Genomic DNA, 57,671 nt, shown 5'->3' on the forward strand with positions numbered 1-57,671 from the left:
ACATCGCGGGATAGAGCAGTAGGCAGCTCGTCGGGCTCATAACCCGAAGGTCACAGGTTCGAGTCCTGTTCCCGCTACTAAGACAAAAGCTTCAGAGAAATCTGGAGCTTTTTTGTCTTAGACTACTTTCGTTTACAATAATTTTTTTGTGAACTTACATTTTGGATATGATTTGCATCCCAAAAATCTTCCGAATTCTCCTTTTCGTTCTACTAAATTGTTACCGCATCTTGGACATTTCTTCTCATGAATTGTTTTCTCTCGATTGTCAATTCTCTTTTTAATAGAATTAATGTGGTCTTGTTTCTTAAAAGAATCAATTAAATTAGAAACATTAATTTTTTCAAAAATCTTTTCCTTATCGTCTTCTGAGAGATTTACAGCAGAGTACTTTTTAATTGTACTTAAAAGGCGATGCATATTAATAACATCTATGGTAGAATCTATCTTTATTTGGGCTTTTGTCGAGAAAACAATAATAGATATATATTCAAGATCACCGTATTCCTTTAGACAGTTTTTTAAGGCTCGTATATGTCCTGCATTTTGAAAAATAGGATTATAAAACTTCGTTTTGTATTTATATATTACTTGAGTCCAATATTCCGAGTTTTCATATCCCAAAATCCATCCTTTGTAATTTTTTGTTTCAATAACAAATATTCCAAAACTAGAGATTACTACATGATCTATTTGAGTTGTGAATTCTCCTTTTTTTAAAATAACATTATTGATGATTTTATAATCTGACTTATTTAAAAAATGTAATATTGAAGAAACCGTTTTCTCTCCAATTATTCCTTTAATTTTTGCCTTATAAAAGCCAAAACTAAAAACTATTAAAAAAAATACAATTAATAAAATTAACTCCATAAAACCCTAATATCAATTAAGTTACACCTAATATAAAATTAAGAGAATATTATTAACTAACAATTAATCGGCTAGATACTTGAATGCTTCCCGCTACTAAATAAAACTTTAGAGAAATCTGTATTTTTTATTATATTTCGTTGTGTTCACGAGCGAGACGCTCGCACCAGCAGGGAGAATAATTAAATTCACACTTTTTCATAACTTGAGTTTAGAAGTGTTTTTAAAGTCTTTATTTATATTCTTGTAAAATTTAACTGTTTCGTTTATAAGATCGAGTTTAACGATACCACCTCTTACTCCTATAAATATATTTTCGTCATCGAATGCTGCAATTGAGTTTGAATAAAAATAGTCCAAAAAATTATCTTTAAAAATGGGTTCTTTCTTAGAATCTGTAATAATATACAAAGTCTCATTTGTAACTATTAGAATTTTGTCATGATATATAGTGTACGCCAACGGTGTATCATGAAAACTTACAAGTTCCTTATAAGTAAATTTATCGCCTTCGATCTCAAGTTCATATAGATCTCCATAATGGGATAACATGTTCCAAAATCCTTCAATAAAATAAATTTTATCCTTAAATTTGAAAATATATCTCATCGCCGCATCTTTAATTATAGTGAAATTCTCCGGATTCTCATTTGGAATATAAATAAGTTTACCCCCACCAAATTCACCTCCATCGCTTCCTGCTAAATAACCATTCGGCAACAGAAGTATGCATATTTCATCTCTCTTATACTCCTCAACTTTAAGTTTTCCATCAAAAATTTGAACCTTATATTCAGTAGAATTATTTAATAAATACAACTCATCGCTATCTATTTCAGGAATTTCACTTTCTACAAATTCTTTCGGAATTAAAATAGATTCTTGTTTACTACTGGTCAAACCAAGTAAATTCGAAATCATTGCTAATATTTTATTTTCAATCACTTTCTGGTTGTTTTGTAGGTACTATTTTTTTACCTCTGCGGGGAGCGGGTTTTTATTTCGTCCTTTTTGCTTCTATCTTTTTTCCATTCTGTAATAAAAACAAATTTGAAATTTCTCCTTTTTCGTTCTTTTCAAACTGAATTTGTGCATCTACTACTTTGTAGAAAAATAACATTTCACTTTCTACAAATATTCTGAATGCATCTTGTCCTGTCAATTGTGAAAATAGTTGGTCTTTATCTAATGAAATTTTGATTTCAAAATCTTTTTCAACTTCATAAGTCCCAACAAACTTTTGAAGTTCTTCAGGTGTAATACTAATTTCTTTTCTGATTTTTTGCACAGGCAATGGTTTATTATATAGAATACTTCTAATTGCTTTAGAAGGAATTGAAACGTTGCTGTGATTTTGAAGTATTATTATTGTTTTATCATTTGTAATATGTCTATCGATAAAAGTTACATAACCTGGCCACCCCCCATCATGGTTTGCAATTTTTCCAAAATCAGCATTTTCTTCAATTCCCCAACCAAAACCATAATTTCTTTTAGCTCCGTCTTTCAAAGTTGCTAATTCAAAAACTGCTTTCATATCCTCTTTTGTGAGTAATTTATTGGTGTATAATGCTCTATCCCAAATCAATAAATCCTTTACAGTTGAATTAACTCCTCCGTCTCCAACAACACCATCAAGCCAAATAACTATTTTAGTTTCTTCCAATTCGTCTGGTAAAACATATTTTTTTAAACTATCTGAGTAAACATAACCAAAAGCATAATTGTCAATTTTCTTTGGCGATAATCTACGATTGTACGCAAAGGTATTTTTCATTTTCAACGGTTGGAAAATAGCTTTGTTTAGATAGTCAGCGTATGTCATACCCGATGCTTTCTCAATTATTGAAGCCAATAGTGCATAGCCCGTATTGCTATATTCCCATTTAGTATTTGGCTCAAATAATATTTTTGGTTGATGTTTACTAAATATATTAATTATGTCTTTGTTAGTGGCAATTTTAGATTTGTCAAATAAACTATCCATAAGCTGCATATAGTCAGGTAGACCTCCAGTATGATTTAATAAGTTTCTTATAGTTACACCTTTATAAAAAGAAAGTTCGGGTAAATATTTCTTGATGTCATCGTCCAAATTCAACTTCCCTTTTTCTTTAAGTATCATTATCCCCATAGCTGTGAACTGCTTTGAACAAGATGCTAATTCAAAAATCGAATTTTCGTTCAATTTTTCTTTTGTTGTTTCGTTTGCAAGTCCAAAACTATGGCTATAAATAACTTTCCCTTTTTCTGCAATTAGAAAATTCCCATTGATTTTCTCTTTTGAATAAAGAGAATTGAGTAAACTGTCAATTTTTTGAATTCTGTCTTGTCCAAATGTAAGATGTGCAATTAAAAGAAGTCCGATTGTAATTGTTAATTTCATTTTTTATTTCTGGTTAATTAATGTAGGTGAGAGGTCTCGCAAAATTGCCGTCAACTTATTTATATGTGTAACAAAACCATACAAAGTCATTCAAATTTGGTTAGATATCTGTGATAAATTTCACACATGATTTATTTTCAAATATATAATTTTTCCACTACAAACTGTCAAAAGGACATTAACTTTGATTGATGCTTTTTGGCACTTATATGAGCCGTTATGAGAACCAAAACAGAGAAAAAATTAAGATGCACATGCTAAAATATTATAATAATCCGAGATAATATGGTTAGATATTTGAATGCTTCCCTCTGCTAAATAAAAACACTTCTTATGACGTGAGCTTTATTTTTTAATTTACAGTTGAAATTTCCGTTTTCCATCGATTATATTCAAATATTTCTGTCAAAGTTTCATTTTCGATTTTAAATATCTTTGAACTACCTTCTCCTTTATTTTCCTTGCCTTTATAAATTGTAATTCTGAAATACTTTTTATTTTCAGAAAAAACAGGAATTGATAAACTGAAATAAAATTGATCTTCAATGTTTTTTTCTACGTTTTCTAGTTTTGCAGTAGCTTTTCTTGTTTCCAATTTTGTTTTATATTTCCCCCATTTTGGGTTTATTATTACGACAATCGTATTTGGAATGTTTAAATTTATGATGCTATCATATTCTGATTTGTTTTTTACCTCAATTAAATAGCTTGAATTGCTCACAATACGACTACAATCGCTTTTAGAATATATTTTACAATTATTCAATTTAAAAGTTTTCCAATTTTTTCCATTTTTTTCTTTTTTTGGTGTTGTTATTAATTCAATTGGAAAAAGTGAATCCTTTCTTAATATTTCTCTTTTTTGGTAATTTTGAATACTATAATCAAATTCTTGTTCAATTAAGGTTTCGTCTGTAAGATTTATATATTTAAAATTACTTGGTGTAATTTCTGTGATTATTAAATTTATAGTTTTTTCCAAATCCATGTTCTGACCATAGACTTGAAATGAACATAAAAATATAAACCAAATGAGTTTTTTCATTTAAGCAGTTTTTGAGTCATAATAATGATTAATGTTACTTCTGCTGGCTCGAGAGTCCACTCGTCCACAATTTTTATTTTTATAATATAGCTTTATTAATCTTTAACAATTCCATTATAATAATGAAAAATATCAATCGTCCTTTCTACTACTAAAGAGGAATATTGACCCATTCGTATATTTGACTGCATAGTCCCGCCTCCTGAATATTGATCTTCAGTCATTGTTCCAATTAGCTTAATTTCAGAATCACGAAAAGCTAACCAGACTTTTTGTGCTGTTATAAGAACCTTCTTGTCTTCGGGCTTTAGCGATTTCATAAGTTTATTATAATATTTATTCATTAGCTTGTCATAACCAGTAGTCAATTCATCAACTGTTATATTCATTCCTGCTGTTGAATAATCAATATCCATTCGTTTAGAAGCTATTGTCTCTATTCTGAAAGTATCTATTTTGAATTCTATTTCATCAGGATTTAATTCTTGTTTAGCAAGCTTTAGTTTTAGTTTGGGAATTTGAGCTTCTACTTCTGCTTTTATTTTTTTTTAAATTTCCGGAGAAATTTCTCTTGGACTATTTTGCCCAAGAGAAATGTTTCCTATAAAGCAAAGAATAATGGATAAAAAAAAGTGTTTCATAAAGATTAGGTTTTTCTAAGCCAGCCAATAACATTGCGCTACTAAACAGGTTTGGGACTAAATTAAGCCCATTATTCGGATTTGCCAAATCATTCCAAATGCAAAAACCAACTTTGGGTTCACGATCGGAACAATTGCAACAGCAGTGAGAAATTTGAAATTTTTATAATAAAAAAGAGAGGAAACAAATTCCTCTCTTCTTAAAAAAAATATAAACATTGAAGATAGTATATCATTATACAATCAACTAAGTAAGAGCATTAGTTTAAGTTTTTTGTTTGAAAATTTTACTGCCTTTGTATGGGGTAGCTTAACCTCTTAAATTTTCCATGTCTTACAATAAATATTTTTTTGCAAATTAATTATTAATCTGCGAAGCAACATCCTCCACCAACTAGAGGATACTCTGGAGGACATGGTCCAGTTTTTAAAATGGCCAGTCCACTTGCAATCCCTTTAACGCAAATTTCTGTTATTCCACCATTTACCGCTTTTAGCTCATCTTTAGATAATTCTTGAGCTCCGTTTAATTTTAAAATTTTTTTTAACATAATCTAAGGTTTTAAAATTTTAGTTAATACCCCAATCATTTAAAGACACTTGGGATTTTGTCTATCCTCGCGCAAGAATTTCTTCTATATTTTATTGATTGAACTAAATATCTTTTCAAATGCTTCTTCTTGTAAAAAATCATTTAGAAAATATTCTAATTCACTTATGTTGTTTTTTAGGAAATAATCTACATTGTACGAATATACTTTGCTTAAATATTAAATTTTTACGGTTTACCCATTTTGTAAGTTTTTTTAATTATTTAAATTAAACACCTCCTAAGAATACATTCTTCCAAATGGAGAAACCACTCCAGATTTGGATATAATATCTGACAAAAAGAATATTTACGGGATATTTTTTTATCTTTGAAATTCAGTCTTTTTAATGTGAATGGCTTTATCTTTGAGCTTTCGGAAAATTAAATTCATTTATGGAACAGAAAATACATCAGGGAAGAAACGTAAAACGTTTCAGAGAAATGCTTAACATAAAACAGGAAGCATTAGCTTATGATTTGGGAGAAGACTGGAATCAAAAGAAAATTCCTTTACTGGAGCAGAAAGATGTAATTGAAGATAATCTGCTGAAACAAATCTCGGCAGTTTTGAAAATTCCAGTTGAAGCTTTTCAGAATTTTGATGAGGAACAGGCGATTAATATTATTTCTAATACTTTTAACGACCAATCTAATGGTTACAACTATTATCCAACTTTCAATATAAATCCAATAGAAAAATGGATAGAAGCTTTAGAGGAAATTAAACGTTTAAATTTGGAACTTTTGAAAACCAAAGATGAACATATTAAGGTTTTAGAAAAATTATTAAAGGATAAATAAACTTTATAAAAAAATATTAATTTGAGTGAAATTTGAGTTGAGTATTAGACATAGATTTAACAAATAAAAAACCATCTTTAAAATTAAGGCTTAAACTCTAATCTCAGCAATTGGCTGTTACTGTCGTTTTATATTTTTAGTGATTTAGTATTATTATCCATAGTAGACTTTGACGGTTGCAAAAATACATTTTTGGGAATTTGTTTTCCGAAATCATATAACATTTTACTCAATTCATAAATGCTAGTTAAATCAATATCAAGATATATTGCTGTACCGTGTGTTTCTAAGTCAAATTCTCTTTTTTGTTTTTCAGTTATTAGTAAACCTTTTTTACCTGTTGAAATAAAGAAAGAACCACCTTTTTTACATATGTTACTTGTCATAAATAAGCCATATCCTGAATTTACCCATTCTCCTTTTGGCTTATTTTTCTGACCAGGATATACTTTTCCAGAGACACCTGGTTTTAAAGCCCATTCTATAGCTTCTAAATCACTTTCCAAAGTTATTTTAGGATTATTTGATAAAGATTGTTTCAATCCAATCCCTCTATCTAGTACAGCAAAATTTACTCTTTGTTTTGAAGGAAGATATTGAGCACAGAAACTAAATTTATCGCTTTCGCTATGCTCAACAATGTTTCTTAATATTTCTCTTATTGAGTATCGCAAAACTTCTGTAATATTTTTTTCTTTATTTTGGGTTAAAATATTGCTTAAGTTCTCTGCATAATTTTCTAAAACTTCGCCTGGATTTACCATTAACTCCCAAGCTAAATCTTTTATATCTTTAACATATAGAATTTCAATAGGTGAATAAGTATTTGAACCACTCGCTTCACCTGGTTCTTTTCCAAAATTTAAACCAAAAGATTTAAAGAATCCCATATGTGCGGGATATCTTAGATGAGAAAAATTTCTGGCGTGAAATAGTGAAGTTGGATTATTATTTTTAAATATTTCTAATTCACTGCTTACAAAAAGTAACGAAAAAGGATCTATTCGTATAGTTTTTGCGAAATCAAATATATAATTCCTTTCTTCACGAATATTTGCAAAACTATTTATGAAATCTATTGTTTCTTCAAAGTATAGATGTTGCGGAACTATAATGATTTTCTCTTTAAGCATAGTTTTTGCTAAAATTACAGGTAACGTTCTGGTACTACAGCGAGTTTGGAACTAAGTTAATCTCTATTTCCGGATTTTCCAAATCATCTCAAATACAATATAAACTAACTTTCTATTAAGCTAATTGCCTAAATCCGTTGTAGTAGCTGTTAGCTGTAGTTCACTTTTTTTCTTTTTCTTTTGGCTTGAGAGTTTTTCCAAAATCAATCAAATCTTCGCTAATATTTTTATCAATAGAATTATTCGCAAATATATTTCCAAAATATCTTTTAAAAATTTCTTCTTTAATTCGATCCCTTATATCTTGATTCATATCTTCAGTTCTTATAGCTATTTCAAATGCTTTAAGCTCATTAGCCATTTGAGCATATTTATCAGAATTTCTTCTATGCCTACTTGATTCTCTCGAGGCATAAACCGCTGGAATCATTAAACTAAAAACTAGTAAAAATCTAGATAACATTGAAAAGATTGCAAAGGTGTAGTTTGCATTTTGTTTTTCTTCAGTTTTTAACGTCACGTAAGTAATATAGCCAATTACCAAAACAACTAAAATCATCAATCCTAAACTTAACCATCTAAAGAGATTGGCAGTTTTTTGCTCTTTTAAAGAATATTCATCAAACCTCGCGTCTTTTGAATATTTTATTCCAATCTCGTACATTTTCAAAAACTCAACTCTTGATTTTTCTAAATCTTCAAACTTTGTTACCCAAATATTGAATGTTTCTTCAACCCCTTTTCGGTAAGTGATCATGTCATTATCTATTTGTTTTCTTTTTGCCTCGATTCGGTCATTATTGTCTTTTATCAACTTATCAGCAAAAGTATTTACTCTGTTTTTTGCTTCTACAACCAGATCTTCTAGATTTTTAGAAGTTCTTCTAGAAACCTCTTCAGCATTATCCAATTTGTTTTTTGCGATATTAAACTCGTTCGTTTTTTCATTTAAATCATTCGATAATTTTTCTAATTTCTTCTCCGTTTCTGAAATTATTTCTAAAAATTGAGATTCAAATTTCTTGTTTTCTGTAAAGAATATTTCGTAGCCGTCGGAAATATAATGGTTTATTAAAAGGCAAAATTGATTACTATGATTTGCAGAGTAATTCTTTATACTGTCTTCAATATTAGAAAGAATTGTGACAAATTTTTCTTTTTTTTCATCACTAAGAAGAGCAATAATTTCTTCTCTTTCTATTTTTTTTAAAAACTCTTTCGTTTCACTAATTGAAGAAGAAAAGTCTAAATCGTTTAATAATGATTTGATTTCTTCAGATTCAATATATTTTTTTAGTTTCGTGGTTTTTTCCATATCATTTTTTTTGAAACAAACATTCCTTTTATAAACTAAAATACTGAATACTAAAGTAATACAAATTTTAAAATCTTAATATCACTAAACTATTTTTTTTAAAAGAATTACAGCTAACTTATTTATATATGTGACAAAAAACACACAAAGTCATCAAATTTGGGTAGATTTATGTGATAAAGTATTATATTTTTTTATCTTTGAAAGTCAACATTTTTAAGATAAATGGCTTTATCTTTGAGCTTTCGGAAAATTAAATTCATTTATGGAACAGAAAATACATCAGGGAAGAAACGTAAAAACGTTTCAGAGAAATGCTTAACATAAAACAGGAAGCTTTAGCTTATGATCTTGGGGAAGACTGGAATCAAAAGAAAATTTCTTTACTGGAGCAGAAAGATGTAATTGAAGATAATCTGCTGAAACAAATCTCAGCAGTTTTGAAAATTCCAGTTGAAGCTTTTCAGAATTTTGATGAAGAACAGGCGATTAATATTATTTCAAATACTTTTTCAGATTTTAAAGATGGAGCTTCCGCAATTAATTTACATCCAGTATTTAACCCTATCCAAGAGGTTTTAAAACTTCACGAAGAAAAAATTGCGTTATACGAACGTATGCTTAAAGAAAAAGATGAAATGATGACAAAGCTTGAAAAACTAATTAATAAGTAATCATTTTATAAAGATATTAATTCAAGCTAAGATTTGAGTTGAAAAAGTAAAACTTCAGATTTCTCTGAAGCTTTTGTTTTAAGAACGTGGTTTTGACAAATTTCTGTCATACATAATAATAGTTCCTGCCACGGCCACGTTTATACTTTTTTCTGATTTAAATTTTACCAAATGATGACATTTATCCATTGCTTTTTTGGACAATCCATGATCTTCTGCCCCTAATAAATAAACACATCTTCTCGGATGTTCAAAAGTTTCTAAATCAGAAGCTTTTTCTGCCAATTCTACACCAACCAATCTGGCACCTTTAGGTAAATTTTCAAAGAAAGCCTCAAAAGTTTCATAATGAAAATAAGGAATTGCTTTTACTGCATCATGAGTATCACATGCTTGTTTCGCATATCGATTACCAATGGTAAATATAAAAGTAGCACCCATATTTTGAGCCGATCGCCACAAAACCCCCAAATTTTCAGGTGTTTTACCATTTTGAATTCCTATGCCAAAGTATTCATTTATAAAGTTATCATTCATAATGGCAAAAGTACAAACTTTAAATATTTCCAGAAACGAGATTATTACCAAATTGTGATTCTGTCTTTCTTTGGCAAAAACATTTTATCTCCGGGTTTTACATTAAAGGCGTCGTAAAAAGGAGTTGTATTCATTAGAGGACCATTAACGCGCCAATTTGGTGGAGAATGCGGATTATTGTTAATCCACAAACGCAGGAACTCATCTTTCATTTTTACTCGCCATATTTTGGCTATAGAAATAAAGAAGCGCTGGTCTGGAGTAAAACCATCGATTTTTGTGTTTCCTTTTCCTTGCTCGGTCATTTTAAAAGCATCGTAAGCAACAGCTATTCCGGCAATATCTGCCGTATTTTCGCCAACTGTCATTGCGCCATTAATGTGTAGATCTCCTAAAACAGTATAGGTATTGTACAAATCGATAACCTGTTGTATTCTTGACTTAAACTGCGCATAATCCTCTTTTGTCCACCAGTTTTTCAGGTTTCCATCTTTGTCATATTGAGCGCCTTGATCATCAAAAGTATGAGTTATTTCGTGACCTATAACCATTCCAATTCCTCCATAATTAAGTGCGTCATCTGCATTATTATCAAAATATGGGGCTTGCAAAATACCTGCAGGAAAAACAATTTCATTTGCAGTAGGATTATTATATGCTGTAACTGTTGGAGTTGTAGTATACCATTCTGACTTATCGACTGGTTTGCCCAATTTTGCCAATTGAAATTGATATGCAGCTTTAGACGCTGAAACCATATTCTCAAAATAAGTATTTCTAGCTATTTGTACATTACTATAGTCTCTCCATTTATCTGGATATCCTATTTTTTTAGTAATGGCAAACAATTTTTCTTTAGCTTTTTGCTTCGTAATAGGGCTCATCCATTCCAATTTATCAATTCTTTTGCCATACGCTTTTTGCAAATTATTCACGAGAATCAACATACGTTTTTTTGCATCTTCAGAAAAATATTTCTTTACATACAATTCCCCCAGCGCTTCGCCTAAATAATTGTCAACGACATTAGCCATTTTTTCGCCACGTGCTTTTTGAAAAGCCTGACCAGAAAGCGCTTTGGTATACTCAAATGAAGCATCTACAAAAGGTTTACTTAAATCATCTGCATATCTTTCCAGAGAATTTGCTTTCAGGTAAATTTTCCAATTATCAATCGGGATAGTTTTTAAAAGTTTATTAAGAGCATCATAATAAGCGGGCTGACCAACATTAATGAAATCGGTTTGAGCACCTAAATTATTTAAAAAAGTAGTCCAGTTTATGTTGGAATGTCTTTTTACAAGATCTGCAACAGCTATTTTATTATAATTTGCCTGCACATCTCTAAGTTCAACTTTTGTTTTATGCGAAGCGGCAAGTTGTTTATCAATATCATAAACTAAATCAGCATTCTTTTTAGCCTCTATAGCATTGCTGCCTGTTTGTTGAAATAATGCAGTAAGGTATTTTTTGTATGATTCCTGTATGGCAACCGTTGATGAATCTGATTTGAAATAATAATCCCTGTCTGGCAAACCGATACCCGTTTGATAGATTTCAGCAATATTCATACTGCTGTTTTTTTGATCGGGTGACACTCCAAAACCTATAATAGAAGAATTGCCTGCTTTTACTTCATTAACTACAAAGTTCATTAAGGATGGCAAATCGTTAATTGCTTCAATTTTGGCAAGTAGCGGCTTAATTGGTGCATAACCGCGTTTATCAATAGTTACAGTATCCATACCAGATGCATAAAAGTCTCCTACCTTTTGTGCTATACTTCCTGCTGGATTTTTGCTTTGCGAAACACTATCCAATATTCCTTGCAGACGTATTCGTTGTGGGAAATTCATAAACATGTAGGCACCAACTCCGGCTTGAGATGCAGGTATTGATACAGAATCATACCATTTGCCATTTACATACTTAAAAAAATCATTACCAGGTCGTAATGTGGAATCTATTCCTGTGATCGCAATATTTTTTTTTCCTTCATGTTTTGAACACGCTGTAAAAGCTAAGATTGCAATAAAGAGCATTAATGAATTTTTCATAATCTAGATGATTTCTATTAAAATGAACTGAAAAAGTTTGAGGGTAAATATTTTAAAATGTATATATCCAGCCTATCAGATTTTAGAAGAACAATATACGAATTCAGTTTTTAATTCTAAAGTTTTTGTCAGAATGCTAAATATTATATAATCCTGATTATCGCAGCAAAATAGAATTAATGATAAAACCTTAAGCACAATTGTACTTAAGGTTTTGAATTTTATTAGAAAACTTTAGAAGGATATTTTACAAACATTTAATTGTACCGCCATCTACCCTAATGGTAGCTCCGCTAATGTAATTAGCATAAGTACTACAAAGATAGGCAACTGCTCCGGCAATTTCCTCAGGTTCTCCAAACCTTCCCGTATCATTTGGAATTAACTGCTGAACTGCCTTAGATTTTATCTCCTCTAAATCGGTTCCCCAGTTAAATTTAGGTGCAGCATTCACAAGCCAATCTTCAACCATAGGATTTATGATTGCTCCGGGAGACACTATATTTGAAGTTATTCCTGTTTCTTGCAATGTTCTCGCAAGTGAAATTGAAAGATTATGTCTTGCAGCAAGGGTCGCATTATAATGTGGCTGCTCTTTAATAGGCTGTATAGCAAGACCTCCTCCTATATGAATAACTCTCCCCCAGCCTAATGTTTTCATTTGCGGCACTATACGTTGAATCATTCTTACGTATGAAATGACATTGTTGTTATAAATTTCAGCCCAATCAACTGTAGTTGCTTCGCCCCAAGATTTATGAGATGTCACACCCGCATTATTAATTAAAATATCAATTTGACCATTTTTAAGCGCAGAAGAAGCAACCTCATCCGCTCCGTTATCTGTACTAAGATCACCTAAAGCTATTTCTGCCATTCCACCATTGCTAATAATTTCCTCACAAACCACTTTGGCACGATCTTCATTTCTACCATGAACTATAACAGTCGCACCTTCATTTGCCAGCATTTTAACTATTGACTCTCCCAGTCCCGAACTTGAACCGGTTACAAGTGCTCTTTTTCCTTTTAATTTTAAATCCATTTTTATCTATAATTAATTATCCTTATTTTTTTGTAAAGGCGACATACCAAATTCTTTTTTATAGGCATAAGAGAAATGAGATATGTTAACAAAACCTATTTCTAAATAAATATCACTTGGGCGCTGTTTGCAATTTTCTAACAAATACTTTGCTTCATTAAGCCGTTTTTTAGTAAGCCATCTGCTTGGAGTAATCTTAAACAATCTCGCAAAATCTCTTTTAAAACCTGACAAACTGCGTCCTGTGAGAAAAGCAAATTTTTCTAATGGAACATTGTATCTGTAATGCCCATTCATAAAGCCCTCTAAATCCAATTTTCCGGGATCGCTAAATTCAAATAGCATTTCCTTAATTTCCGAATCAATATCTGCCAATATTAAAACCAGCTCCTTAATTTTAATTCGTAAAATTTCACGATCAACATCTGTTCTTTGTGCATATTCATTTAATGCATCTACAGATTTTTTCAATAGACTATTAGCCTTGACAGCTTTAACGCCTTCACCGTGAAACCTCTCTGACTTAAAACCGATTTCTTTCGAAATCTCCATAAGCGTATTTTGGTCAAAATGAACAGCTATAGACTTGAATCCGTCAGATTCAGTATGCTTAATAGATTTTGTTAATTGATTTCTTCTAAAGAAGCGGTAATCCCCAGCGGTAAATGTATATTTCTTGCATCCTATCCATACTTCATGCCTGCCGCTTATGATATAACTAAAGATATGATCTGACACAAAAGCTTCGCCTTCAACATTATCTCCAAAATAGAGGTTTTGTATTAGCTTTGGCTCTGAAAGGGTTTGAACTTTTTTTGATTCCATTTTCCTCGCATTTTTATCTGGTACAAATTTCTTAAATATATCAATCCACAAGTTTGTTCAAACGTCCAAACTTATTTGTTATCTCTAAAAAAATTCTATTCGATATTATCCTCATTTAACATAAAAAATCTTATTTAACAAAAGTCCTTTGAATTTAGAAATTAAACATTAAATTAGCTATGTATCTTCCTCGCCGTTAAATATTTGTGTATTTATAGTTTGATTAAAAAACATAATCTTGTCGAGTTTAATGCTAATAAATGAACAAAATAATGCCCATTTAATTACATTCATTGATACCGAAATTGAACCTACAAAAGGTAAAATCCTTGACATAGGTGCAATTAAAGAAAACGGTAATCAATTTCATAAAGCATCTTTAGGGGATTTTATCCAGTTCCTCAAAGGTGATGATTATGTGTGCGGGCATAACATTTTAAATCACGATATAAAATATATAGGTAACGCAATTTATGAGGCTGGCATTAACCCTTCAAACATAATTGATACTTTACATTTATCTCCTTTGTTGTTTCCAACTAAGCCTTACCATGCCTTATTAAAAGATGACAAACTTCAGACGGAAGACACAAACAACCCGCTAAACGATTCTATCAAAGCAAGAGATTTATTCAATAGTGAAATAGCTGCTTTTTGGCAAATTAATGAAACGATTAAAGAAATTTTTTATCTCCTTTTAAATCATACAAAAGAGTTTGGAGCTTTTTTTCGGTTTATAAATTATAAGAATACAAGCTCAGATCCAGAAGCTGAGATTAGATTAAAATTCCGCGGTGAAATTTGTGAACAAGCAGATTTAACCAAAATAATATCTGAAAATCCTATCGAATTAGCTTATTGCCTGTCATTGATTAATTCATTTATAATCCATAGAAAGGTTCACTCCATTACTCCTCCGTGGGTTCTTAAAAACTATCCCGAAGTAGAACGTATAATGTTATTATTACGGAGCAAACCTTGCATAACTGGCTGCATTTACTGTAACAATGCACTGGATGTCTATAAAGGGTTAAAAAAGTTTTTTGGCTTTGATTCTTATCGGACTTATGGCGGTGAACCGCTTCAGGAAAAAGCCGTTAAAGCCGCCGTGAATAACAAATCTGTACTGGCTGTTTTCCCAACTGGAGGCGGGAAATCAATTACATTTCAAGTTCCTGCGCTTATGAGTGCTGAAAACTCAAAAGGGCTAACCATTATAATTTCTCCGCTTCAGTCTTTAATGAAAGATCAGGTTGACAATCTTGAAAAAAACGGAATAACAGAAGCAGTTACTATTAATGGACTTTTAGATCCTATTGAAAGATCCAAATCATTTGAAAGAATTGAAGATGGTTCTGCCTCTATTCTGTATATTTCACCTGAATCACTTCGCTCAAAAACTATTGAAAAGTTAATTTTAGGCCGGAAAGTTGCCCGTTTTGTTATTGATGAAGCACACTGTTTTTCTTCATGGGGACAAGATTTCAGGGTAGATTATCTATATATTGGTGATTTCATAAAGTTAATTCAGGAAAAGAAAAATCTTGAAGATGCCATACCAGTGTCCTGTTTTACAGCAACGGCAAAACAAAAGGTAATTGAAGATATCCGGGATTATTTTAGCGAAAAGCTATCGCTGGATCTTGAAGTATTCACTTCAAAAGCTTCAAGGACTAACCTTCAATATAAGGTTTTTGAAAAGCAAAATGAAGATGAAAAATATCAAGCCGTCAGAGATTTAATTGAGGAGAAAAACTGCCCAACGATTATCTATGTATCCAGAACACTCAAAGCTTATAAACTTGCCGAACAGCTGGCGAAAGACGGTTTTAATGCAAAACCATACCATGGAAAAATGGATAAGCAGGAGAAAACCGAGAATCAGAATTCCTTTTTAGGTGGTGAAACACAAATTATGGTAGCCACTTCTGCATTTGGTATGGGAGTAGATAAGAAAGATGTGGGCTTGGTTATTCATTATGAAATTTCAGATTCACTTGAAAACTATGTGCAGGAAGCTGGGCGTGCAGGAAGGGATGAAAATATTTCAGCTGATTGTTTTGTACTTTTTAACGAAGAAGATCTTAGTAAGCATTTTATTCTGCTAAACCAGACCAAACTTTCGATTAAAGAAATCCAGCAAGTGTGGAAAGCGATAAAGGACATTACAAGATTTCGTTCTAAAGTATCCAATTCAGCATTAGAAATCGCACGAAAAGCAGGCTGGGATGATACTGTTGTAGAAATAGAAACACGCGTAACTACCGCAATTTCTGCCCTTGAAGACGCAGGATATTTAAAACGCGGACAGAATATGCCGAGGATCTTTGCCAGCAGTATTTTATCCAAAAATACCCAAGAAGCCATTGATAAAATAAATGCTTCAGAAAAATTTGAAGAAAAACAAAAAGAGCAAGGTGTACGTATTATAAAGAAACTCTTTTCAAGTAAAAGCAGAAAACAAATCAACAATGAAACTGCTGAATCAAGGGTAGATTATATTAGTGATCATTTGGGTATTGTAAAAGAAGAAGTCATTAATGTGATAAACTTACTGCGTGAGGAGAATATTCTTGCCGATGCCAAGGATTTGACTGCATTTATAAAGAATGCAGATAATAAAAACCGATCTCTTTCTATAGTAGAGTCATACAGCAAAATTGAAAACTTTTTACTCTCGGTTTTCAAAGAAGAAGAAAGTACTTTTCATTTAAAAGAACTAAACGAGAATGCCGAAAAAGATAGCTGTGAGGGCGTAAACACCAATAAATTAAAAACGATAATTAATTTTTGGTCTATTAAAAACTGGATTAAAAGAAAGAACTTAGACCATTTTAAAAACCATATTTCCGTACTCTGTCTTCAAAGTAAAGAACAATTAAAAGAGAAACTTGAAAAGCGTCATGAGCTTGCAGCATTTATCATCGAATTCTTTTATGACAAAACCATTACCGAAACAGTAAAAGATCAGACAGATAAAGATGAGATTTTGGTGGAGTTTTCGGTACATGAACTAAAAGCTGCTTATGATAATATCTTAAGCTTTTTTAAAAAAGAAATAAGTATTTATGATATTGAAGATACCTTGTTCTATCTTTCACGAATTGAGGCAATAAAGATAGAAGGCGGTTTTCTTGTAGTTTATAATAGCTTAACGATTGAACGAACCGAACAAGACAATAAAAAAAGATATACTAAAGACGATTATCAAAAGCTCAACCAGTTTTACGAAAGCAAAGTCCAGCAAATTCATATTGTGGGCGAATATGCCCAAAGAATGATTACCGATTACAGAAATGCGCTTCAGTTTGTGGAAGATTATTTCCAATTGAATTATAGTTCATTTTTAAACAAATATTTTAAAGGCAGCAGACAAAATGAGATTAAGCGGAATATTACACCTGCAAAATTTAGGCAGCTCTTTGGAGAACTATCCCCTACACAATTGAAAATTATTAATGATAATGAAACACAACATATAGTTGTTGCCGCCGGTCCTGGCAGCGGAAAAACAAAGGTGTTAGTACATAAACTGGCTTCACTCCTGTTAATGGAAGATGTTAAGCATGAGCAGTTACTAATGCTGACATTTTCACGAGCTGCCGCTATCGAATTTAAGAAGCGTTTATTAAAACTGATTGGCAATGCAGCAAACTTTATTGAAATTAAGACATTTCATTCTTACTGTTTTGATCTTTTGGGTAAGGTGGGCACTTTAGAAAAATCGACGGATATTTTAAGCACTACGGTTGAGAGAATTAAAAAAGGTGATGTTGAGGCTAATAAAATTACGAAGACTGTTTTAGTAATTGATGAAGCCCAGGATATGAATGCAGATGAATTCGCTCTTATAAACGCATTAATGAATCAGAATGAAGAAATGAGGGTTATTGCTGTGGGAGATGATGACCAAAATATTTATGATTTCAGGGGAGCGAGTTCTAAATATCTTGAACAATTCATTTATGATAACAAGGCCGTAAAACATGAGTTAGTCGAAAATTACCGCAGCAAAAGCAATCTGGTTGCATTTTCGAATCAATTTGTAAAGCAAATTCAACACCGCCTAAAAGAAACACCGATCATTGCTAATCAAACCGATAATGGAAAAATCAAAGTTGTTAGATATCAAAGCAGTAATCTGATTACGCCTCTTGTAACTGATATCGTTAACGCAGATCTTTCCGGAACTACATGCGTACTCACAAAAACTAACGAAGAGGCGATAAAAGTTACAGGGATGCTTTTAAAAAATGGCATCAAGGCAAAATTAATTCAATCTAATGATGATTTTAGTTTATACAATCTTGTTGAAGTTCGGTTTTTACTAGATAAAATAAATATTGGAGCTGATATTTACATCATCAGTGATGAAGTTTGGGACAATGCTAAACAAGAGCTAATTAACACCTTCCGTAACAGCAACAAATTAGAGATTTGCCAGAATATCATCAAAGATTTTGAAAGCACTAATCCTAATAAGAAGTACAAATCTGATTTAGAAGTTTTAATTCGGGAATCTAAATTAGAGGATTTTTATAATGAAAATGGTGAAACAATTTTTGTATCAACCATTCATAAAGCCAAGGGAAAAGAGTTTGATAATGTTTTCCTCTTGCTAGAGAATTTTAATCTGGATACAGATGAAGGCAAGCGAAAAGTATATGTGGCAATAACCAGGGCTAAACACAATCTAAATATTCACCTAAATGCCGACTATCTCAATCATTTGACTGTGGAAAATTTGGAACAAATAAAAGACTTTGAAGTTTACACTACACCTAATAAAATTGCGATACATGCCACTTTCAAAGATATCTGGTTGGACTATTTTATTAGCAGACAGGATCTAGTTTCTCGACTTACGTGTGGCGAAATGCTACCTGTTGAGGGTTATGTATGCTTAAATTCAAGCGGACAATCTGTGTTGAAATTCTCAAAGCAATTCATTGAGAAAATTGAAATAATGAAGTCCAGACACTATGAACTAAAAAGTGTAAATGTAAATTTTATATTGTACTGGCATAAGGAAGAAACTTCGCAGGATATCAAGATAATCTTGCCTGAGCTTTATTTTGAAATTAGTGAGCAATAAAAACACATCTATTACATCAAAGAAAAGATACTCCATCCACAAAGAATTGAAGAGATTATCATCAAAATCTTTGACATCTTTTTTAAATAACCTGCCTTTTTAAATTCTGAAAAGATAATTACTGCTATTCCTAATATAATTATATCAATAATGGTTAAGAAAAAAGCATTAGCGATAAACTCAGGAAATAAATTAAGATAAGCAGCTTTGGTTTCTTCAAATTCAGTGTATTTCGTGCACATATATATCCAGCAAATTTTATTTAAGATGCTAATTATTAGCAACAATACACCAAGAATATAAATAGACGTTTTGTATTTAGATTTCATATACATAGATTTTTAAAGTTAGAAAACCTCAAAACTGCACAATTGTGTGACAGTAATGAGGCCCGCTAAAAGCTATATAGTAGTCGATTCAAATTGCTTAAGATCTCTGGTGTTTTTTTGTACAGCAAGGGCTGAAAATAGTCCTAATACAAACGACATTCCGAAAAATCCCTTTTCACTGAGTAATAAACTGGCATTCCAAAGTCCAATTATTAATAATACTATCGAAGCAATGGTACTAAACCAGCTTATACTGTAATATAAATCGGTTACGGGGATTCCTTCCAGCCTGTCTCGCACACTTTTTTGTACGGATATTACAGAGAAAAGACCAAAAAGAAGAATGGTAAAATAATATCCTTTTTCATTGTAAGCCATAGCCGAATTATAAAGACCAATACAATATGAGGTCATACCTATAATTAACGTCATCCATGATGCGCCAACGAAAGCGGCACTCGGTTTTAAAGGGTTGTTTCCATAATTTGATCTTGCATTTTTTGATTCTGAATTGTTGTTTGATTCATTTGATTTTAGCGGTTCCATAATTTTATGTTTTATAATTATGAGGCAAATGTCAGCATGAAAAAGGAGTTCTAAAAACTAATTTATTTATAAAACTGATGATATAAAAATACATTTTACTATTTTTATCCTGATAAAAATATACTTATGAATGCACTGCAGGAAATATCAAATATGATGAATGATGTCGAAAAAAAGGCATTTATACAGTATCTATCAAAAAAGAATAAGCGCAAAGACACAGTTAATATAGAATTATTTAATTCTTTAAAAACTGATGATATAAAATTTAAAAATAATACTTTAGAAAACAAAAAAAGCACCGATGCCTATCATGCTCTTAGAAAAAGACTTTATGATAACATGATTAATTTTATGGCTAATCGGAGTTTTGAAAATGATAGTTCAGAAGAAAATACAATACTTCGTTTTATTGTTGTAAGTCGTTTATTTTTTGAACATAAACTTATAAAAACAGCTTTTAAATGTCTTGCAAAAGCCGAACATATTGCTCTAAGCATTGAACACTTTAGTCTTCTCAATGAAATCTATCTGACTCAGATACAATTTGCCCATTTTAATCTGTCAGAACCAATCGAAAAAATAATAGCGAAGTCTAAAGCAAATAAAAAACAGCTCGAATATGAGGAACAGCTTAATTTAGGTTACGCTGTTTTGCGTCGGGAACTTGCAGCTATTTATCACGAAGGCCGAATAGTAGATTTTCAGGCACTTATAAAAAATACTATTGAAACACATGGAATATCATTAAAACAAGGATTAACTTTTAAATCTTTATATCAAATATTATTTATTGCCAATGAATATGCTTCTATAAACAACAATTACTCGCTTATACAGCCTTTTGTTGTTAAAAGCTATAGATTTATCAGCAAAAAAACGGATCTGACCGATAGACATTTATACTATCATATATACATTTTATATTTTATAGCTAACTTCTATTTTCGTAATGGTCAGTTTACTGAGTCTTTGAATTATCTTAATTTGATGTTTACAGAACTTCAGAAACAATCCGATAAATATTATCACCGTTTCTGTCTTAGGTATTTTTTATTATTAGCCTTCAATGAAAATTATCTTGGCAATGCTCAAAAAGCAATAGAAATTGCTGAAAAGTCTCTTTCTTCAAACAAAAAAACAGATCCTAACGACAGTAACGACATTCGGCTTATGCTTATCGTTTTTTATATACAGCAAAATGCTGGGCGTAATGCCGTAAAAGAAATGGCAAAATTAAACCATACTGATAGTTGGTACGAAAAGAAAATGGGGATGGACTGGACAATAAAAAAGTGTCTTGTCGAAATCCTTCTGCACGCACAGCAAGAAAACATTGAACTGGCTTTATCCCGAATAAAAAGTTTTAAACGACGTTATAAAAAATACCTTTTAACGGTAAATGAAGAACGTGTTGTTCAATATCTTTTGTTTGTAGAGCAATATGTAATGAAACCTGAAATTATACAAACCAAAAAATTTCAAAAAGCAATAGAAGATTTTATAATTACGGCACAAAACGGACCTAAAGACATTGTAATCATGAGTTTTTTATCTTGGTTATTGGCAAAAGTGAGACAAAAATCGATCTATGAAACAACTTTAAATCTCCTGACAATTTACTTTCCCTCTACATAAGCTTTTAGACAGCGAACTGACAATCTGAAAAAAATCAAAAGCCTTCAACATACGAAATACAACCAGCAAGAATATTTTTTTCTATCTTCCCAAAATAAAATTTTCCAAAATGAGCCACCTGTTTTCAATAAAAAAATCATTTTTATTTAGCTTCATTATACTGACAAGCTATTTTCTAGTTTCTTTTCACTTAAAAAACACAGAACAATCCGTTTCTGGTAAAATCAAAAAAGTGCTGATTTTTTCTAAAACTAACGGCTTCAGACATGAAAGCATTCCTGCCGGAATCGCAGCGATAAAAAAACTGGGACAGGAAAATCATTTTATGGTAGATGCTACTGAAGATTCTCTGGCAATTAATTCAAAGAACTTAAAGCAATACCAAGCCGTTATATTTTTAAGCGCCTCAGGCAAAGTTTTGGGTGAAAATCAAAAATTAGCTTTGCAGAAATTTATTGAAAAAGGAAATGGTTTTGTAGGCATTCATTCGGCTACAAACTGCGAACCAGACTGGTCTTGGTACACACAAATGATCGGCGGAATTTTTGAAGGGCATCCGGAACCGCAGAATGCTAAATTAATAGTTGTCAATCATGAACATCCATCTACAAAACATCTTCCGGCAATTTGGGAACGAAAAGATGAATGGTACAATTTCAAATATTTAAATCCAGACGTAAGTGTGCTTATAAAAATTGATGAAACATCATATAAAGGCGGTAAACATGGTGATAATCATCCTTTGGCCTGGTATCACAAATATGATGGCGGCAGAGCGTTTTACACTGCTTTAGGACACAGCCCTGAAAGTTACAGCGATCCTCTTTTTACACAGCATTTGCTTGGAGGAATCACTTATGCTATGGGCAAATAAAATTCATTAACCTTTATTTAAATAAGTATGAATATCAATCTTAAAATTCCATTTCTCTCTGTCTTTTTAATTTTAACCATTTTAGGCTGTTCTGATAAAAAAACAAAACATATTCCCGAAAACCCTTATTTAAAGCAATTAACTGAAAAGCAAATTGGAGATACCAATTACTATATTTCTATTCCAAAAAAATATACCATTAAAGAAAACAGAGGGCCTGACTTTTCTGTTTATTATTTCTATCCTACAGACACGACAGCTACAGCAGCTTTTTCAGGCGGTTTCTATTTTGGCAATCATCCAAGTCAGTTTGAATCAGCTAGTGATAGCTGTAAAACAGAAAAAATAAAGCATAAAATTCTAAACAAAAATACAGACTGGACCGTATATAACTGCAAAGGCAAATATTCTATTCAGTCAATTGTTGAAAGCGGAAGCAATGAAGGCTGGAACCAATATATTCACGCTTTTGCCAGTGCAAATTCTGCCGCAGACTTAAAAAAAGTATTTCTCATTTTGGAAACTATGAAAAAGAAAGAACCAAGCAAACAACCAAAATAGTTATCAAAAACAAAAAAGTCAGAGATTTTTCAAACTTTTATAATCTCTAAATTACTGGCCTTTAATACCTTCAAAATAACTAAAAAAGTTTTTTTGAAATCCTTTGTTCATTTCAAAAATTAATCACATTTTTGCACCCGCATTAGAAAAACAGGTCCGTTCGTCTATCGGTTAGGACGCCAGGTTTTCATCCTGGTAAGGGGGGTTCGATTCCCCCACGGACTACTTATCAAAATAAAAGCTTCGGAGAAATCTGGAGCTTTTTTTGTTTATGTTTCTTCATTGAGATCAAGAATTGATAAGAATAACCTATAAAATCTAGTTTCTACAAAAACGTAATTACTACTTTATTTTTTGATTTATTTCAACCTTAAATTTATTATTTGATAAATCCAGATTAGTAGGTTTATAGTTAGTGTTCGTAATTTTGTCCATTACACTTTGATGAATAAATGTACCTTCTCTAAATTTTCTTTGCGGCCATAACCTAAAATCAGATTTGATTTGGTGAAACCAACTATTTTTATCAAATCGTGCTCTAGGAATAAAATCAAATATCTTAAATCCTAATGTGAGAGAGTTGTGTATTGCTGCCATGTGATCGGGTTTTTGGTAGTTAGAGTTTATACCATAAACATAACGACCAACTTTCTTTTTTGAAACTATTAAGTCATGATTAGTAGCTTCTCCAAGCATCCATTCCAATGCTAATTTAGATAAGCCTTCAATAGGATAAGAACCTCCTACATCAGAATGTACTCCTGCAAAAAGAACCTCCTTGCAGTCCTTATGCAATTCCGAAACTTCATAATAATAGTAATGTTTTCTTCTTTCATCTATTGAAATCGCATGTCTTACAGTTTTGGCAATACCTAAGCTTCTGGAATATGGAAAGTTTTTATAATAACTTATTAATCCTCCTGCTGCTACAACAGTATCCCATATCCCGATGAAATGAATATCTACTTTCCTAGAGAACCTGGATCGAAAAGCGTTAGCCATCTCAAACAATTTATCGCCTTTTACATAAATTTCAAGCGCATATCTTAAATGTCCATAGTTCCCTTTTTCCAGCAGACCAAACATTTCAATAAGTCCACTTAACATTCTTACTGTATAGGCGCCCCTGCTAAATCCGAATAGATAGATTTTATCACCCTCCTCATAATTATCCATTAAAAAAAGGTACGCGTCTTTTACATTTTCTTCAAGGCTCGAAGCTGATACCATATCTTTTATGACATTCCATTTTCTAAACAACCAATTTCTAGTTCCGCTTGGAGCAATTGTTCCTACACCAGGGTGATAATAGGTAACCTGATTTTTATCTTTTGTAAGGCAGCTGTATAAATGGAGTACATTTGTATTTTCATTGATGGTTAACTTATTGTCAGTTCCATCGCAACAGATTACTATATTTTTTGGCATTGAATTTCGTTTTTAAATTAAAACACACGCAAGCAGTTCTTTATGACTATTGATTTATTATTTCATAGCATACAAATAGTATTGTAGGCAATCCTTTTTCTTTATAACAAAGAGAATCTTAAATTTTATTTAGAAAACTAAGATTACAATTTTTCCAAATAGATCACATCAAATATAAAAACTACAAAAAGATAAAAATCAAGTAGTTATACCTGATTTTCTTGTTTCATTCAAAATTACTTTTATATCAAAACTACTTCATTTGATAAGTCAACTTTTTAAAAAATGTCAAAATGTATTATTTGTCGTTTCAACTTCAAGTCTAAAAAATGATCCTTTTTAATCTTTTTATCCAGTAATTTTTTAAAGTTTTTTCCTTCAAACCCTTGCTCTTGCTGAGAAATAAAACAAAGGGTCAATTTTACCACAACCAACTAATAACCAATATATTAAATAAATAAAAAAAGGGGAAAATTCCCCTTTTTTGGTACACTTACATTTATCTAATTTAGTCAAATATATCAGCCTTGTTTTCATTACAAGTTTAAAGCACAGTAAGAAGCCCCATTCTATTTACAATCTGCGCCCTGAATCTTATTCCTTTTCAGTAAAATTTCATTTAGTATTTATAATAAATTTTATCAAAAGATGATTTTTGAAGTAATACAAATAATTTCAGAACAAGTAAACAACTATCTCGACGAAATTGGGTTAGAGAAATCTGTTGTTCCAGAAAATATTGCTTTTCTAGAATCTCAAAATGATGATATCACCGATGCATTAAAAAATGCCGTGGCACTTACAGTAATCAACTTAGCCGAAGAAGCTACTTTAAAAAACTTCCCAAACCATACTATTGAAAATACTAAAACAATTTATAGAAACAGTATCGTCAATTTAAATCTGTATATACTTTTTAGTGCGAATAGAGATAAATATATCAACTCACTTAAGGATATTTCGAAAATAATTGAATTTTTTCAAGGGAAAAGACTTTTTACCCAAGCCAATACCATCTTTAACAGAAGCACTAGTGCCATGAGCAATGTAGACAACTTTAGATTTACGGTTGAACTCTACACTCCCACTTTTGAAGAGTTAAATTATATCTGGGGAACGTTAGGCGGCAAGCAGCTTCCATCCGCTTTATATAAAGTGAGCATGATACAAATTGAACGCAATATTGTACAAGCAGAAGGACAAGTTATTGGTGAATTTACAGGAACAACCAAAAGAAAAGAACAATCATGAGTTTTGCTGCTACATATCAATTGCTATTTGAAGTAACGCTTCGTCATAATTATTTTTTGAATAATGGAGAAGAAACTTTTGCAAGTATGGCAAATGCTGATAAAGAAAAAATGCTGCAGCAATTTAATACAGATGCGTTTGCGACAATAATGCCAACTTTAGAAACCAATATTGTACTTAAAAACTACAAAATGATATTCAAAAAAAGCAAAACAGGTTTCGGAGTATACATTAAAGTGAAAGATGAACTGGATCCATTTATAAAAGTCCCAGTTGATTTAAACCTAAAGTTTTTAATTAAAATTAATGATTATCAATTTGAAAATTATACTAATCTTGATTTTGCTCTTACTCAGGCATATCTTTTCAGTAATGTCAAACCATTAACTGAACCCGTTTCATTTGAATATCTTCCAAAAATAAATGACAACAAACTTATTTCAAATGCGTATTTAGTATCTGAAGAAACCACTGCCAATTTACTTTCAACATTGCAGCCGTCAGAACAACAAAATGTCTTTGGACTTATTTCACTAACCGCTAAGGGCGACAACAGTTCAGGAAACATTATAAATAATTTGGGAAAAATGATAAGTCCAAATTTTAAAATTCATTTTGATAATCGAAAAACACTTTGGAAATATATCAACCGTAAAGCAGGAACAGAAATTAAAACCAATGCTGCAAAACCATTAACGCGCTCTGGTTTTGTTGAAATTGATCCGCTTACCGATTTTACGCCTTCACAACCGGCAGAAAGTCAATACCCAAATCCATCTGTAAAATCAATAACAAAAATCAATAGTGATTACTATTCGGAAATATTTATTTAATAATTAAAAAACAAATCAATTATGGCAACAACTTACAAAACGCCTGGAGTATATGTTGAGGAAATCGTAAAGTTTCCTCCTTCTGTTGCCCAGGTAGAGACAGCGATTCCTGCTTTTATTGGCTATACTGAAAAAGCCACGAACAAGATTAATGGAGATTTGAAATTGAAACCAACAAGAATAACATCTCTTTTAGAATACGAACGCTTTTTTGGCTTTGCTAAACCGGAAACAACAATTAGTGTTACCATTAATGATGTTTCAACTGATAATGGAGACACAAGATCTATTGTTGTAGATCAACCAACTTCAAAACAACCTTTTTTGATGTATTATTCATTGCAGTTGTTTTTTGCAAATGGCGGTGGTCCTTGCTACATTATTTCGGTAGGGCGTTATGGAAATGATTTAGATGAAGCAGACACTCCCGTTACAGCAATCAATAACAGTACTGCGCTGAATGCCGGATTAGCAGAATTAGAAAAGGTAGACGAACCAACACTAATTCTATTTCCAGATGCTACAAAAGTAAGCGGCATAACGATAACTGATTTCTACGGATTATACAATAATGCATTAATGCAATGTCAAAATCTTCAGGACAGATTTACCATAATTGATACTTTAAATTATGATGGATCAAGCCCAACAGATACTAATATAGATGATTTAAGAGCTAAAATTAGTTCTGAAAAAGACACTATTAAATACGGAGCTGTTTATTATCCTCACCTGGAAACCATACTGGATTATGCTTTTGACACCAGTAAAATTATATTAAAACATTACTCTTATACAGCAAAAGCGTATGACCAAATCGCTGCAGGACTGTTAACCATCGAAAATCCAACTACAGGGATTGATGCAACTGTAGCTAAATTGATTGACGTTACTACTGTTCCCGGAAATATTTCCGGTCAAATGAGTGATCTGCTTTTACAGATGTACAGTAATGATGCAACCGGTTTTGATTTAGGCGGAACCTTTGTTAGTAATCCTGCTAAAAAAACAGCTTTCCTGAATAAACTGAATGTTCTGCTCACTTCTTTAGAAAGTTTATCTCTTTTGAGAAATTCTCTAAACGACGAAGCAAATGCTGCAATCAGCACAATATCTGATGAGGATATGGTTATTGCGAATAGCATCTCAAGTACTTTGGCTGCATTTAATTTGAACTTTACTGACACAAATAAAATTGACTCTGTATACAAAAACTTAAAAACATTAAAAAAGAAAATACAGGACGAGAACGCAACGGCTAAGCTGCTTAAAATTGTATCAACTGATGCTGTAAGCTTTGATAAAGAATTAAAAAAACTTGTAAGCTATACTCCTTTGAATACGCAAACTGCAATTACGATAGTTACAAATAATTTTTCTGGTATTAAAGCAACCCTGCTTGCACTTGTAAATGCTATTAAATCTGTTAGTGGAAAAGATGTAAACAATGGAGCATTAAACGGAAGAAAATTAAGCACTTTAGAATCTATCGACAATGTGACTTTTAATAAAATCCTTACTGAAATTTACAACCTGCCAATAACACTTCCTCCAAGCTCTGCTATTGCAGGAGTTTATGCCAGAGTTGACAGAGACAGAGGCGTATGGAAAGCACCTGCAAATGTAAGTCTGAACTATGTAATAAAACCAACCGTACAAATAACAAATACCATTCAGGACAATTTAAATATTGATACTGTTGCAGGTAAATCTATCAATGCTATCAGAACTTTTACCGGCAAAGGAACCTTGGTTTGGGGGTCAAGAACCTTAGCCGGTAACGATAGTGAATGGCGTTATGTACCAGTTCGCCGCTTCTTCAATATGGCCGAAGAATCTATTAAAAAAGCAACCGAACAGTTCGTTTTTGAACCTAACGATGCTAATACCTGGATAAGAGTAAGAGCTATGATTGAGAATTTCTTAATTCTTCAATGGAGAGCCGGAGCTTTGGCCGGGGCGAAACCAGAACAAGCTTTTTATGTTAGAATTGGACTGGGACAAACCATGTCAGCGATGGATATTTTAGACGGTAAAATGATTATCGAAATTGGTCTGGCAGTAGTTCGTCCGGCTGAGTTCATCATTCTTCGTTTCTCTCACAAAATGCAGGAATCTTAATTAAATCATCTTTAAAAAAATATAGATCATGAGTTATCCATTACCAAAGTTTCATTTCTCAGTTGACTGGGGAGGAACAAAAATAGGGTTTACAGAAGTTTCCGGATTAGATGTAGAAACTGAAGTTATTGAGTACCGTCAGGGTGCAAGTCCGGAATACAGCAAAATTAAAATGCCGGGCATGCAGAAGTACTCTAACATTACCATGAAAAGAGGCACTTTTAAAAGCGACAATGAGTATTATGCCTGGTGGAATACGGTAAAACTAAACACCATCGAAAGAAGGGATATTACCATCAAATTACTTAATGAGGAGCACGAACCAGTGATTACCTGGAAAGTAAAAAATGCGTGGCCAACAAAAGTTCAGTCAACTGATTTAAAAGCCGACGGAAACGAAGTAGCTATCGAGTCAATTGAATTGGTTCATGAAGGTTTATCTATTCAAAATGACTAGTCATGGCTAACTATTATCCACCCGTAGGTTTTCATTTTCTGGTTGAATTTGATCAACTGGGCACAAAAGAAAAAGACCATCAATTTCAATCCGTATCAGGACTTTCTGTAGATCTTGAAACGGAAGAAATTGTTGAGGGTGGAGAAAACAGATTCAAACACAAACTTCCCGTTAAAACCAAATATCCCAATTTGGTTTTAAAAAGGGGGATACTTATTGATTCTGACGTAATTGAATGGTGCAGAAAAGCATTAGAAAATTTCGAGTTTAAGCCCGTAGATTTAACTGTAAAACTCTTGAATCAGGACCACGAGCCTTTAATGCACTGGAAAGTTATACACGCCTATCCCGTAAAATGGGCAGTTGAAGATTTTAGTGCTTTGGAAAGCAAAATTGTTGTTGAAAGCTTTGAGCTTGCTTATAATTATTTCACGCTTCATAAAAAATAATTTTATCATGCCAATTGAAATCAAAGAGCTTCACATTAAAATAAACGTGAGCGAAAATTCAAGTTCGGGTGCAAAACCACCTGCTGCATCATCTGCTGCAGAAAAAGATAATGTGGCCGAGTGTGTCGAGCAAGTAATGAAAATCATTGAACGAAAAAAAGAACGCTAATATGACAACGACTAATGGTGAATTAAAAAAACTGAAGATCATTGCTTATAGCGATCCTCAATTCAACAATCCAATTTCGGATATTGAAGAGTTCATTACTCTGATGAATCCCGAAAAATATACTTTTCATTACAAGATAGAGCAAGATACAACGCAAGCTGCCGGAACAAGCAGTCCTGCGCCAAGATTTACAGCAATTGCTCCGGAGGAATTAGAATTGGATTTTGTTTTTGACCGAACAGGTGTTATTGCCGGCAAGGAAACTACCGAAAATGGTGTTATTGAAGACATTGAGCATTTTAGAAAGGTAATTTTAGAATATAATGGAACTGAACATAAACCAAACTATTTAAAAATTGCTTGGGGAAGTCTTTTATTTAAAGGATCTCTCACAGAAATGACCATTGAGTATAAACTTTTCAGGCCAGATGGAACACCCATTAGAGCCATTGCAAAAGGAAAATTTAAAGGAGTTGTTGAGGATGAGTTAAGAGCAAAACAGCAAAACAATCAATCTCCTGATTTAACACATACCAGAATTGTAAAAGCAGGCGATACGCTTCCTTTAATGTCTTTTAAAATCTATGGCGATTCAAAATATTATCTCGAAGTAGCAAGAGCCAACAAGCTTATCAACTTTAGAAAATTAAAAATTGGTCAAAAAATATTTTTCCCTCCTCTACAAAAACAACAATAGATGAACAATAGCGGCGTCATACAAACCAGTAAAAGTGCAGATTTAGTAACGCACAAACTGCTCATTGAGGGAACTGAGCTGTCTGGTATTTACCAAGTAATGAGCATTGTAGTTCATAATGAAGTGAATAGAATACCGATGGCGCAAATTATTTTGACCGATGGAGATGCTGCCGCACGAGATTTTAAATTGAGCAATGAAGATTTGCTCATTCCGGGAAAAAAAATAGAAATAAAAGCGGGCTATCACAGTGACGAAGAAACTATTTACAAAGGAATAGTGGTGAAACATTCCATAAAAATAAAAGACAATTCATCTCTGTTAATTGTGGAATGCAAAGACGAAGCGGTAAAAATGACCATTGGCAGAAAAAGCAAATATTTTTATGACGTAAAAGACAGTGATGCTTTTGAAGACATTATAGGCACTTACGGATTAGAAAAAGATGTGGAAAGCACTAATTATAGTCATAAAGAGTTAGTGCAGTACAATACATCTGATTGGGATTTTATCGTGTCTCGTGCACAAGCCAATGGAAAATTATGTTTTGTTGAAAACGGCAAAATTTCGATTAAAAAACCAGATTTGGCGTCTGAAGCAGTTGAAACAGTTGCTTTTGGTGCCAGTATGCTCGATTTTGATGCCGAAATTGATGCTCGAAATCAGTTTGCTAAAGTTTCATCCTACAGCTGGAATGCATCCAATCAGGAATTATTAGAAATTGAAGCCAAAGATCCCAGCGTGAGCCTAAACGGAAATTTATCTCCTTCGGATTTATCCGATATAGTAAAACTGGAAAATTTAGAATTACGTCACGGCGGTCATGTTACCGATACTGAATTACAGGATTGGGCCGATGCAAAATTATTATTTCAACAACTATCAAAAGTTCGCGGAAGAGTCAAATTTCAAGGCATTCCTGAAGTAAAACCTAACACGATTATTACGCTTGAAGGCGTAGGAGATCGTTTTAATGGCAAAGCATACATTACAGGGGTTTTCCATGAAATTGCAAACGGCAATTGGACTGTAAACGCGCAGTTTGGATTAAATCCGGAATGGTTTTCTGAAACTTATGATATCAATACACCATCGGCTTCAGGAATAATTCCATCCATAAAAGGGCTTCATATTGGTATTGTAACCCAGCTTCAGGACGATCCCGACAGTGAAGACAGAATTTTGGTAAAAATACCCATTATCAATAACGAAGAACAAGGTATTTGGTGCAGAGTTGCTGCCTTAGATGCAGGTGATAACAGAGGTACTTTTTTTAGGCCCGAAATTGAAGACGAAGTAATTATTGGCTTCATCAACGAAGATCCCAATGATGCCATTGTATTAGGAATGCTCCACAGCAGTGCAAAACCTGCTCCGCTAAAAGCAGCTGACGATAACCATCAAAAAGGGATTTTTACAAGAAGCGAAATGAAAGTGCTCTTTGATGATGATAAAAAATCAATAGCCATTGAAACTCCCGCAGGAAAAAAAATAACACTCGACGAAGACAAAGGATCGATAGTTATTGAAGACGAAAATTCGAACGTGATTACAATTGACAGCGCAGGAATAAAAATGGAAAGTGCGGGCGATATTTCAATAAAAGCAACAGGCGATGTAAAAATTGAAGGAACCAATGTAAATCTAAAAGCAACTGCTCAATTTAAAGCCGAAGGCAGTGCTGGCGCAGAAATGTCGTCGGCAGCAGTAGCGATTGTAAAAGGAAGCATTGTTCAGATAAATTAAAAACACCTCTCCATTACTTTCAGTTCAAACTCTTAAATAAAAATAAATTATGGGAGCACCAGCCGCAAGAATTAACGATATGCATGTTTGCCCAATGGTAACAGCAACTGTTCCTCATGTAGGCGGCCCAATATTGCCGCCAGGCGCACCTACAGTACTGATAGGCGGTCAGCCGGCAGCCTGTTTGGGAGATATGATCACTTGTACAGGGCCTCCAGATAGTATTATAGCGGGTTCAGCCACAGTGCTTATTGGAGGAAAACCAGCAGCAAGAATGGGAGATTCAACTGCGCATGGCGGAACAATTGTAATAGGATGTCCAACCGTTTTAATAGGTTAATTATGGAAAGTAAAGAAGCTTTTTTAGGTACTGGATGGAGTTTTCCGCCAGAGTTTAAAAAAAACACTAAAGCAGTCGTCATGACATCTGACGAGGCCGATATTAAAAGCAGTCTGGAGATATTGCTTTCTACCAAAATCGGTGAACGCATTATGCTGCCCAGATATGGCTGCAATATGGACGAATTACTTTTTGAAACATTAGACAGAACACTTAAAACCTATGTTTCAGAACTAATAAAAACGGCCATTTTATATTACGAACCACGAATTGATGTTGACAAAATTGACATTACACAAGGTGATGATTTAGAAGGAGAATTATTAGTCATAATCGATTATAGAATAAGAAGTACAAACTCAAGAAGCAATCTAGTTTATCCATTTTACAAAGGAGAAGGCACTAATATTTAAAAGTTTATAAGCTATGAGTACCAACAGCCAAATAGACAATGTTATTTTTAAAAGAAATGGAGTTAATCAGGAAGAACGCTTTAGTGACGCACTAGAGCCGGGCAACCTGAAGCTTCATGATTTTACTATTGAAGACTGGCTGCTATTTGCTTATAACTTTGCAAAACAAGTCAACTTTTTCGACACAAATAACGATAAAACTCCAGAAGGCGATTGGCAGGAATTTTTTACCTATTTCGGCTTTTCAAAAAATGATCATCCGGATGGTATTCCGAAAAGAACAGAAAAAGAATATGCTGTTTTAAAAGAAAGCATTACCAAAACATTATCTACTTCCAATATCAATCAAGACCTTACTCCTCACATGACATTGTTTGTGTGTTTCCTGAAATTATTGGAATTATCCCAAAACAAACTTAATCTTATAACAAAAAAGCATTTAGACTTTTTTTATAAAGACATACTGCAAATCGAAAAACTGCCTGCAAAAGCAGATAAGGTGAGTATCATTTTTGAGCTTGCAAAAAAAATTGCCGAAGAAAAAATCGCTGTAAATACAGAACTTGATGCAGGAAAAGATCACGATGGCAAAAAATTAATATACAAAACCACAGAAGAATTTATTGCCAATAAAGCCAATATAGCGTACCTAAAAAGTGTATATAATGACATTGATTTAGGCGAAATAAAATACAGCGAAATTGCAAATTCTCTTGACGGAAAAGGAGAACCATTAAAAGAAGACGCTCCATATTGGTTTCCTTTTGGATATACATCTCATGAAAAAAAATACCCAAAATTAGACGATGCCAAATTAGGTTTTGCAATAGCTTCAGAATTATTTAATCTTAAAGAAGGCGATAGAAATATTGACATCACAATTACTTTTGATGGAAATTTAACTTTTCCTAATCCATTTAATGTAGATGATCTTTTGAAAAACATCAGCATTCTATATAGTGGAAAAAAAGGATGGATTGGAAATTTTAAACTTCGCACAGACGTTGCTTTTAAAAGTGGAACTCAATCTTCCAGCATTGGCGGCAACACATTAAGATTGATTTTTCAGATACCAAAAGATGATCCGGCAATTGTGAATTACGACCAGAAAGTTTTAGGCGAATTTTTCTCGACAGAACTTCCTGTAATTCGATTTTTAATCAATACACAAGATGTAAAAGGGCATACTCTTTTTAGAACTTTCGTGACAAAAACAATCACCAGCATTACTTCAAAAGTTGAGGTTAAAGATGTAAAATCTCTTTTATTAGAAAGTGATACCGGCCTGCTTAATGCTGCAAAACCCTTTTTTCCTTTTACAACTCAACCCGAAAAAAACAGCTCCTTTATAATAAACTATCCCGAAATCTTTTCTAAAAAATGGACAGATGCAGATATTAACATCAAGTGGAAAAACACTCCATTATCATTTGAAACTCATTACGCAGCCTACAAAAAAAGTTTTCTTGAAACCATAAGTAAACAGATTTTTCTTGATGGCATTTTCATCAAGGACAGCGTTCCAAAAATAATGAATGCCAACCAGCCTGAAGATGGAATTGCCAAAAAAATCAATTTGAAAATAAAAGCTCCTGCAGAAACTAACGATTCAATAGAAGCTGTTGCAGAAACAAACGAATCACTTCAAATAAACCCAGACGGTGCAATTGTTATAGAGAACTATTTTAAAGCAACATTATCTGTTTTAAACAAAGAAGTTTGGGACAATCAAAATACAGCTGTCTTATTATTTGTTGATACTGATAAAGATCAAGTATTTGAATCGAATATCAATGTAAAAGGCAGCTATGAACTTGGCAAAAGCGGTCCTATACGATTGACATTAAATCAATCGTTTTTACATTCGTTATTTCCAAAAATATATACTCTGGCCATAATGAATGTGGCGACAGACCCGGCAACGCCTATTCCAAATGAGCCTTACACACCAGTTGTAGAAAGCATAAGCCTGAATTATTCTGCTGAAGAAACTACTGATTTCAAAGCTTCTGACTACGAGTCTAACCGAATAATATTGTTTCATGAAGCTCCTTTTGGTCAGCGTGAAGAGCATTCTTATTTGAAACAACAAGCCATCAATAAAGAAATTTTAGAGACTGGAACGCCAACTACAAATTGTCTGGTTCCGGATTATTGCGATGGAGGTGAATTTTATGTAGGGCTTCAGGATGCCGAAATACAACAGCAAATTTCATTATTATTTCAAATATTAGAAGGAAGCGAAAATATCAGCGTTCCCACTTTTACAGGAAAACAAAAAGTAGAATGGTACATATTATGCGATAATTATTGGAAAAATCTGGATAAGGAAATTTTAGCAAATGGTATCGATAACTTTTTAAAATCGGGTATCGTAAAATTTAGCATTCCAAAACAGGCAACTAATGACAATACTTTGTTTCCAGCCGATACCATTTGGGTAAAAGCAAAAATGCACAAAGATTATGATGCCGTTTGCAAAGTTATCGATGTAAAAACTCAGGTTGTTACCGCCCAATTTTTTGACAACAACAACAATTTAGCTCATTTAGACAGCACATTGCCTGCCAAAACTATATCTAAATTAATTACCAGAGTTCCACAAATTAAAAGTATTGAACAGCCCTTTAATTCATTTGATGGAAAACCATTGGAATCAGACGAATCCTATTATCTCCGTGTAAGTGAACGCTTGCGCCACAAAAACAGAGCTATAACGCTTTGGGATTATGAGCATCTTATTTTACAGGAATTTCCAAGTGTTTTTAGGGTAAAATGCCTTAACCATACTTTTATTTCGGGCACAAATACCTCATTTTTATCCCCGGGAAAAGTAACGTTGGTAGTAATCCCTGATATTATAGACAAAAATGTATTCGATATTTACGAGCCAAGAGTAAGCACAGCCACATTGAACAGCATAGAAAGTTTTATTAATTCTAAAAATTCAATGCTAGTGTCTGCAAAAGTAATTAATCCTGATTATGAAAAAGTTATCATAAAACTGGATGTAAAATTTTACCCGCAGTACGATGAGAATTTTTATAAAAAACAGCTCAATGAAGACCTTATAAAATTTTTATCGCCTTGGGCATTTGACACCTCTAAGCAAATCATATTCGGGGTTGAACTGCAGCGAAGCATTGTTATAGAATATATTGAAAATTTACATTACGTAGATTTTTTATCTACGCTTGAGATGGCGATCTATATCGATAAGAAAACAGATAAGGAACATCCTAAGCCATTAGAAGATACAGAAAACAACAAGGACAATGTACGCTTTTTAGACTTTTTAACTACGCTGTCTCCATCAAGCCCAAAAAACATTTTAGTCTCTGTTAAAAACCACATTATCAGTACCAACATAATAACTTGTACAATAACACCCCCAGAAGAACCTGAAAAATGTCAATACTAAACCAACATATCACCATTCCTAAAAAATCAGCAACTGAGGACGATTTGGATTTCTTTTATTTGAGAAAAAAAGGAATCGAATATATAGAGTCTTTTGGCAGTAAATTTTGGACTGATTTTAATGAGCATGATCCAGGAATTACGATGCTGGAGATGCTTTGCTACGCCATTTCTGATCTTGGGATGAGACTCAATCTCCCAATAGAAAATATATTAGAATCTAATGACATTAATAAAGGCATTCCAAAACAGTTTTTTAAAGCCTCAGAAGTATTATCATCAAGTCCAGTCACACAAAATGATTATCGAAAACTATTTATAGACATAAAAGGAGTTAGAAACTGCTGGCTTGCAAAATATAAAAAAACAGTTTATGTGGACTGCAAAAAAGATAAACTTTCTTATGATATTAAGGATTATGAAAACCTGCCAGATAATTTAAGAAAGTCTTTTGAGCTCAATGGTTTATATGATCTTTATGTAGATTTTGAAAGCTCAAAACCTTCAGAAATAGAGGCTGTTAAAGAAAAAATAAGAAAGCAGTATCATGCAAACAGAAACCTTTGTGAAGATCTTGTTGAGATAAAAAAAGTGGTAGACTACCCTATTAAAATATGTGCAGATATTGAAGTAGATACAGAAGCCGATGAAGAACTGGTTCATGCCAATGTCATGGACGCTCTGGAAAGTTACTTATCGACAACGGTCAATTTTTATTCTCTAAAACAAATGATTGACAAAGGATATTCAACTTTGGAAATTTTTGACGGCCCAAGTTTAGAAAATGGTTTTATTGATACTAAAGAATTGCTTACAGCTGATTTGAGAAACGAAGTACGTCTCTCAGACATTATGAGAATAATAATGTCAGTGCCCGATGTACTTTTAATTAAAGATATTTCTTTAGGAAATTGCGGAGGCGATGATTTGGAAAACAAATGGCTTATCTGTCTTTCACCTTACCAAAAACCTGTTGTTTGTGCCAAAAGTGTTTTCAATTACAACAAAGGATTATTGCCGCTCAATATCAATCAGGCTCAGGTAAAAATTTATTTAGACGCCATAAAAGCCGAAAAAGATAAAGCTACAACAAACGCCAGTCAGGATAAAGAATTAGAAATACCAAATGGCGAATATCTTAACACCGATTTTTATACCACCATACAAAATGATTTTCCTGAAACCTATGGTATTGGTGAAGTAGGGCTTCCTTCCAGATCATCTGTTGAACGTAAATCTAAAGCAAAACAATTAAAAGGATATCTTTTATTTTTTGATCAAATATTAGGAAGTTATTTTAAACAATTAGGCCAGGTAAGCGAATTGCTTTCTGTAAGCGGTAATTTGTCCCGAACCCTTTTTACGCAAGTCGTTAAAGACATTGAAGGCGCTGATGACATTGTAAACGGATATGAAAATTACAATGATGAAACTATCACAGCACTGCTTTTTGATCAGCAGGACAATAATATCGAACGAAGAAATAAAATTTTAGACCACCTTTTGTCCCGTTTTGCCGAAAATTTCTCGGAATACGTCTTTGTGAACAAAACCATTTATGGAAACACTACAGATCAAGTCGTATTGCGTGACAAAGAAAACTTTTTGAAAGATTATAAAGTCGTAAGCAAAGAGCGCGGCAATGCTTTTGATTATTACAAACAGCCCATTGCCAATTTATGGGATACCAATAATGTTTCAGGAGCCGAAAAAAGGATTTCAAGACTCATTGGTATTAAAGATTACAGTCGCAGAAACCTTTCGAATTCGTTTGTCGAAATGTACAATTTTATTGATACCGACAATCAATCTGTTTATAGATGGCGTATTGTAGATACTAATAAGGAAATTGTACTTTCTTCAACAGCAGAATATTTCGATACTTCTGCAGCAAATAAAGAACTTTATTTTGCCGTATTGCAAATTATCCAGACTAGGGAATATAAAATAAAAGAGGCTTTTAAAAACGGAACAATAACAGATTTATCTATTGTTGACAATATTTTAATTCAAAAATCAGATGCCGGAAAATATTCTTATGACATTATAAACCCCGCAATTAAAGACAAGAAAAATCCAAACCGCATTATTGCCCGCAGATTTGAATACTATACTGATTTGAAGGATTTAGAAAAATCGATTCTGGACTTAATTCACTTCATGAAAGAGGATTTTACCGAAGAAGGAATGTTTTTGATAGAACACATGATGCTTCGTCCAGATGTAAATCTAACAACCGTAAATCCAGATACGTTCATGCCTATCTGCGCCGATGAGTGCGATAATTGCGAACCAATAGATCCCTACTCCTACCGTGTAAGTGTAGTGCTGCCGGGATATACATTGCGATTTGCCAATACCGATTTTAGAAATTATATAGAAAAAATAATTAAGGAAGAATTACCAGCGCACGTTCTGGCAAAAATATGCTGGATTGGATATAGGGAAAAGGATGTGAAAGACCCTGCAGAAAACCAGCTTGTTCAATTTGAAAAAACATATAAAGACTATTTGTTCGCCAAAACTGATTTGAATCAAGAACAGCCAGAACCCCAATTAACAAGTTTTATTAAAGCGTTAACTGTTCTGGACAATGTTTACCCAACAGGGCGACTGTTTGACTGCAGCGATGAAAACGAGCGATTATCAGATAAAATTATACTAGGAAAAACGAATTTAGGATCACTATAAAAACTATTCCCATGTCAGCAAAACTTTCAACAATAACAACACAATACCGAAGATTCACAAAGAATCAGGTACTTACAGAAGGAAACCTTAATGAGGTAGTAGATTTTTTTGACGATCAGGATCGTTTATCCCGCATTTACCTGAGTGGCGTTGGTATAGTTTGCGGATTTTATCCAACTTATAACGCGGATCAAAAAACCATTTCGATAACGCAGGGAACTGGTGTGACTACTGATGGTGATCTTTTTAAATTATATCAGGCAGACGCATTAGGAAACAAAAAAATTGATTTTGATTCCAAAACCTATACGCACTGCAAAATTTATGATAATACAAAAGCCGCTTATAAACCATATTTTTATGATGGATCAAGCAAGCAATGGCCTCTTTTTGAGCTCTTGACAGAAGAGCAGCAAAAAAAAGAAAAAGACCCTTATTTTTCTTTAGCAGAATTTGCTGCGAATACAAAATTTGAGTTTGAAAAGGCCGTAATTCTTTTATATCTAGAGTCGTATGAAAAAGAATCTGACCTTTGCGTAAGTCTTTCGTGTGACAATCAAGGATTAGAAATTGTGGGCAATTATAAAGTTTTAATTGTCAGCCAAGACGTTGCCACAAAAATAATGGATTTTGACAGCATGATTGGCAAAATCAATTATTCTAATTTATACTATAATTTACCAGACCTAAAATCAAACAGAATTGTACTAAAAAAAGAAGATTTTGTCCATCTTGATGCTATAAAACAAACTTTTACCAAAGGAATTTTTAAAAACGATGTTGTTAAGAATTTGCAGGAAGGCTACAATAAGCTGCTGAAAGGCTTAAATATGCCAATAATTTCAGATGCTATTCAAAAAAAGATAGCCGAACTATTTAATTTTGAAGGAAACTCCGTGCTTCCTCAGGATTTTCAATACTTATATGATCTGCTTAACGATCTTGTAGATACTTATAACGAAACCAAAGCACTGCTGCTTACTATAGATGATAGTTATTGTTCTCCAGATATTAATGCTTTTCCAAAACACTTAATGCTGGGTGAATTAATAAAAACAGAACCTTGTTTTGAATTCCGCCATGCTTTTTATAAATCGCCTTTGCTTACAGGAGAAAGTCTGAGCACTTGTCCTGACTGTCTTGCAGATGATGAGGTTCCTAGTAAAGATTCAGAAAAAAAGAAAAAAGAAGAAAAAGAGGAAAAAGCAGATGAAATAAATATATGCTACGGCGAAGACACAGCAAAACAAAGAATATACAGTCTTATTTTGCGAAGTGCACAATTATTAGAAAACTACAATCCTTTATATGAGGACATAAAAATTACACCCTCTTTACAATTGGGTAAATTGGGCAAAAAAGCCATTCCGTTTTACAATAATGTAAACGATTCGCTTATTAATGCCTGGGATTTTGATAAAACCATTTTAGGATTGCAAAAAAACAATGTTAGTTATCATGATGATTTATTGAATACTAAAAAACCGCTCGAAATTCATCTTGATAGTGATTTTTATAGAATTGAAGGACATCAAGGTCGCAATTACAAAGAAGCACTAAAAGATATTCAACAAATTAGATTAGAAAACGGACTTGGATTTAATATAATGATCCTCGCAGTAAATGCTAATGAACTGGATAAAACGATCCAGAAGTTCACTGAATATTACCTCAACAAAAATCATGGTTATGAGCATAAAGCAGGCGTAGCTCCCGGAGGTACATTTATAATGATATATCTGGAAGAAAAAATACCTTATTATAATAAAAGCCGCAGACTATCTTTAACCGGTGATTTTGAAAAATTTGCCGAAGGCATCCCAATTTTAAATCCGGTTGTTGCTGATTTTTCGCTGCCGTATTTATGTTGTGACGAAAACAATATTGGACTTACTTTACCTGTAGATAAAATTTGTTTTGACAGCAAAACACCTCCTCTGCCTTTTAAAGTATCCCCAACTGGAGGTTATGTAAAAGCTAATGTTCGACCTGATCAAAATGGAGGGGTAACAGTAAATGAATATGGATTAGTTGTTTTTGATCCAAATTTAGTCAGTAAAGAATTAATAGGCCAAACCATAACATTTACAGTTAATAATTTTGATACTAAATGTGCCATAACAATTTTTGAAAAACCAAAATTCGATTTTGTTGCTGTTCCTTTAAAACCTTCAGGAGTTAACGAAACCATAGTTACTTTTACCGTAACCGGAGAAAATATTGAAGGCAATAAATATATCTGGGATTTTGGGGATAAAACCACTCTTGTTGCAGATGATAAAACAGAAATAAAACACACCTACAAGTATAATAGTGAATCGCAAAAAAAATTCACATTTTATGTTACTCTTAATGCAGATAATGGTAACTGCGGATTTCAAGTTAGTCATCCTGTGAGTTTTGAAATCGAAGACCCAAAAGTACTGGTAGATGGAAAATTGGTAAACAAAATATCTTTTTGCAGAAACGATAAACCGGTGATCCTTACCCTTGAACCAAATATAAAAGGAGCCGTTATTTCTGGAGAAGGAATTGTAACAACAAGAGGAGGAGTTCAGTTTAATCCGGCTGGTGTTCCTTCGGGTGTAACAAGCGTAACGATTTTGATCGACGGCAAACCATCTAATCTTGTAATTTCACTTTTAGATCTGGCTACTGCAAGTTTTGCTTTTGTTATCGATCCATTGGGAAATCTAACCTTAACCAACAACTCTGTAAATGCCGCAACTTACACTTGGCAAATTGATAAGGAAATAATAAGTACGGATAAAAAAGATCCAATAATAAAGCAAGTTTCTTCATTTAATGCACCTTCTATTTTCGTTGCATTGACTGCCGAAGGCAAATGTGGCTCAGTAACCGATGGTCCAAAATTAATTGAGTTTAAAAAAGTGCCTGAAGTAAATATATGTCTTGACAATGCCGATTTATTTGTGAAAGAGGCAATTGAAACGACTACCAATTTAAGAGAAACTTCCGATATAAATAAATTCAATAAGGAAACGGTTAACTTCATTTCTGATACTGAAAGCAGATTTCTTGATGTTCAAAAAGATCTTCCGAGTTACATCAACGGTAAGTCAAATGCTAAAATATCCGGATTGTTCACACAGGAATATTTCAATTCTATATCTACGGTTGTTGCTGCTGCCATTAGACTTCAAAATTTAAATCAGATTGCTGCGGTACAAACACTTATAAAATTAAATACTTCATTGTATTACACTATTTTAAGATGTCAGGATCCGGAAACGCTTAAGGCTTCTGAAAAACAAATTTTCCCGGCAGGATTACTTTTTAATAATTTATTTAAAAGTTTCGTAGAAATAAAATTCAATGCAGATAAAGACGGATCATTGAAAGACTTTTTAGCAAGCATGCTAAAAGTATTCCCAAAAGTCGATTTTATACTGTCTAATTTAAATATACAAATAGGAGACATTACATCTGATGGTAAATTCAAATAAACATATAATCAATAAAGTTTTCCTTGAGATAAATACCAATTCTAAAGAAAAGGGATATTATCTCAAGGACAATATTGATGCGTTTTTACAAAAGGAAATATTCTCGTTTTTAGAAAATTATTTTAATGTATTAGATTCGAAAAATCCTTCACACAGTATACAATTAGACAAACTCAACCTTGATATTTCCATCAATCAAAATTTGGATTTTGAAGATTTTAAAGGGCAAATCCTAAACAAAATCACAAAACAAGTTGAAGAAGTTTTTGAAAAAAAAGATGCAAATATAGAAGGCTATAAACTCATCAAACCACAAGAAAAAGAAATAGAAAGCTTTTTTCATTTCTTGGAAACTGGCACAAATGTCTGGTGGACAACTTTAAATCCTGATTTTAAAATAGTAGATGACACCACATTTGATGAAATCCTAAATGATGAAACCTTTTCTTTTAAGTGGACAAATGCAGTACAAAAACCTATTGTAAGAACAAGGTTTATCAAACAATTTAGTGACAGCCAAATTGTAACCATTATTAAAAAAGGAATATTGCTTAAAAAAAACAGCGCTAATAACAGTTCCAAAATAATCAGGATTGAGGAAATAAAAAAACACATTGAAACCCGTAATGCAAAAAATAAATTGATCCCGAATCAAAGGTTTTTAATGTGGGAAATAGTTGTTTTAAGCCTTTTGGAAACAAAAAATACAATTGTAAAACAAAAGCTTTCCAGATTGATTTGCAGTGTATTTGAATTTCATAAAAAAAGCAACTTTTTAGAACACAAAGCACTTTTTCTAAAAGAAATTGAAAATCAGATACAGAGCCAAAACGAACTGGAATTACTGGCCAATCTTGATGCTGTTGTTTTGATTATCGAAAAAAAATTAGACAATATTATTTTAAAAGAAAAAGAAACAGGAAAAGAAACTTTCCTCAAAAACCAAGCTTCAATAAAAACGGAGAAAGAGATAGAAAAAGAGATAGAAAAAGAGATAGAAAAGAAGACAGAAATAGAAACTGAAACAAAAATAGAATCAGAAAAAATTCAGGAAAATAATGAAAAGTCATCGCCTGATTCGGATTTGATTTTGTCAAAAAACAAAGAGGCAAATGTTCAAAGCGACGATAAAAATATCGAAGCCTTATCCAATAATTCAAAAGAAAAAACTCCGGATAATCACGAAGAAGTAATTGATAAAAAAGAGCTTTCTTTTGAAAAAAAAGAAAAAGAACAAGAAATATTAGCTACAGATATTAGCGAATTATATCTTGACAATGCAGGTTTAGTCATGATTCATCCCTTTTTGAAATCTCTTTTTGACAATTGCAAACTGCTCAATAAAGACAATACTATAAATAATCCCGAAGTTGCCACGCACCTTTTGCATTACATCGCCACAGGAAAAGAACAGGATTATGAAAACGCTATGGCTTTCGAAAAATTCTTATGCAATATTCCAATAGCCCAACCTATTGAAAGAAACATTGTACTCTCTGAAGAAATGAAAAAAGAAGTAGAAGCAATGCTGCAAGCGGTTTTAAGCAATTGGGATATAATGAAAACATCATCGGCAGAATTGCTGCAAAACGAATTTTTGCAACGCCCCGGAAAACTGAACATTAATGGAGACGACAGTCCTGTAATAATTATAGAACGAAAAACACAAGATATTTTATTAGACAAATTAAGCTGGAATTTGAGCATTATAAAATTGGCCTGGAAAAAACGAATCATATATGTTAACTGGTAAAAATTAAAAGTATGAATATTGAGAATACCTCTTTTTTAGAATACGATAAAAAAAATATTTTTATTGAACAGCAAAAAGCGTTAGGATTTGTATTCGATAATCTTGATTTGTCGAAAATAGCCTTTTGTGGAGGAATCGCAGATTATTTGAACCTTCGTCAGTACTATCAAATGCGCGTAAATGATTTGGATATAATGTATGAAAACGAAGAAGATTTAAACCCAATTAAGCATAAAATTGACATAAAGAGATACACCTCTAAATTTTACAGAACCAAAAACGGAGAAACACTGGTTTATAAATTCAAAATTTATGACAAGGAAATAAATGTAGATAATTTCCCAAATGATTTTTCGAAATTAAGCCTTACGCAATCACCTCTTTTGGGCAAAATGGTATGGCACTCCTCATTTAATGAAATGAAAAAATTTCATAACCATGAGATACATCTAAAAACCTCTAAAATAGCAGGAATAAATTACGAATGGAGACGATTATATAAACACAGCCGAAAAGCTTCTCTGTACAACAATGTAACTTTTCTGGAAGAGAAAAACTTAATTCATACTATTAAAAAAAATATTTTATGAAGGAAGAGCCTAGAATAATTTACAGTTTAGATGCATTTCCTGTTAGTAATAATCGATGGAATCAAGGGAATAAATTTAAAGAAACGATTTATTCGACTGCATTAAGTATACTATACAGCCATTTATGGTATCAGGATATCGAACTTTATGCTGATGACACAGCGTATAAGTTTCTTTATATGCTTCCCTGCAGAGTTACTAAAATTAACAGCAATAAAGACAAAGTTATTTGGATGAAATCGAAAATTGATGTGATGGAAAAACAAACCAAACCTTTTGTGCATCTTGACAATGATGTCTTCATAAAGAAAAAAATAAATTTTGATTTTGATAAGGTAATTGTTGAACAAAACGATTACGAATTATACGGCATGTACCAATACCGTGTAGATTTTTTTAATAAATATACCCAAAATTTAGACCATTGGAAACCAGATTTAGGATATGCATTTAACTGTGGTGTATTAGGTTTTAGAGACTTGGAACTTCGGGACCAGTTTTTAAAAGTTTTTTATGATTTAGAAGAAATTTTCATAAAAAATCATAATCCAAAAATAGCAAAAATAGAACCCTGCATTGTTTTAGAACAATATAATCTTGCGTCATTATTAGCTCATCATAATATTAAACCAACATTATTGCTGTGGAAAAAAACCTTGTTCGAAAATTTCCAGCTGGCAGATAAAATGGGTTATTCACACATTGTAGGTCAAAAAAAATACAGGAATGACATTGTTCAGGAAATAGAAAACAGGCTTTCTAAACTGTTTCCGTATTGGTATAAAGAAGTAAAAAGTGCATTAGAGAAAGAAGGTATTTTTTAAAAAACTATAAATAGCTGTATATGAAACAAACACACAAGATCATTTATAGCCTTGATGTACTTCCTATTATGAATAACAGATGGGATATGGGAGACAAACTAAAGGAAACCATCTACATGACTGCTCTAAGTATATTATACAGTCATATGTGGTATGATGAAATTGAACTTTATGTAGACGAAATAGGCTTTAAGTTCCTGTATATGCTTCCTTGTGCTGTTACCAAAGTGAATAATGACAATAGAATTGAACTTTGGATGAAATCTAAAATTAATGCTATGGAACAGCAGACAAAACCATTTGTTCACGTAGACACTGACATATTTATAAAGAAAAAAATAGATTTTAGTTTTAATGATGTAATAGTAGAACGCAAAGAAGATACTTATGAAGTTCATTATAAGAAGCAGGTAGAATTTTTTAATAAATACACCAATAATTTAGCTTATTGGCATCCCAATTTAGGCTATTCCTATAATTGCGGCATATTTGGTTTTAACAATCTCAGGCTCCGCGATGAATTTATAAAAAGCTATTATGATTTGGAGAAAATATATCTTGAAAATCAAAAAAGCTTTACCGTATTGAAAGAAGAAGGTTATGAAACCTGCATTTTAATAGAACAATATACGCTTGCATCGTTATTGAACTATAAAAACAATAATCCTACAATACTATTAAAAGGAGAAAACATAACAGAGCAAGGAAAATATGCCGATACTATTGGGTATTCTCATTTTTTTGGAATGAAAAAATATGAAAAATATGTTGTTGATGAAATTGAACTTCGGCTCTCTAAAATATTTCCGTATTGGTATATGCAAATAAAAAGCGCATTAGAGAAAGAAGATGTTATCGCGAATAATCCGCAGTTTGTTTAGTCAAACAAATTATTAACCAAAAATGGTAAAATAATATATCATGAGAGAATTTGAACACAAAAAAATAGCTACCCCCTCACCTTCTCCTTTTTTTGGACCAAAAATTCAAAAAAAGCTAACCACAGGCACTGTAGGAGACAAATACGAAACAGAAGCAGATAATGTTGCTGATAAAGTCGTGAACAAACGCAAAACGGGAGGACTCTTGCAATCAAGAAGTGAAGAAGCTATTCAGCAAAAACCTATTTCAGAAACCATTTCAACAGTTCAAAAACAAGATTTGGCGCAAGAAAAGCCTTTGCAAAAAAAGGGAAAGGAAAAAGAAGAAGACAAAAAAGTGCAAAAGAAATCCGATAAGGAAGAAGATAAAAAAGTACAGAAAAAAGGAGAAAAAGAGGAAGACAAGAAAGTACAAAAGAAATCCGACAAGGAAGAAGACAAAAAAGTACAGAAAAAAGGAGAAAAAGAGGAAGACAAGAAAGTACAAAAGAAATCCGATAAGGAAGAAGATAAAAAAGTACAGAAAAAGGGAGAAAAAGAGGAAGACAAGAAAGTACAAAAAAAATGTGCCGAATGCGAGGGCGAAGACAAAAACGTTCAGAAAAAAGATAAAAAAGAAGAAGAAAAACCGGTTCAAAAGAAAGAACAAAATTCAGAAACTGAAATTCAGAACAATGCCTTAGAAAGAAAACTCGACAGCTCAAAAGGAAGCGGAACCGGATTAGACAAAAAAACCAAAAAAGAAATGGAATCTGGTTTTGGCTCTGATTTCAGTAATGTAAAAATCCATACCGATGCCAGTGCTGTTCAAATGAGTCAGGAATTAGGCGCGCAGGCTTTTACCAATGGTAATCATGTTTACTTTAATGAAGGAAAATACAATCCAAGTTCTCAGGAAGGAAAACATTTGCTCGCACACGAATTAACACATACGGTGCAGCAAACCGGAGCCAAACAAAAATCAGGAACAATACAAAAATCATCTATTGAAAACCATCCTGAAGATTTACAAGCAGAGAGACCCCAAAATCCACAGTTTAAAGGCAACCCTCCGCTTGAAAAAGCTAATGATAATCAAATGCTGATCTCTACTGGTCAAAAAGGGAATTATGTTGCGGAATTGCAGCAGGGGTTGTTGGAAGCTGGTCAAAGTTTACCAAAATTTGGAGCAGACGGAGATTTTGGAAGCGAAACACGAAATGCGGTAATCGGTTTTCAAACAGATAACAATTTGAATAAAATTGACGGTCTTGTTGGCCCGGAAACTATAGGAGCGTTAGACAATGTACTGGTGGCAGAAAAAGGAGGCAAAAAAGAACCTCCGCCATGCAGCAGGAAAGATTTCGTTGCTATTCTTGGAGGTACATTCACTAATCAAATATCAGGTACTTTTTTTGCGGAAGAAGGATGCGAGAATCGTTTAAAAATCGTCGCACAAGATTTACATGATAATTCAGAAACAGGCGGCTGCAATGCGTTTGACGTACATGTAGATGGAAAATTACGAGATACAATTAATCCAACAACAAAAAAGAAAACAACTTTCGTTTCATTGCCCGGTTTAAAAAAAGGAAAACATACAATCTCTTTAACAATTCCTCCATTTTGCAACGCACAAATAAAAGCATCTGTATCAATTAAATAAAATTTATTCATGCCAGTTTTAACCAAAAAAACAAATACGAATCCTTCGCACTCCGCGTCACACCATGACAAGGGGAAGGAATCTTTTTTTGGGGTACAGGCAAAATTGAATATAGGAAAATCTAACGATAAATTTGAGGCTGAAGCCGATAGAGTCGCAGACAAAGTAGTTGCCAATAAACAAACAGCAAAGACAGACAGTTTCTTTTCGCCATCGCCCGTAATGCAAAAGAAATTAGCGGGTGATGTTCAAAAACAAGAAGAGCAAAACAAAGAAATTCAGCAAAAAACGGCACCCGAAACCATAACGCCTGTGGGACAGTTAAATGTTGAATCAATCCAAAATAAACTCGATACAAGAATACCAGAAAAACGAGAAATCAATCCGGCTTTTTCTTCAAAAACGTTAATTCAACATAAACTCGAAGATAAAATCCAGAAAAAAGAGGAAACAATTCAGAATAAGACAGAAGTCAAAAAAACAGAACCTACCTCAAAAACAAACAAGATTTCACTCAAACCTTTAATCCAAAATAAAGGCGAAGAAGAAAATGTACAGCAGAAAAAAGAAGAAGAAAAACAAACTAAAGACGAGGATAAACAAATACAAAAAAGTCCTGCTGGCGATGCCAATCCTAGCGACAACTCAAATTTAGAATCTAATTTAAACAGCAGTAAAGGTGGAGGTTCTCCACTATCCGGAAAAGTAAAAACCGAAATGGAATCCGGCATTGGAGCCGATTTCAGCAATGTCCGTATACACAATGACTCTAATGCTGTTCAAATGAATAAGCAATTGGGAGCGCAGGCTTTTGCAACCGGAAATAATATTTATTTTAACGAAGGAAAATACAATCCAAATTCGAAAGATGGCAAGCATTTACTCGCCCACGAATTAACACATACCGTACAGCAGGGAGCTGCTATTAGAAAAAAACCTGAACCTACTATATCCCCTGCTCCCGAAATGGTTCAGGGTTCGTTCCTCGATTTAGTTCCAGACTGGATCATCAATGAGGCGCGACACGTTCCGGGTTACACTCTTTTCACCGTTATTATTGGTTACGATCCGCTGCGACAAGTTGATGTAGAACGAACTCCAATTAATCTCGTTGAAGGCTTAATGGGTCTTGTTCCTTTTGGAACTGCCATATTCGACAAGCTTCAGGAATACGGAATTTTGCAGCAAGTTTTTGACTGGGTAGAAGGAAAATTAAGCGAACTCGGATTAACAATCGACAGTATTTTAGATTTAGTTGAAGAGGTTTGGGACGAAATTTCATTTCCTTATACTGGTATAATTGATTTAGTTACTGAAAAATTTAATGAAGTAGTTAACAGAATAACTTCTTTTGTAAGTGCAACTGTAGATCAAGTAATTACCTGGATAAAAGAAGCCTTGATTGGTGTAGCAGAACCTATACTGGCAGAAAACAAAGCTTGGTCATTAATCAAAAAAATAATCAAATACGACCCGTTACGCGATGAAGCTGTCAATGCAACAACGGTCGAAATATTAGAAGATTTCTTAATACTGATAGACAAGCAAACAGAGCTTGAGCAAATGCGTGAAAAAGGCACGCTGCAAAAAACTGCCGATTGGCTTGACACTCAGGTTGGAACTTTCAATTCGTTATTAGGCGAACTTCGCGGACTCATAACCGCAGTCTGGGATGCTATTCAGCCGGCAAATTTGGTCAATATTGCTGATAATCTTTCAGCACTTGCAACCCAAGCTGGAGGATTCCTGCAACGAGTTTGGGATTTTGCCTCAGGCGTAGCGCTAAAAGTATTAGAACTTGTTAAGGAGTCATTATTAGGATGGCTGTCTTCTCAAGCCGCAACTGTAAGAGGTTATTCGCTTGTTAAAGTAATTATTGGAAGAGATCCTTTTACACAAGAAGCTGTACCTCGCACAGTTCCAAATCTAATACGAGGTTTTATGAGCCTCATGGATGGCGGAGAAGAACAATATGCACAAATGGTTGAATCTGGTGCAATAGCCAGAATTGTAGGCGAAATTGAAGCCGCAGTAGCGACGCTCAACATGACGCCGGAATCTATAATACAGCTGTTTACTGATATTTGGGATTCTATGAGTATCAATGACCTCATCCATCCTATAGATGCTTTCTTGAGAATCATTGATAAATTTGGAGAACCTATAGGACGATTAATTGCTTTTGTGGCAGAAATTATTCGAATCGTCATTATAGCTATTCTCGAAATTATGAATTTCCCATTTGACCTCATCGGAAATATCATTACAAGAGCATTAGAAGCTATTGATGACATTAAAAAAGATCCAATTGGTTTCTTAAAAAATATACTGCGAGCGCTTAAACAAGGATTTATACAATTCTTTGACAATATTGTAACCCATTTAATAAATGGTGTAACAGGCTGGCTAATGAGCGAGTTAAAAGATGCCAATATTCCGGTACTTACTGATTTCTCATTGCAAGGTGTTATTACCTGGGTAATGGAAGTGTTGAATATCTCGATGGAAAAAATCTGGGAAAAACTAGCCGCTCACCCTCGCATTGGACCTGCAAGAGTTGCCAGAATCCGCAGCATGATTAATACACTTGAAGGTATTTGGACATTTATTAAAGATGTTCAGGAACGCGGTATGGCTGCGATTTGGGATAAAATACAAGAACAGCTCAGTAATTTGTGGAATACTGTTCTAGATGCTGTGAAAAACTTTGTCATGGAACGCATCGTGAACAGAATAACCGCAAGGTTGTTGAGTATGTTAGACCCAACCGGAATCATGGCAGTCATAAACGGTGCAATGGCGTTCTTTAATGCGATACAAAGTTTTATAAAATACTTACGTGAAATGCTCGAAGTTGTCAATTCGTTTGTCAACGGTGTAGCTGATTTAGCCCGAGGCAATGTCGCCACAGCCGCAGATTATCTCGAAAGAACTATGGGACAAGCTATGCCGGTTGTGATAGGTTTCTTAGCAAATCAGGTTGGCTTAACCGGAATTGGGGCAAGAATTGGCGAAATGATTATTTCTGTACAACAAATGGTTGATGAAGCGCTTACATGGCTAGTGAATAAAGCTGTGGATACGGGAATGGCTTTGTTAGACAGAGTAATGGGAAGAAGCGAACCGGAAGCAGCAACAGCGGGCGGTCCAATTGCGGGAGCTTTAGCTGAAATTGATAGTGAAGCGGAGAAAGAAAAAGACGAAGGTCAGATAACTGCCGAAGAAGCGCAGGCAATAAAAGATAAGGTTAATAGCGATAATGCTTCGGTTATTAATATATCCTCTGTAACTGATGGTGATGAAAACTGGGATTTTAATTATGTACAAATGAGTAAAAAATCAGTACCAAAAGGAGGCAGTAAATTCTATGATGTTGATCCAGCAGGCAAAAGAACTCTTAAGCCTAAATATCAAAACAGCAGAAAAATCCGAACACGTTTTTATTATTCTAATCGGGCATATAGCACCGCTGCTCAAAATAAAAGAGATCAAATTTTAGAATCTAAGACTGATCCGAATGATCCGAACAGATGGATTGAAAATCGTCCAAGCGGACCTGTCAGTCTTGTTAAAAGCGATGTTACTATTGCACATGATCCACAAGTCGTAGATCATTGGAATAATATGAATGGTAATAATACAAACCAGGAAACAAGACGCAATTGGTTTACTTTTGAAGGTCGAATCAATGAACTTAAAATTGAAAGTCGTGCGGAAAATTCAAGAAATCAATCCGGGGCGCAATACACGCCTGACGTTGGCGCTAACTTTCAAGGGCCAAATGATACAGTTTAAGATAATTAAAAATTTAAAAAACAAACAACATGGATTTAGACCCTACATACACGCTTTGGCATCCGGCATTAATCACTAAAAACGGTCAAAGTCAAATTGGTATAAATGTAACTCCGGGTGCATATGATAAAATGCCTTCTGGCCCTAAATCTTTTTTTGAAAATTTATTAGACGAAATTGGATTAAAAGCAGCTGTAGAAAGCTGGGAAATATTAACTTATCGATCTAACTATCAAGGATTAAGAGATAAAAAATCAGACTGGATGGAGAAATGGCCAATAAACTGGCGTATTAAAATCACTTTAGTTGATACAATAAAAGACCTTTCTTTTGTTGGTAATGAATATTTTGAATCTTATGCATATTCCAGTGATCCAGCATATCATCTTCATGACAAAGAAAAAATAGAGAAAACAGCATGCTTAATTATTTCTGATTTTAATGACAATGCTGATCTTATAAAAGCTAAAAATAAAATTGAGAGTTCTGAATTGTTGAAAGAAATGAGAACATCACTCAACATAGTACAAATACCTAACTTTTATGTAGTAAATATTGGAAACACATTTTTCCAGTTACAAATATTTTTAGGAGAATTTCCAGATTCCTTTTATTCAGAAGGAGCAGCATATGCCAAAGCGATTGAAAAAATTTGCTCAAAAGAAGGTGGCATAACTTCATTTGAAAAGCGTACCGATGAATGGGACGAATGGGACAAGTTATATGAATAAATAAAAAGCAATTGAGTAAACTATTAAAATGGAAAATGTATTCACTTATCTAAAAAAACAATTCGTATTTCAGCTTGACAACCTTTTTCAGGCCGAAAATCCAATGGGAAAGCCCGTTTTACAACAAATCAGCTCAAACGGGTTTATAAACGAATTCATAATCGAAAATAACCTGGCAGAAATAGATATTCTTTTGTTAGGACTCGCTCTTGTTCCTCATATGAAACCCGATTTTTTAAGTTCGGTTATTGCCGAATATTTACCGAATGGCGGTGAATTACCGGAATTTGGCGGAATAAAAACCAAAAACCATCGCGGAATTTTACCAACTGGTGAAACGGCTCAGTTTTTAATTGCGGGAAATGATCTCGATAACCGAATTTCATTTTATGATTATCTTCATAATCAGTCTTTTCTTTATCAAAAAAGAATCATCAAAATAGAAGCTGTTCCAAATGGCGAACCTAAATTGAGTGGTTTATTGATTTTAGAAGATGAATACATCGAGAAATTCATTACCGGAAAAATTCTAAAACCACAGCTTAGCAGTATTTTCCCTGCGCAATTAATCGAAACCCAATTAGACTGGGACGATTTGGTTCTCAATTCTTCTACTTTAAATCAAATTAAAGAAATAGAAACGTGGCTTAAATTCAACGATATTTTACTTCATGAATGGAATATGAAATCTAAGATAAAACCCGGTTTTAGAGTCATGTTTTACGGTGCGCCGGGAACTGGAAAAACGCTTACAGCTTCGCTTTTAGGAAAATATACCCAAAGAGATGTTTATAGAATTGATTTGTCGATGGTGATTTCGAAATACATTGGTGAAACCGAAAAAAACCTGTCTTCTCTTTTTGATAAAGCGACAGATAAAGACTGGATTCTGTTTTTTGATGAAGCCGATGCCGTTTTCGGAAAAAGAACAAATGTTCGGGATGCACACGATAAATATGCTAATCAGGAAGTTTCGTATTTGTTACAACGCATCGAAAATCATCCGGGATTGGTTATTCTGGCTTCTAATTTTAAAACCAATATTGATACCGCTTTTACCCGAAGATTTCAATCTATAATTGAGTTTGAAGTTCCTTCTTACGGCGAACGTTTAAAACTGTGGCAAAATAATCTGCCAAAAGGAATTAAGATTGCGGAAGATGTAAATCTTAGCGAACTTTCAAAAAAATACGATATTACGGGCGCCAATATTGTAAATATCATTCAATATGCCTGCCTGAGAACTTTAGAAGATCGAAACAAAAGCATCAACCTGAATCATTTGCTTCAGGGAATTAAAAAGGAATATGCTAAAGAAGGGAAAATGATGTAGTTATCATTCAATAGTAGTATATTCTTTTGTCATAACTACTTTACCATTGACTACTTTTTCATAATTATTTTTATAACGTGAAACCGAATCGTTTTCACTAACGTCTGATTTAGTTATAATTTCAGAATATTTTATTGTACCGTTTTTATTAAAATAATGCTTTTTTCTAATTTCATTCTCTATAGTAAATGAACTTGTCGAAAGTTTTCTATTAACCTTATCTACTTCTTCTATTGTATTATCTGACAGCTCTTCTGAAAATTCAAATGATTTTGTTTTTTTGTTAAACAAATATATGTTCACCAAATCTGTCATGGCAGTACTTCCGCTGCTTGTGATCAAAAAATCTTTAAAACCATCAAAATTTAAATCCTGAAAATGTTCGTTAAAATAATCTTCTGCATTAACATCATTTCCCGATTTAAAATAATCAGAATAGCTTAATAAAATTCTTTGTGTTTTATAGTCTCTTAATTCTATTGTAATTGCTCCAGAAACAGAATCAATTTGTTTCCAGTTACATTTTATATTATTAAGGTTAAAAGGCGTACTTACTTTTACAGAAGTATATATTTTAGTTGGAGAAAGTTCTTTTACCGAAACCTCCTTTTTACTCCCTTTTTTTAAAGAAACATTTTCTGCCGTATTTCTGCAGCTCATTAAAACTAAAATAATAAATATCGAAATAAGGTTTTTCATTTTTTAGATGTTTTTAGAACTGAATCTAACGATGTTATTAAATTCTAGCAACTTGTAGGTGCATAAAAGACAATGAATTTTTCAACTATCTCGTTTGTTTTACTATTCTTTGCTCTAATTTTATAAATGTATCTTGTTGTAAAAAAGCTGGTTTTTATTTTATCAAGAGATTCAATATTCCGGATTTCATCTAACCATTCAGGTCCGCAATGTTTCCCAACAGCAATTTTAAGCTCATCAATAGTAAAATCTATTGGGCGGTCTTTTCTATCATCAATCATAGGAAGCTGTAAATCGTTTCTATTGACTTTAAATTTAATCCATTCAGAAGTGTAGGTTTTCCAACCTTCTATAAGGCAAAACGGCACACCAACTTCTCGTTCTGTTTCTATTCCCACGTTTATTTCAAATTGTCCATACAATTCTATTTCATCAAACCCAGCTTGTTCAATTTTAAATGATCTTTCAAGAGAGTAACCCGGATCAAGATAAAAAATGGCTGTATCTTGTTTGGTTTCATAAATATTATCGGTTTCTTTATTTTCATCTCTCCAGCTTGTATCATCGTCTCTCATTGAAATCGTTAAATCAGAAAATTTAATAGTAAGATTTGCTATTAAGTCATTTACTTTTTCTCCAGCCGATACAAAATTTTCTTCCTTTTTGCTTACAATCTCTTTTTTATCCGGTTTTTCACTTAGCTCCTTTTTATTTTCTTGACAAGAGAATAACAGCATACTTATTATTAAAATTTGGAGCGTAATTTTCATAAAGGGAATGATTATTTTTTTAATGGTAATAATGAAGTTTGTATTAATTCTTAATACTTCAAATATATTCTTATTTCAGAAAAAGAATTAAAAATCAAGAAACTTTTATCAAAATCATAATTCATAAAAGAAAAAAGGGATGAATAAATTATTCATCCCTTTTAAAATCATATAATAATTTTAATGCAAAAACTAATTTTATTTATTTGAAGGTTTTTCGGTATACATCAATATAGAAACCAAACTAATCACAATAAAAAACAGATTTACAACAATATGCTGAAAATAAGACATTTCGTTAAAAATCCCTCCACATGAACATCCTTTATAGAATGAAAAATTATTTAAAACAATTAAATACATTGTGAAGGTCAACATTAATAATAGAGACATGTAAAAACCCGTAATGTATTTGTCACTAATAAGAAAAAAAATGGTTACAATTTCAATTACAGGTATAAAATACAACAAAAAATTAATTTGATATTCTTCTATTAAAGTTGATTTCATTAAAGTTTGCCTAAATATGTGTAAATCTATTAATTTATGAAAAGTCGTATAGGAAAATAAAAGAATTAGGCTTAATCGTAAAATTAGTAGAATTTTATTTTTCATTTATATTATAAATATTTAGGTTTTCTTCAAAAAGTACATATAGCTTATTATTGTTTATTAAAATAGATCTTGGTTTTGAATTATTATAATCACCTATTTTAATACTGTTAAGATATTTATCATTATTTACGTCATAGATGTCAATATAACATTGATTTCTGTTATTCCATTTGGTTGACTGGTCTGTTAGAATATAAAACAAATCATTTTTATCAAGAAATCCGCTTAGGTTTGGATTTAAATTATTAGGATCGACCATTAAATCTGATTTGTCTTTTGTATATCGAAATTTAAAAGCTGTTTTATTAAAAATTAAATCCAACTTCCTGTTGTAGTTAAAATCGCGATCAAAAATATAGACTCTATTTATTGCATAAGGAAGTAATATTGTATATTTCTCATTTTCATAATATACACCATCCAGAGCTATACCATTGTTTTTGTATTCAGAAAAATAATTGTCTTGTACTTTAACTTCTGATGTTACTTTTGTTTTAATATTATATTTTTCAAAATACATATTATAATTATCATCCCAACCAGAAACTAATAAATTTGAGCCTATTTTTGATATTCTCGAAAAGTTTTTATTATAAATCGTGGTGCTTTTTAATTTAGATTTTGGATCAAAACTTATTATTGATTTGCTAGCTTTATTGATATATGAAATATTCTCGTTCTCTATATAATAGTTATTTATAATTATACTTTCTAGTTCGGGATTTAAATCTACTTCTGGCTCAAACTTATAATTTTGCAAGTTTAATGAAAATAGTTTTCCTTGATTATTATCAGTCCAGCTTACAAAGCATAATTGGTTATTATTATACTTCATTAAGCTAAGTTTTTTATCTAATGGAATTGATTTTTCTAAATTGATAGAATGCTTAAATATTCTTTCTTGGTTTAATGATAATTTACTGTAATCTTTATTTAAAAGATAAAAAGCAAAAATAGATAGAATGGAAATTCCTAAGATTATTGAAATTTTAAAAATTTTAGATTTCATGTTTATTTGTTTTTTAATAAAAAAGGCTGTTTTCACAGCCTTTACAAGGTTTTATCCAAAATTTTGACTTGTGCTTGCACAACAAACTCGGTCACCGCCTCCGCAGCCTCCGCAATCTTTTGGTGCGCTAAAAACAGTTATAGTTTGCGCAAAACCAGCAAATGTTACAGCCATTACTGCAACGATCGAAAATAAAATTATTTTTTTCATAGTTTTATTTATCCTCTGTACATTATGTACTTAAGGCTGTAAGGATTTTTTTAGTTAATTTCCAGCCGCTACTATTGATTTTCTAATATTTTTGAGCTGACAAATTTAAATATGAATTTGTAAGAATTTTACGGTTTATCCGTATTTTGTAATATTTTATTTACATAAATATATTACACATAGAAGTAATTATACTGCTTGAATGAAATCTAAAACCTTATAGACTTGAAGTCTAACACTCATGTAAATACAGTACGTTGAGTAGCAGAATGCATCTGTTAGCGAAGAAAAATATAGCAATTATAAATTCTGAAACTTTATACAACTTTCAACTGACCAATAATCTCAACAATATGTTCTTCATCAG

Annotated in this window: 47 protein-coding genes, 2 tRNA genes and 1 pseudogene (1 of these 50 only partly in view); 29 read left to right on the forward strand and 21 right to left on the reverse strand. The window is 32.6% G+C overall.

Annotation, left to right across the window (positions count from 1 at the left end):
* Nucleotides 1-4: 4 nt before the first annotated feature.
* A tRNA-Met gene (locus B3C18_RS04570) sits at nucleotides 5-77 on the forward strand.
* A gap of 55 nt (nucleotides 78-132) precedes the next feature.
* On the opposite strand, the gene B3C18_RS04575 is transcribed toward B3C18_RS04570, so the two are convergent.
* The 6 genes from B3C18_RS04575 to B3C18_RS04600 all read right to left on the reverse strand — a co-directional run bounded on the left by B3C18_RS04575 (nucleotide 133) and on the right by B3C18_RS04600 (nucleotide 5,496).
* Nucleotides 133-873 carry an NERD domain-containing protein gene (locus tag B3C18_RS04575; protein ID WP_291143111.1) on the reverse strand — a complete coding sequence of 247 codons (741 nt, stop codon included), beginning with the start codon at nucleotides 871-873 and terminating at the stop codon, nucleotides 133-135.
* Nucleotides 874-1,071: 198 nt separating this feature from the next.
* The gene (locus tag B3C18_RS04580; RefSeq protein ID WP_291143114.1) at nucleotides 1,072-1,818 is read right to left on the reverse strand and encodes a hypothetical protein; all 747 of its coding nucleotides are present in this window, start codon (nucleotides 1,816-1,818) and stop codon (nucleotides 1,072-1,074) included.
* Between the two features lie 52 nt (nucleotides 1,819-1,870).
* A complete protein-coding gene (locus B3C18_RS04585) occupies nucleotides 1,871-3,259 on the reverse strand; it encodes a serine hydrolase (RefSeq protein ID WP_291143118.1) in 1,389 nt (462 codons plus the stop codon).
* Between the two features lie 352 nt (nucleotides 3,260-3,611).
* The gene (locus B3C18_RS04590) at nucleotides 3,612-4,304 is read right to left on the reverse strand and encodes a hypothetical protein (protein ID WP_291143120.1); all 693 of its coding nucleotides are present in this window, start codon (nucleotides 4,302-4,304) and stop codon (nucleotides 3,612-3,614) included.
* A 95-nt stretch (nucleotides 4,305-4,399) separates the two neighbouring features.
* Nucleotides 4,400-4,720: a lysozyme inhibitor LprI family protein gene (locus B3C18_RS04595; protein ID WP_291143123.1), complete on the reverse strand. Its 321-nt coding sequence runs from the start codon at nucleotides 4,718-4,720 to the stop codon at nucleotides 4,400-4,402.
* Between the two features lie 590 nt (nucleotides 4,721-5,310).
* On the reverse strand, nucleotides 5,311-5,496 hold the full coding sequence (locus tag B3C18_RS04600) for a class IIb bacteriocin, lactobin A/cerein 7B family (RefSeq protein WP_157849153.1): 186 nt from the start codon (nucleotides 5,494-5,496) through the stop codon (nucleotides 5,311-5,313).
* A 434-nt stretch (nucleotides 5,497-5,930) separates the two neighbouring features.
* On the opposite strand from B3C18_RS04600, the gene B3C18_RS04605 reads away from it, so the two are divergent.
* A complete protein-coding gene (locus B3C18_RS04605) occupies nucleotides 5,931-6,338 on the forward strand; it encodes an XRE family transcriptional regulator (protein WP_291143129.1) in 408 nt (135 codons plus the stop codon).
* Between the two features lie 128 nt (nucleotides 6,339-6,466).
* Here the strand turns inward: B3C18_RS04605 and B3C18_RS04610 are convergent, their stop codons facing one another.
* The gene (locus B3C18_RS04610) at nucleotides 6,467-7,471 is read right to left on the reverse strand and encodes a hypothetical protein (RefSeq protein WP_291143132.1); all 1,005 of its coding nucleotides are present in this window, start codon (nucleotides 7,469-7,471) and stop codon (nucleotides 6,467-6,469) included.
* A 160-nt stretch (nucleotides 7,472-7,631) separates the two neighbouring features.
* Complete coding sequence (locus tag B3C18_RS04615; protein ID WP_291143135.1) at nucleotides 7,632-8,786, reverse strand: hypothetical protein; 1,155 nt, start codon at nucleotides 8,784-8,786, stop codon at nucleotides 7,632-7,634.
* 265 nt (nucleotides 8,787-9,051) lie between these two features.
* Between B3C18_RS04615 and B3C18_RS04620 the strand changes: the two are divergent.
* Nucleotides 9,052-9,460 (forward strand): annotated as a pseudogene (locus tag B3C18_RS04620) (XRE family transcriptional regulator).
* Nucleotides 9,461-9,538: 78 nt separating this feature from the next.
* Here B3C18_RS04620 and B3C18_RS04625 read toward each other — a convergent pair.
* From B3C18_RS04625 to B3C18_RS04640, 4 genes are all read right to left on the reverse strand, one after another.
* The gene (locus tag B3C18_RS04625) at nucleotides 9,539-9,997 is read right to left on the reverse strand and encodes an RNA methyltransferase (protein WP_291143138.1); all 459 of its coding nucleotides are present in this window, start codon (nucleotides 9,995-9,997) and stop codon (nucleotides 9,539-9,541) included.
* A gap of 44 nt (nucleotides 9,998-10,041) precedes the next feature.
* Nucleotides 10,042-12,054, reverse strand: coding sequence for a M13 family metallopeptidase (locus B3C18_RS04630; RefSeq protein ID WP_291143141.1), 2,013 nt, complete (start codon nucleotides 12,052-12,054; stop codon nucleotides 10,042-10,044).
* Nucleotides 12,055-12,301: 247 nt separating this feature from the next.
* Entirely contained in the window at nucleotides 12,302-13,099 is a 798-nt protein-coding gene (locus B3C18_RS04635; RefSeq protein WP_291143144.1) for an SDR family NAD(P)-dependent oxidoreductase, read from the reverse strand.
* A 12-nt stretch (nucleotides 13,100-13,111) separates the two neighbouring features.
* The gene (locus tag B3C18_RS04640; protein WP_291143147.1) at nucleotides 13,112-13,924 is read right to left on the reverse strand and encodes a helix-turn-helix domain-containing protein; all 813 of its coding nucleotides are present in this window, start codon (nucleotides 13,922-13,924) and stop codon (nucleotides 13,112-13,114) included.
* A 238-nt stretch (nucleotides 13,925-14,162) separates the two neighbouring features.
* Here B3C18_RS04640 and B3C18_RS04645 point away from each other — a divergent pair, with 238 nt between their 5' ends.
* Nucleotides 14,163-19,019, forward strand: a complete 4,857-nt coding sequence (locus B3C18_RS04645; RefSeq protein ID WP_291143150.1) for a RecQ family ATP-dependent DNA helicase — start codon at nucleotides 14,163-14,165, stop codon at nucleotides 19,017-19,019.
* Nucleotides 19,020-19,030: 11 nt separating this feature from the next.
* Here B3C18_RS04645 and B3C18_RS04650 read toward each other — a convergent pair whose 3' ends face one another.
* Both B3C18_RS04650 and yiaA read right to left on the reverse strand, forming a co-directional pair.
* The gene (locus B3C18_RS04650) at nucleotides 19,031-19,348 is read right to left on the reverse strand and encodes a hypothetical protein (protein ID WP_291143153.1); all 318 of its coding nucleotides are present in this window, start codon (nucleotides 19,346-19,348) and stop codon (nucleotides 19,031-19,033) included.
* A 72-nt stretch (nucleotides 19,349-19,420) separates the two neighbouring features.
* Nucleotides 19,421-19,894 carry an inner membrane protein YiaA gene (gene yiaA, locus B3C18_RS04655; protein WP_291143155.1) on the reverse strand — a complete coding sequence of 158 codons (474 nt, stop codon included), beginning with the start codon at nucleotides 19,892-19,894 and terminating at the stop codon, nucleotides 19,421-19,423.
* A 156-nt stretch (nucleotides 19,895-20,050) separates the two neighbouring features.
* Between yiaA and B3C18_RS04660 the strand changes: the two genes are divergently transcribed.
* The 4 genes from B3C18_RS04660 (at nucleotide 20,051) to B3C18_RS04675 (ending at nucleotide 23,192) form a co-directional block, all read left to right on the forward strand.
* Entirely contained in the window at nucleotides 20,051-21,532 is a 1,482-nt protein-coding gene (locus B3C18_RS04660) for a hypothetical protein (RefSeq protein ID WP_291143158.1), read from the forward strand.
* 109 nt (nucleotides 21,533-21,641) lie between these two features.
* The gene (locus B3C18_RS04665) at nucleotides 21,642-22,406 is read left to right on the forward strand and encodes a ThuA domain-containing protein (RefSeq protein ID WP_291143161.1); all 765 of its coding nucleotides are present in this window, start codon (nucleotides 21,642-21,644) and stop codon (nucleotides 22,404-22,406) included.
* Between the two features lie 27 nt (nucleotides 22,407-22,433).
* Nucleotides 22,434-22,967: a hypothetical protein gene (locus B3C18_RS04670; protein WP_291143164.1), complete on the forward strand. Its 534-nt coding sequence runs from the start codon at nucleotides 22,434-22,436 to the stop codon at nucleotides 22,965-22,967.
* Between the two features lie 153 nt (nucleotides 22,968-23,120).
* A tRNA-Glu gene (locus B3C18_RS04675) sits at nucleotides 23,121-23,192 on the forward strand.
* A gap of 117 nt (nucleotides 23,193-23,309) precedes the next feature.
* On the opposite strand, the gene B3C18_RS04680 is transcribed toward B3C18_RS04675, so the two are convergent.
* Nucleotides 23,310-24,395 (reverse strand): DUF2235 domain-containing protein, encoded by a 1,086-nt coding sequence (locus B3C18_RS04680; protein WP_291143167.1) that lies wholly within the window; start codon nucleotides 24,393-24,395, stop codon nucleotides 23,310-23,312.
* 648 nt (nucleotides 24,396-25,043) lie between these two features.
* Here B3C18_RS04680 and B3C18_RS04685 point away from each other — a divergent pair.
* The 21 genes from B3C18_RS04685 to B3C18_RS04785 are packed head-to-tail and all read left to right on the forward strand — an operon-like array spanning nucleotide 25,044 to nucleotide 54,001.
* Entirely contained in the window at nucleotides 25,044-25,646 is a 603-nt protein-coding gene (locus B3C18_RS04685; RefSeq protein WP_291143170.1) for a DUF4255 domain-containing protein, read from the forward strand.
* Entirely contained in the window at nucleotides 25,643-26,479 is an 837-nt protein-coding gene (locus B3C18_RS04690) for a hypothetical protein (RefSeq protein ID WP_291143172.1), read from the forward strand. Before B3C18_RS04685 ends, B3C18_RS04690 begins: the two co-directional genes overlap by 4 nt.
* Before the next feature lie 21 nt (nucleotides 26,480-26,500).
* Nucleotides 26,501-28,600, forward strand: coding sequence for a phage tail sheath C-terminal domain-containing protein (locus B3C18_RS04695; RefSeq protein WP_291143175.1), 2,100 nt, complete (start codon nucleotides 26,501-26,503; stop codon nucleotides 28,598-28,600).
* Between the two features lie 28 nt (nucleotides 28,601-28,628).
* Complete coding sequence (locus B3C18_RS04700; RefSeq protein ID WP_007806487.1) at nucleotides 28,629-29,057, forward strand: phage tail protein; 429 nt, start codon at nucleotides 28,629-28,631, stop codon at nucleotides 29,055-29,057.
* 2 nt (nucleotides 29,058-29,059) lie between these two features.
* Nucleotides 29,060-29,506 carry a phage tail protein gene (locus tag B3C18_RS04705; RefSeq protein ID WP_007806489.1) on the forward strand — a complete coding sequence of 149 codons (447 nt, stop codon included), beginning with the start codon at nucleotides 29,060-29,062 and terminating at the stop codon, nucleotides 29,504-29,506.
* A gap of 7 nt (nucleotides 29,507-29,513) precedes the next feature.
* Nucleotides 29,514-29,675 (forward strand): DUF5908 family protein, encoded by a 162-nt coding sequence (locus B3C18_RS04710; protein ID WP_291143191.1) that lies wholly within the window; start codon nucleotides 29,514-29,516, stop codon nucleotides 29,673-29,675.
* A gap of 1 nt (nucleotide 29,676) precedes the next feature.
* A complete protein-coding gene (locus B3C18_RS04715) occupies nucleotides 29,677-30,372 on the forward strand; it encodes a CIS tube protein (RefSeq protein WP_180860426.1) in 696 nt (231 codons plus the stop codon).
* Nucleotides 30,373-32,118 (forward strand): type VI secretion system tip protein VgrG, encoded by a 1,746-nt coding sequence (gene vgrG, locus B3C18_RS04720; protein WP_291143197.1) that lies wholly within the window; start codon nucleotides 30,373-30,375, stop codon nucleotides 32,116-32,118. It begins immediately after the preceding gene.
* 49 nt (nucleotides 32,119-32,167) lie between these two features.
* On the forward strand, nucleotides 32,168-32,458 hold the full coding sequence (locus tag B3C18_RS04725) for a PAAR domain-containing protein (protein WP_053470586.1): 291 nt from the start codon (nucleotides 32,168-32,170) through the stop codon (nucleotides 32,456-32,458).
* 2 nt (nucleotides 32,459-32,460) lie between these two features.
* Nucleotides 32,461-32,871 (forward strand): GPW/gp25 family protein, encoded by a 411-nt coding sequence (locus tag B3C18_RS04730; RefSeq protein ID WP_053470587.1) that lies wholly within the window; start codon nucleotides 32,461-32,463, stop codon nucleotides 32,869-32,871.
* A 13-nt stretch (nucleotides 32,872-32,884) separates the two neighbouring features.
* Nucleotides 32,885-36,292 carry a baseplate J/gp47 family protein gene (locus B3C18_RS04735; protein ID WP_291143205.1) on the forward strand — a complete coding sequence of 1,136 codons (3,408 nt, stop codon included), beginning with the start codon at nucleotides 32,885-32,887 and terminating at the stop codon, nucleotides 36,290-36,292.
* Entirely contained in the window at nucleotides 36,280-38,982 is a 2,703-nt protein-coding gene (locus B3C18_RS04740; protein ID WP_291143208.1) for a hypothetical protein, read from the forward strand. The genes B3C18_RS04735 and B3C18_RS04740 overlap by 13 nt, the downstream gene beginning before the upstream one ends.
* A gap of 11 nt (nucleotides 38,983-38,993) precedes the next feature.
* The gene (locus tag B3C18_RS04745) at nucleotides 38,994-42,449 is read left to right on the forward strand and encodes a hypothetical protein (protein ID WP_291143211.1); all 3,456 of its coding nucleotides are present in this window, start codon (nucleotides 38,994-38,996) and stop codon (nucleotides 42,447-42,449) included.
* Nucleotides 42,433-44,202: a contractile injection system tape measure protein gene (locus B3C18_RS04750; protein WP_291143213.1), complete on the forward strand. Its 1,770-nt coding sequence runs from the start codon at nucleotides 42,433-42,435 to the stop codon at nucleotides 44,200-44,202. The genes B3C18_RS04745 and B3C18_RS04750 overlap by 17 nt, the downstream gene beginning before the upstream one ends.
* An 11-nt stretch (nucleotides 44,203-44,213) precedes the next feature.
* Nucleotides 44,214-44,792 carry a hypothetical protein gene (locus B3C18_RS04755; RefSeq protein WP_291143216.1) on the forward strand — a complete coding sequence of 193 codons (579 nt, stop codon included), beginning with the start codon at nucleotides 44,214-44,216 and terminating at the stop codon, nucleotides 44,790-44,792.
* Nucleotides 44,789-45,616, forward strand: coding sequence for a DUF6734 family protein (locus B3C18_RS04760; RefSeq protein ID WP_291143219.1), 828 nt, complete (start codon nucleotides 44,789-44,791; stop codon nucleotides 45,614-45,616). The genes B3C18_RS04755 and B3C18_RS04760 overlap by 4 nt, the downstream gene beginning before the upstream one ends.
* Before the next feature lie 20 nt (nucleotides 45,617-45,636).
* Entirely contained in the window at nucleotides 45,637-46,497 is an 861-nt protein-coding gene (locus B3C18_RS04765; RefSeq protein ID WP_291143221.1) for a DUF6734 family protein, read from the forward strand.
* A gap of 40 nt (nucleotides 46,498-46,537) precedes the next feature.
* Nucleotides 46,538-48,142: an eCIS core domain-containing protein gene (locus tag B3C18_RS04770; protein ID WP_291143223.1), complete on the forward strand. Its 1,605-nt coding sequence runs from the start codon at nucleotides 46,538-46,540 to the stop codon at nucleotides 48,140-48,142.
* A gap of 9 nt (nucleotides 48,143-48,151) precedes the next feature.
* Nucleotides 48,152-51,937: an eCIS core domain-containing protein gene (locus tag B3C18_RS04775; RefSeq protein ID WP_291143226.1), complete on the forward strand. Its 3,786-nt coding sequence runs from the start codon at nucleotides 48,152-48,154 to the stop codon at nucleotides 51,935-51,937.
* Nucleotides 51,938-51,966: 29 nt separating this feature from the next.
* Nucleotides 51,967-52,668 (forward strand): hypothetical protein, encoded by a 702-nt coding sequence (locus tag B3C18_RS04780; RefSeq protein WP_291143229.1) that lies wholly within the window; start codon nucleotides 51,967-51,969, stop codon nucleotides 52,666-52,668.
* Between the two features lie 28 nt (nucleotides 52,669-52,696).
* Entirely contained in the window at nucleotides 52,697-54,001 is a 1,305-nt protein-coding gene (locus B3C18_RS04785) for an ATP-binding protein (protein WP_291143232.1), read from the forward strand.
* 3 nt (nucleotides 54,002-54,004) lie between these two features.
* Here B3C18_RS04785 and B3C18_RS04790 read toward each other — a convergent pair whose 3' ends face one another.
* The 6 genes from B3C18_RS04790 to B3C18_RS04810 form a co-directional block, all read right to left on the reverse strand.
* Complete coding sequence (locus B3C18_RS04790) at nucleotides 54,005-54,700, reverse strand: XAC2610-related protein (protein WP_291143235.1); 696 nt, start codon at nucleotides 54,698-54,700, stop codon at nucleotides 54,005-54,007.
* 44 nt (nucleotides 54,701-54,744) lie between these two features.
* Complete coding sequence (locus tag B3C18_RS04795; protein ID WP_291143238.1) at nucleotides 54,745-55,470, reverse strand: hypothetical protein; 726 nt, start codon at nucleotides 55,468-55,470, stop codon at nucleotides 54,745-54,747.
* Between the two features lie 198 nt (nucleotides 55,471-55,668).
* On the reverse strand, nucleotides 55,669-56,085 hold the full coding sequence (locus B3C18_RS25995; RefSeq protein WP_349680557.1) for a MauE/DoxX family redox-associated membrane protein: 417 nt from the start codon (nucleotides 56,083-56,085) through the stop codon (nucleotides 55,669-55,671).
* Entirely contained in the window at nucleotides 56,075-57,094 is a 1,020-nt protein-coding gene (locus tag B3C18_RS04800; protein WP_291143241.1) for a hypothetical protein, read from the reverse strand. The genes B3C18_RS25995 and B3C18_RS04800 overlap by 11 nt, the downstream gene beginning before the upstream one ends.
* 51 nt (nucleotides 57,095-57,145) lie before the next feature.
* Complete coding sequence (locus tag B3C18_RS04805; protein WP_291143244.1) at nucleotides 57,146-57,304, reverse strand: hypothetical protein; 159 nt, start codon at nucleotides 57,302-57,304, stop codon at nucleotides 57,146-57,148.
* Nucleotides 57,305-57,621: 317 nt separating this feature from the next.
* Nucleotides 57,622-57,671, reverse strand: partial view of a homocysteine S-methyltransferase family protein gene (locus B3C18_RS04810; protein ID WP_291143247.1) — the 3' portion only. Its footprint extends 901 nt past the window's final position; 50 of the gene's 951 nt are visible here — the last part of the coding sequence; its start codon lies off the right edge, out of view; the stop codon is at nucleotides 57,622-57,624.

Origin of the sequence: Flavobacterium sp. UBA7680 (genome assembly GCF_002482975.1) — a bacterium.
Taxonomy (GTDB): Bacteria; Bacteroidota; Bacteroidia; order Flavobacteriales; family Flavobacteriaceae; genus Flavobacterium.

Excerpts from the sequence above, each read along its gene's own strand:
- B3C18_RS04575 (WP_291143111.1), bottom strand. The coding sequence starts at position 873 with ATGGAGTTAATTTTATTAATTGTATTTTTTTTAATAGTTTTTAGTTTT.
- B3C18_RS04585 (WP_291143118.1), bottom strand. The coding sequence starts at position 3,259 with ATGAAATTAACAATTACAATCGGACTTCTTTTAATTGCACATCTTACA.
- B3C18_RS04590 (WP_291143120.1), bottom strand. The coding sequence starts at position 4,304 with ATGAAAAAACTCATTTGGTTTATATTTTTATGTTCATTTCAAGTCTAT.
- B3C18_RS04595 (WP_291143123.1), bottom strand. The coding sequence starts at position 4,720 with ATGGATATTGATTATTCAACAGCAGGAATGAATATAACAGTTGATGAA.
- B3C18_RS04600 (WP_157849153.1), bottom strand. The coding sequence starts at position 5,496 with ATGTTAAAAAAAATTTTAAAATTAAACGGAGCTCAAGAATTATCTAAA.
- B3C18_RS04605 (WP_291143129.1), top strand. The coding sequence starts at position 5,931 with ATGGAACAGAAAATACATCAGGGAAGAAACGTAAAACGTTTCAGAGAA.
- B3C18_RS04610 (WP_291143132.1), bottom strand. The coding sequence starts at position 7,471 with ATGCTTAAAGAGAAAATCATTATAGTTCCGCAACATCTATACTTTGAA.
- B3C18_RS04615 (WP_291143135.1), bottom strand. The coding sequence starts at position 8,786 with ATGGAAAAAACCACGAAACTAAAAAAATATATTGAATCTGAAGAAATC.
- B3C18_RS04625 (WP_291143138.1), bottom strand. The coding sequence starts at position 9,997 with ATGAATGATAACTTTATAAATGAATACTTTGGCATAGGAATTCAAAAT.
- B3C18_RS04630 (WP_291143141.1), bottom strand. The coding sequence starts at position 12,054 with ATGAAAAATTCATTAATGCTCTTTATTGCAATCTTAGCTTTTACAGCG.
- B3C18_RS04635 (WP_291143144.1), bottom strand. The coding sequence starts at position 13,099 with ATGGATTTAAAATTAAAAGGAAAAAGAGCACTTGTAACCGGTTCAAGT.
- B3C18_RS04640 (WP_291143147.1), bottom strand. The coding sequence starts at position 13,924 with ATGGAATCAAAAAAAGTTCAAACCCTTTCAGAGCCAAAGCTAATACAA.
- B3C18_RS04650 (WP_291143153.1), bottom strand. The coding sequence starts at position 19,348 with ATGAAATCTAAATACAAAACGTCTATTTATATTCTTGGTGTATTGTTG.
- yiaA (WP_291143155.1), bottom strand. The coding sequence starts at position 19,894 with ATGGAACCGCTAAAATCAAATGAATCAAACAACAATTCAGAATCAAAA.
- B3C18_RS04660 (WP_291143158.1), top strand. The coding sequence starts at position 20,051 with ATGAATGATGTCGAAAAAAAGGCATTTATACAGTATCTATCAAAAAAG.
- B3C18_RS04665 (WP_291143161.1), top strand. The coding sequence starts at position 21,642 with ATGAGCCACCTGTTTTCAATAAAAAAATCATTTTTATTTAGCTTCATT.
- B3C18_RS04670 (WP_291143164.1), top strand. The coding sequence starts at position 22,434 with ATGAATATCAATCTTAAAATTCCATTTCTCTCTGTCTTTTTAATTTTA.
- B3C18_RS04680 (WP_291143167.1), bottom strand. The coding sequence starts at position 24,395 with ATGCCAAAAAATATAGTAATCTGTTGCGATGGAACTGACAATAAGTTA.
- B3C18_RS04685 (WP_291143170.1), top strand. The coding sequence starts at position 25,044 with ATGATTTTTGAAGTAATACAAATAATTTCAGAACAAGTAAACAACTAT.
- B3C18_RS04690 (WP_291143172.1), top strand. The coding sequence starts at position 25,643 with ATGAGTTTTGCTGCTACATATCAATTGCTATTTGAAGTAACGCTTCGT.
- B3C18_RS04695 (WP_291143175.1), top strand. The coding sequence starts at position 26,501 with ATGGCAACAACTTACAAAACGCCTGGAGTATATGTTGAGGAAATCGTA.
- B3C18_RS04700 (WP_007806487.1), top strand. The coding sequence starts at position 28,629 with ATGAGTTATCCATTACCAAAGTTTCATTTCTCAGTTGACTGGGGAGGA.
- B3C18_RS04705 (WP_007806489.1), top strand. The coding sequence starts at position 29,060 with ATGGCTAACTATTATCCACCCGTAGGTTTTCATTTTCTGGTTGAATTT.
- B3C18_RS04710 (WP_291143191.1), top strand. The coding sequence starts at position 29,514 with ATGCCAATTGAAATCAAAGAGCTTCACATTAAAATAAACGTGAGCGAA.
- B3C18_RS04715 (WP_180860426.1), top strand. The coding sequence starts at position 29,677 with ATGACAACGACTAATGGTGAATTAAAAAAACTGAAGATCATTGCTTAT.
- vgrG (WP_291143197.1), top strand. The coding sequence starts at position 30,373 with ATGAACAATAGCGGCGTCATACAAACCAGTAAAAGTGCAGATTTAGTA.
- B3C18_RS04725 (WP_053470586.1), top strand. The coding sequence starts at position 32,168 with ATGGGAGCACCAGCCGCAAGAATTAACGATATGCATGTTTGCCCAATG.
- B3C18_RS04730 (WP_053470587.1), top strand. The coding sequence starts at position 32,461 with ATGGAAAGTAAAGAAGCTTTTTTAGGTACTGGATGGAGTTTTCCGCCA.
- B3C18_RS04735 (WP_291143205.1), top strand. The coding sequence starts at position 32,885 with ATGAGTACCAACAGCCAAATAGACAATGTTATTTTTAAAAGAAATGGA.
- B3C18_RS04740 (WP_291143208.1), top strand. The coding sequence starts at position 36,280 with ATGTCAATACTAAACCAACATATCACCATTCCTAAAAAATCAGCAACT.
- B3C18_RS04745 (WP_291143211.1), top strand. The coding sequence starts at position 38,994 with ATGTCAGCAAAACTTTCAACAATAACAACACAATACCGAAGATTCACA.
- B3C18_RS04750 (WP_291143213.1), top strand. The coding sequence starts at position 42,433 with ATGGTAAATTCAAATAAACATATAATCAATAAAGTTTTCCTTGAGATA.
- B3C18_RS04755 (WP_291143216.1), top strand. The coding sequence starts at position 44,214 with ATGAATATTGAGAATACCTCTTTTTTAGAATACGATAAAAAAAATATT.
- B3C18_RS04760 (WP_291143219.1), top strand. The coding sequence starts at position 44,789 with ATGAAGGAAGAGCCTAGAATAATTTACAGTTTAGATGCATTTCCTGTT.
- B3C18_RS04765 (WP_291143221.1), top strand. The coding sequence starts at position 45,637 with ATGAAACAAACACACAAGATCATTTATAGCCTTGATGTACTTCCTATT.
- B3C18_RS04770 (WP_291143223.1), top strand. The coding sequence starts at position 46,538 with ATGAGAGAATTTGAACACAAAAAAATAGCTACCCCCTCACCTTCTCCT.
- B3C18_RS04775 (WP_291143226.1), top strand. The coding sequence starts at position 48,152 with ATGCCAGTTTTAACCAAAAAAACAAATACGAATCCTTCGCACTCCGCG.
- B3C18_RS04780 (WP_291143229.1), top strand. The coding sequence starts at position 51,967 with ATGGATTTAGACCCTACATACACGCTTTGGCATCCGGCATTAATCACT.
- B3C18_RS04785 (WP_291143232.1), top strand. The coding sequence starts at position 52,697 with ATGGAAAATGTATTCACTTATCTAAAAAAACAATTCGTATTTCAGCTT.
- B3C18_RS04790 (WP_291143235.1), bottom strand. The coding sequence starts at position 54,700 with ATGAAAAACCTTATTTCGATATTTATTATTTTAGTTTTAATGAGCTGC.
- B3C18_RS04795 (WP_291143238.1), bottom strand. The coding sequence starts at position 55,470 with ATGAAAATTACGCTCCAAATTTTAATAATAAGTATGCTGTTATTCTCT.
- B3C18_RS25995 (WP_349680557.1), bottom strand. The coding sequence starts at position 56,085 with ATGAAAAATAAAATTCTACTAATTTTACGATTAAGCCTAATTCTTTTA.
- B3C18_RS04800 (WP_291143241.1), bottom strand. The coding sequence starts at position 57,094 with ATGAAATCTAAAATTTTTAAAATTTCAATAATCTTAGGAATTTCCATT.
- B3C18_RS04805 (WP_291143244.1), bottom strand. The coding sequence starts at position 57,304 with ATGAAAAAAATAATTTTATTTTCGATCGTTGCAGTAATGGCTGTAACA.